At 41.4% G+C, this 46,102-nt stretch carries 36 protein-coding genes and 3 pseudogenes (1 of these 39 running past the window's edge); 26 read left to right on the top strand and 13 right to left on the bottom strand.

Annotation, left to right across the window (positions count from 1 at the left end; all coding sequences use genetic code 11):
- Positions 1–272: 272 nt before the first annotated feature.
- Entirely contained in the window at positions 273–572 is a 300-nt protein-coding gene (locus V7L29_RS09365) for a hypothetical protein (protein WP_334735266.1), read from the bottom strand.
- Positions 573–1,234: 662 nt separating this feature from the next.
- On the opposite strand from V7L29_RS09365, the gene V7L29_RS09360 reads away from it, so the two are divergent.
- From V7L29_RS09360 to V7L29_RS09310, 11 genes and pseudogenes are all read left to right on the top strand, one after another.
- Positions 1,235–1,489 (top strand): hypothetical protein, encoded by a 255-nt coding sequence (locus V7L29_RS09360; RefSeq protein ID WP_334735265.1) that lies wholly within the window; start codon positions 1,235–1,237, stop codon positions 1,487–1,489.
- A 29-nt stretch (positions 1,490–1,518) separates the two neighbouring features.
- Complete coding sequence (locus V7L29_RS09355) at positions 1,519–1,767, top strand: hypothetical protein (RefSeq protein ID WP_334735264.1); 249 nt, start codon at positions 1,519–1,521, stop codon at positions 1,765–1,767.
- A 185-nt stretch (positions 1,768–1,952) separates the two neighbouring features.
- On the top strand, positions 1,953–2,396 hold the full coding sequence (locus V7L29_RS09350) for an aspartyl protease (RefSeq protein ID WP_334735263.1): 444 nt from the start codon (positions 1,953–1,955) through the stop codon (positions 2,394–2,396).
- A gap of 346 nt (positions 2,397–2,742) precedes the next feature.
- Positions 2,743–5,151, top strand: coding sequence for a tetratricopeptide repeat protein (locus tag V7L29_RS09345; protein WP_334735262.1), 2,409 nt, complete (start codon positions 2,743–2,745; stop codon positions 5,149–5,151).
- Positions 5,152–5,180: 29 nt separating this feature from the next.
- Positions 5,181–5,753, top strand: a pseudogene (locus tag V7L29_RS09340) (CHAT domain-containing protein); the annotation flags it as partial.
- A gap of 131 nt (positions 5,754–5,884) precedes the next feature.
- Positions 5,885–6,271, top strand: coding sequence for a hypothetical protein (locus V7L29_RS09335; RefSeq protein ID WP_334735261.1), 387 nt, complete (start codon positions 5,885–5,887; stop codon positions 6,269–6,271).
- A complete protein-coding gene (locus V7L29_RS09330; RefSeq protein ID WP_334735260.1) occupies positions 6,271–7,554 on the top strand; it encodes a hypothetical protein in 1,284 nt (427 codons plus the stop codon). The genes V7L29_RS09335 and V7L29_RS09330 overlap by 1 nt, the downstream gene beginning before the upstream one ends.
- A gap of 125 nt (positions 7,555–7,679) precedes the next feature.
- The gene (gene pip, locus V7L29_RS09325) at positions 7,680–8,618 is read left to right on the top strand and encodes a prolyl aminopeptidase (protein WP_334735259.1); all 939 of its coding nucleotides are present in this window, start codon (positions 7,680–7,682) and stop codon (positions 8,616–8,618) included.
- A 492-nt stretch (positions 8,619–9,110) separates the two neighbouring features.
- Positions 9,111–9,926 carry a class I SAM-dependent methyltransferase gene (locus tag V7L29_RS09320; protein WP_334735258.1) on the top strand — a complete coding sequence of 272 codons (816 nt, stop codon included), beginning with the start codon at positions 9,111–9,113 and terminating at the stop codon, positions 9,924–9,926.
- 131 nt (positions 9,927–10,057) lie between these two features.
- Positions 10,058–10,699 (top strand): DUF4232 domain-containing protein, encoded by a 642-nt coding sequence (locus V7L29_RS09315; protein ID WP_334735257.1) that lies wholly within the window; start codon positions 10,058–10,060, stop codon positions 10,697–10,699.
- Between the two features lie 101 nt (positions 10,700–10,800).
- A complete protein-coding gene (locus V7L29_RS09310) occupies positions 10,801–11,592 on the top strand; it encodes a GH25 family lysozyme (RefSeq protein ID WP_334693124.1) in 792 nt (263 codons plus the stop codon).
- A 335-nt stretch (positions 11,593–11,927) separates the two neighbouring features.
- Here V7L29_RS09310 and V7L29_RS09305 read toward each other — a convergent pair whose 3' ends face one another.
- The 3 genes from V7L29_RS09305 to V7L29_RS09295 all read right to left on the bottom strand — a co-directional run bounded on the left by V7L29_RS09305 (position 11,928) and on the right by V7L29_RS09295 (position 14,159).
- Complete coding sequence (locus tag V7L29_RS09305) at positions 11,928–12,365, bottom strand: NUDIX hydrolase (protein ID WP_334735256.1); 438 nt, start codon at positions 12,363–12,365, stop codon at positions 11,928–11,930.
- 361 nt (positions 12,366–12,726) lie between these two features.
- Positions 12,727–12,876 (bottom strand): hypothetical protein, encoded by a 150-nt coding sequence (locus V7L29_RS09300; RefSeq protein WP_334735255.1) that lies wholly within the window; start codon positions 12,874–12,876, stop codon positions 12,727–12,729.
- A gap of 311 nt (positions 12,877–13,187) precedes the next feature.
- Positions 13,188–14,159: an RsmB/NOP family class I SAM-dependent RNA methyltransferase gene (locus V7L29_RS09295; RefSeq protein ID WP_334735254.1), complete on the bottom strand. Its 972-nt coding sequence runs from the start codon at positions 14,157–14,159 to the stop codon at positions 13,188–13,190.
- Positions 14,160–14,394: 235 nt separating this feature from the next.
- Here V7L29_RS09295 and V7L29_RS09290 point away from each other — a divergent pair, with 235 nt between their 5' ends.
- From V7L29_RS09290 to V7L29_RS09280, 3 genes are all read left to right on the top strand, one after another.
- Positions 14,395–15,813 carry a DUF2157 domain-containing protein gene (locus V7L29_RS09290; protein WP_334735253.1) on the top strand — a complete coding sequence of 473 codons (1,419 nt, stop codon included), beginning with the start codon at positions 14,395–14,397 and terminating at the stop codon, positions 15,811–15,813.
- Positions 15,814–16,027: 214 nt separating this feature from the next.
- Positions 16,028–16,738: a GDYXXLXY domain-containing protein gene (locus tag V7L29_RS09285; RefSeq protein ID WP_334693129.1), complete on the top strand. Its 711-nt coding sequence runs from the start codon at positions 16,028–16,030 to the stop codon at positions 16,736–16,738.
- A 344-nt stretch (positions 16,739–17,082) separates the two neighbouring features.
- On the top strand, positions 17,083–19,329 hold the full coding sequence (locus V7L29_RS09280; protein WP_334735252.1) for a CPBP family glutamic-type intramembrane protease: 2,247 nt from the start codon (positions 17,083–17,085) through the stop codon (positions 19,327–19,329).
- A 192-nt stretch (positions 19,330–19,521) separates the two neighbouring features.
- Here V7L29_RS09280 and V7L29_RS09275 read toward each other — a convergent pair whose 3' ends face one another.
- Positions 19,522–19,929: a universal stress protein gene (locus tag V7L29_RS09275; RefSeq protein WP_334693132.1), complete on the bottom strand. Its 408-nt coding sequence runs from the start codon at positions 19,927–19,929 to the stop codon at positions 19,522–19,524.
- Between the two features lie 89 nt (positions 19,930–20,018).
- On the opposite strand from V7L29_RS09275, the gene V7L29_RS09270 reads away from it, so the two are divergent.
- The 3 genes from V7L29_RS09270 to V7L29_RS09260 all read left to right on the top strand — a co-directional run bounded on the left by V7L29_RS09270 (position 20,019) and on the right by V7L29_RS09260 (position 22,234).
- Entirely contained in the window at positions 20,019–21,221 is a 1,203-nt protein-coding gene (locus V7L29_RS09270; protein ID WP_334735251.1) for a phosphoglycerate kinase, read from the top strand.
- A gap of 137 nt (positions 21,222–21,358) precedes the next feature.
- A complete protein-coding gene (locus tag V7L29_RS09265; RefSeq protein WP_334735250.1) occupies positions 21,359–21,562 on the top strand; it encodes a hypothetical protein in 204 nt (67 codons plus the stop codon).
- 54 nt (positions 21,563–21,616) lie between these two features.
- The gene (locus V7L29_RS09260; protein ID WP_334735249.1) at positions 21,617–22,234 is read left to right on the top strand and encodes an NUDIX hydrolase; all 618 of its coding nucleotides are present in this window, start codon (positions 21,617–21,619) and stop codon (positions 22,232–22,234) included.
- A gap of 209 nt (positions 22,235–22,443) precedes the next feature.
- Here V7L29_RS09260 and V7L29_RS09255 read toward each other — a convergent pair whose 3' ends face one another.
- The 3 genes and pseudogenes from V7L29_RS09255 to V7L29_RS09245 form a co-directional block, all read right to left on the bottom strand.
- Positions 22,444–23,379 carry a DVUA0089 family protein gene (locus V7L29_RS09255; protein ID WP_334735248.1) on the bottom strand — a complete coding sequence of 312 codons (936 nt, stop codon included), beginning with the start codon at positions 23,377–23,379 and terminating at the stop codon, positions 22,444–22,446.
- A 1,074-nt stretch (positions 23,380–24,453) separates the two neighbouring features.
- Positions 24,454–24,726, bottom strand: a pseudogene (locus V7L29_RS09250) (DVUA0089 family protein); the annotation flags it as partial.
- Between the two features lie 144 nt (positions 24,727–24,870).
- Positions 24,871–26,247, bottom strand: coding sequence for a calcium-binding protein (locus tag V7L29_RS09245; protein ID WP_334735247.1), 1,377 nt, complete (start codon positions 26,245–26,247; stop codon positions 24,871–24,873).
- Positions 26,248–28,196: 1,949 nt separating this feature from the next.
- On the opposite strand from V7L29_RS09245, the gene V7L29_RS09240 reads away from it, so the two are divergent.
- Positions 28,197–29,066 carry a TauD/TfdA dioxygenase family protein gene (locus V7L29_RS09240; protein WP_334735246.1) on the top strand — a complete coding sequence of 290 codons (870 nt, stop codon included), beginning with the start codon at positions 28,197–28,199 and terminating at the stop codon, positions 29,064–29,066.
- 44 nt (positions 29,067–29,110) lie between these two features.
- Here the strand turns inward: V7L29_RS09240 and V7L29_RS09235 are convergent, their stop codons facing one another.
- Complete coding sequence (locus V7L29_RS09235) at positions 29,111–31,267, bottom strand: protein kinase domain-containing protein (protein WP_334735245.1); 2,157 nt, start codon at positions 31,265–31,267, stop codon at positions 29,111–29,113.
- 57 nt (positions 31,268–31,324) lie between these two features.
- Positions 31,325–33,010, bottom strand: a complete 1,686-nt coding sequence (locus V7L29_RS09230; protein WP_334735244.1) for a serine/threonine-protein kinase — start codon at positions 33,008–33,010, stop codon at positions 31,325–31,327.
- 429 nt (positions 33,011–33,439) lie between these two features.
- Between V7L29_RS09230 and V7L29_RS09225 the strand changes: the two genes are divergently transcribed.
- Together V7L29_RS09225 and V7L29_RS09220 are read left to right on the top strand one after the other, a co-directional pair.
- On the top strand, positions 33,440–34,954 hold the full coding sequence (locus V7L29_RS09225; protein ID WP_334735243.1) for a phenylacetate--CoA ligase family protein: 1,515 nt from the start codon (positions 33,440–33,442) through the stop codon (positions 34,952–34,954).
- Positions 34,955–35,110: 156 nt separating this feature from the next.
- A pseudogene (locus V7L29_RS09220) lies at positions 35,111–35,785 on the top strand (DnaJ C-terminal domain-containing protein); the annotation flags it as partial.
- A gap of 99 nt (positions 35,786–35,884) precedes the next feature.
- Here V7L29_RS09220 and V7L29_RS09215 read toward each other — a convergent pair.
- The gene (locus tag V7L29_RS09215) at positions 35,885–36,472 is read right to left on the bottom strand and encodes a Uma2 family endonuclease (protein ID WP_334735242.1); all 588 of its coding nucleotides are present in this window, start codon (positions 36,470–36,472) and stop codon (positions 35,885–35,887) included.
- 153 nt (positions 36,473–36,625) lie between these two features.
- Between V7L29_RS09215 and fni the strand changes: the two genes are divergently transcribed.
- The 3 genes from fni to sppA all read left to right on the top strand — a co-directional run bounded on the left by fni (position 36,626) and on the right by sppA (position 39,911).
- Positions 36,626–37,675, top strand: coding sequence for a type 2 isopentenyl-diphosphate Delta-isomerase (gene fni, locus V7L29_RS09210; RefSeq protein ID WP_334735241.1), 1,050 nt, complete (start codon positions 36,626–36,628; stop codon positions 37,673–37,675).
- Positions 37,676–37,803: 128 nt separating this feature from the next.
- A complete protein-coding gene (locus V7L29_RS09205) occupies positions 37,804–38,001 on the top strand; it encodes a hypothetical protein (RefSeq protein ID WP_334735240.1) in 198 nt (65 codons plus the stop codon).
- Between the two features lie 74 nt (positions 38,002–38,075).
- Positions 38,076–39,911, top strand: coding sequence for a signal peptide peptidase SppA (sppA, locus tag V7L29_RS09200; protein ID WP_334735239.1), 1,836 nt, complete (start codon positions 38,076–38,078; stop codon positions 39,909–39,911).
- A 166-nt stretch (positions 39,912–40,077) separates the two neighbouring features.
- Here sppA and V7L29_RS09195 read toward each other — a convergent pair whose 3' ends face one another.
- Positions 40,078–40,221, bottom strand: coding sequence for a hypothetical protein (locus tag V7L29_RS09195; protein ID WP_334692682.1), 144 nt, complete (start codon positions 40,219–40,221; stop codon positions 40,078–40,080).
- A gap of 105 nt (positions 40,222–40,326) precedes the next feature.
- Here V7L29_RS09195 and V7L29_RS09190 point away from each other — a divergent pair, with 105 nt between their 5' ends.
- The 3 genes from V7L29_RS09190 to V7L29_RS09180 all read left to right on the top strand — a co-directional run bounded on the left by V7L29_RS09190 (position 40,327) and on the right by V7L29_RS09180 (position 45,825).
- On the top strand, positions 40,327–41,451 hold the full coding sequence (locus tag V7L29_RS09190; RefSeq protein WP_334735238.1) for a site-2 protease family protein: 1,125 nt from the start codon (positions 40,327–40,329) through the stop codon (positions 41,449–41,451).
- A 317-nt stretch (positions 41,452–41,768) separates the two neighbouring features.
- The gene (locus V7L29_RS09185; RefSeq protein ID WP_334735237.1) at positions 41,769–44,249 is read left to right on the top strand and encodes a dynamin-like GTPase family protein; all 2,481 of its coding nucleotides are present in this window, start codon (positions 41,769–41,771) and stop codon (positions 44,247–44,249) included.
- A gap of 550 nt (positions 44,250–44,799) precedes the next feature.
- Positions 44,800–45,825 carry a S66 peptidase family protein gene (locus V7L29_RS09180; RefSeq protein WP_334735236.1) on the top strand — a complete coding sequence of 342 codons (1,026 nt, stop codon included), beginning with the start codon at positions 44,800–44,802 and terminating at the stop codon, positions 45,823–45,825.
- 233 nt (positions 45,826–46,058) lie between these two features.
- On the opposite strand, the gene V7L29_RS09175 is transcribed toward V7L29_RS09180, so the two are convergent.
- Positions 46,059–46,102, bottom strand: the end of a protein-coding gene (locus V7L29_RS09175; protein ID WP_334735235.1) for a hypothetical protein. It continues 103 nt past the right edge of the window; the window shows 44 of its 147 coding nt (coding positions 104–147); its start codon lies off the right edge, out of view — the gene reads right to left on this strand; it ends in the stop codon at positions 46,059–46,061.

The following is a 46,102-nucleotide window of genomic DNA, read 5'->3' as shown; positions in this document are numbered from 1 at the left end:
TTGCCGCATTTCTCTTACATATTTTTGCGGTTTGACTTCAGTTCTGTATTTTACCGATTAAACTGCCCCTTTCTTAAATCCCTACCCTTGAAAGACCCTAACCCTCCCCTTAAAAAAGGGAGGGTACTAGATAGTAGACCTCTTGCAAAAGTACCTTTTGCACTCTTGTAGGGAAAGGGGGAAAGGTTAAGGGGAAAGAAAAATCTATCCCTTTCCCCTTTACCCCCTTACCCTTTACCCGACTTCTGCAAGAAGTTTAGTGTTTGACTGAGTTATTGCATCAAAATCTGACGGCTTAAAATACTCATAACTTCATCTGGATTACCTGTTGGTAGTAGCGCACTCCAGTCACCAACGCTGGCATAGCCGAGAACTTGCAACAAGTGAATTGTGCTGGTAACGGCTTTTGGTGAACCAATCAATAAATGTTTAATCGGTTCTCTTTTTGGCGTAGGCGTAGCCCGCCGCAGGCATCGCTTTTGGTCAGATTGATTCAAAAGGGGTGCGTTGTTGCCTTGGGTAGGTAAATACTGCTCTGGTTGTGATTTGGCAAACTTTTTTGATTGTGCCATGATCATGCTTGACTCCAATTGTAGGGGTTAAATGAAAGGCGATCACAGACTCTTGGGCGAGGGCGATCGCCTTTCTTATTTCAAGATATAGTATATTTTTATACTTTCAATATGTTTTTAAGTATTTTTACATAGATTTTCCTGAGGAATTGGTGTAAATTTGTGTGCGATGTCTCTTGACTCGCCGATGCAGCGTCTACGCTTTGTATCAGTTCAATTCTTGCGTTCTGCTTTTGTGTTTAATAAAAGCAAGTTTGCTAAGTTCTTAATATTAGACTTCTTGCATGAATCAAAAGCCCTCACCCTAAATCCCTCTCTCAAGTTTGGGAGAGGGACTTTGAATTTGGCTTCCCTTCTTCCAATTTTGGAGAAGAGGTTGGGGGATGTAGCTCGCTTCCCGCAGGGCAGTCGTTTATTGAATTCGGGCAGTCGTTTATTGAATTCGGGCAGTCGTTTATTGAATTCGGGCAGTCGTTTATTGAATTCGGGCAACCACCAAGAATTTACATAAAGCTACTCGATAAGTTTGTAATAAATAAATCATTTTATACTGAATTATGCGGGTGTCAAGTAACCCAAATTTTGTCTATCCTAGTCCTGTACAGTTCAGGATAGAACTCAGTTTTTCTCCTGGCGCATCATTAATAACAGGAAAGTGATTTATGTCACGTCCCAAACGCGGGTCGAAAGTACTTGATAGAGCACAGCGTCGGATTGCAGCTTTGAAATCGATTAGTCCCAGCTTAGACTTAGGCAATGGGATAACAATTGACTCCTTTGCAGCCGCCATTAAAACAACGCAAGACAAGTTAGAAGCATATAACTCAAGCCTCTCCACCGTGGATCTGACTCAGGGAACCTTAGAACTTGCCGAAAAGTCGCTGATGGAATTAACAGAACATATGTTAGTTAGTTAGTGTAGCTGCAAAGTATGGCAAGAATAGCGATGAGTACAAAATGGCAGGAGGCGTTCGTCGAAGCGATCGCAAGCGTCCGGTGCGTCAGCCTAAACAAGGGGCTGTTGCTTGATAAATCTGGGTTTTACCCCACCCTAACCCTCCCCGTATCTATTGGGGAGGGAACTGGATTTTTCTTGTTTCCCCCCAATACATCGGGGAGCCACTGCGTTGGGGAGGCAGGTGCTAACAGCGGGTTTCCCGACTTGAAGCAACTGCCGTCGGCTCTGCCGACTTAAAGCAAGTGGCGTGGGATTAAGGGGGGTAATAATTCGATTAAAATCACAACATACCACTTTTTAAACATCCTCTTATAGGAATAGGACTTACGCAATGACTTTCTAAAACTCTTATTCCTTTGTGTTCTTTGCGTCCTTTGCGGTTCGTTTTTTCATTATTTTGCGTAAGTCCTGAGGAAAATGATATGACAAATAGCAAAAGTGAAAAAATCGGCAAAGTAACTACCACAATCACTATTACTAACCAAATTGACCAAACTCTCGCAGAAAGAGGATTTATTCCCACAGAACAGATACGCTCAATTACTTTACATGATGTTTTAGTTGACACAGGTGCAACAAGGCTGTGCTTGCCTAAAAATATTATTATTGATTTGGGATTGCCTCTGCAAGGAGAAATAGATGTAAAAATAGCTATAGGAATACAAAAAGCTCGGATTTTTAAAATGTTGAATCTTTCAGTTGAGGGAAGAGAAGGGACATTCAATTGTATTGAATTACCAGAAGATTCAGATCCGTTATTGGGATTAATACCTTTAGAAGATTTAGGATTAGAACCCGATTTACAAAATCAGAAATTGCAAGTTTTGCCAGTGGAAGGAAAAGATACTTATTTAATGGTTTTGTAATGGAAATCGTACAGAGTGCCAGTAACGTTTTCTAGTTGCTTTGTTTGGTGATTTTAGCAATAGACATTATCATTCTTGTAATAGTTATCCCAAATGGATTCTATAACCCGGATTTCTCACCACATCTCTCAAAGCCTTATAAAACCTAGATTTATGCGTTTCGCACTGTGCTAAAATTATTAGCCGCGAAAAAGGCTTGAAATCGGTTCTGAGTAAAGATTACGAGATAGGCGATGCCTGCGGCGGGCTACGCCTACGCAAAGCTTGTGAGAAATGCGGGTATAAACAGCCTCTTACTCAGCCAAGAAGTTATAATATTAATCAAAATATTGGACTTTAGGCAATAATGCCAAATCCTAGCGTGGCAAGTTTACTGGAGCAAGGACACAACCAACTTGATCAAGGAGACTACCAAGCAGCTTTACAGATTTTTCAGCAAGCTGCTGTACTGGAACCAGAAAACCCCCAAGTAAGTTATGGGTTGGGTCTGACTTGTTATCGTCTAGAACAATACCACGAGTCCATTGAATACCTGAACCAAGCTTTGGGAATTAAGCCAAACTACATTTTGGTGCTAGTATGGCGAGGATTGGCTTACCAACAAATTGACCAAGCGCAGCAAGCACAAGCAGATTTGGATCGAGCGATCGCACTTACCCCCCAAGATTCAGAAGACTGGCGAGGTAGAGCAATTGCATTAGATGAATTACAACGCTATGAGCAAGCTGTTGCATCTTACGATCAGGTACTGAAAATTAAACCAGATGACGATTGGGCTTGGAACAGCCGGGGCATTGCACTGAGGAATTTGGGACGCTACGAAGAAGCTGTTGCATCTTACGATCAAGCACTACAATTTAAACCAGACAAGGATTGGGCTTGGGGCAACCGGGGGATTGCGCTGGGGAATTTGGAACGCTACGAAGAAGCTGTTGCATCTTTCGACCAAGCACTGGAAATTAAACCTGACAACCATTCGGCTTGGCACAACCGGGGCATTGCGTTGAGGAATTTAAAACGCTACGAAGAAGCTGTTGCATCTTACGATCAGGTACTGAAAATTAAACCAGACGACGATTGGGCTTGGAACAGCCGGGGCATTTTGCTATGTGATTACTTGCAACGGTATGAAGAGGCACTGACCAGTTTTGAAAAAGCCATAGAATTTAGCTCCGACAATCATTCGGCTTGGCACAACCGGGGCGTTGCGTTGAGGAATTTAAAACGCTACGAAGAAGCTGTTGCATCTTTTGACCAAGCACTGAAAATTAAACCAAACAACAATTCAACTTGGAACAGCCGGGGGAATGCGCTAGAGAATTTAGAACGCCACGAAGAAGCGCTCGCGTCTTTCGACCAAGCACTGAAAATTAAACCAGACGACGATTGGGCTTGGAACAGCCGGGGCATTGTGCTATGCGATTACTTGCAACGGTATGAAGAGGCACTGACCAGTTTTGACAAAGCCATAGAATTTAGCTCCGACAACCATTCGGCTTGGCACAACCGGGGCATTGCACTGAGGAATTTGGGACGCTACGAAGAAGCTGTTGTATGTTTCGATCAAGCACTGAAAATTAAACCTGACAACGATAGGGTTTGGTACATGCGGGGCAATGTACTGGGGAATTTGGGACGCTACGAAGAAGTTGTTGCATCTTTCGACCAGGTACTAATATTTAAACCAGATGATGATTGGGCTTGGAACAACCGGGGCATTGTGCTATGCGATAACTTGCAACGGTATGAAGAGGCACTGACTAGTTTTGAAAAAGCCATAGAATTTAGATCCGACAACCATTCGGCTTGGCACAACCGGGGGATTGCGCTGAGCCATTTGAGACGCTACGAAGAGGCAGTTGCCAGCTACAAGAAAGCTCAAGATATTGCTCCCACTTGTGTTCAAGGATGGATTGATTGGGGGACTGCACTGAAGAATTTAGAACGCTACGAAGAAGCTGTTGCATCTTTCGACCAAGCACTGAAAATTAAACCAGACGACGATTGGGCTTGGAACAGCCAGGGCATTGTGCTATGCGATTACTTGCAACGGTATGAAGAGGCACTGACCAGTTTTGACAAAGCCATAGAATTTAGCTCCGACGACGATTGGGCTTGGAATAACCGGGGCATTGCACTGAGGAATTTAAAACGCTACGAAGAAGCTGTTGTATGTTTCGATCAAGCACTGAAAATTAAACCAGACAAAGATTGGGCTTGGTACATGCGGGGGATTGTGCTGGGGTCTTTGACACGCCACGAAGAAGCGATCTCATCATACGACAAAGCTATCGAATTCAAACCAGATTTCCATTCGGCTTGGTACAATCGAGGGATTGCACTTAGAAATTTAAAACGCTACGAAGAAGCGAACTCATCCTACGACAAAGCCATTGAATTCAAACCAGATAAGCATGAAGCTTTGGTTAACAAAGGAAATGTACTCGTTAAGTTAAAGCGGGATACAGAAGCCATTGAATTTTATGATCGCGCTCTTAACTGTATAGATCCTCAGTGGTGGGAAACTTGGAATAAGAATCAGGATTTAAAAAACATATCTGCTCTAAATAAGGAAGCTGCTATAAAAACTTCGGAACATATACGAACATCTGATGATGAAGAAACTATCAGCACACATCTTGCAAAATCGAAAAAGTTGCAAGATTGCATGATGCAACTACCAAGTCTTTTCTCAGATTTATCTGAAGCAAAAAAAAGCTATGAAGAAGCCCTTGAGTTCCTGACGTTACTTTAGGAGAGTATGAAGGTTACTTTCACTTTACAGGACATGGGTATCACATTTTAAATAAGCCGAGAGAATCAGCTTTGGAGTTAGGATATACAGAAAAATTGACTTTGGGTGACATTTTTGATTGTCAGGAATTAGACTTACGAAAGTATCAACTCATTTGTCTTTCTGCTTGCGAAACTGGGATCACTAGCCAGGAATTCAGCAAAGAGAGGATAATCGATGAATATGTTGGTTTAGTAAGTGGCTTTCTTGCTAAAGGAGCAAACTACATTGTTAGTACTCTGTGGAGAGTCGATGAATGTTCCACTGCTTTACTCATAATTAAATTTTACCAATTACTTAAGCAAAGACAAACCCCTACCATAGCACTGAGAAAAGCAAAAGATTGGCTACGTCAGTTAACCTATAAAAAATTAGTCCAGTGGTATAGAGACTTAGCCATAGAATTGAATAAAAATGAACCCCAATCGAGAGAGTATCTGAACACGGAAGCGGAAATTATTGAAAATGACACAAATAAGAAGGAATCTACCGAACCTCCCTATGCTCATCCTTATTATTGGGCTGGCTTTATTTTAACTGGTAAACCCAGTACAACAGGGTAAAAGCACACCCAACTGTGGGGCAAACACCGTTTGTGCCTACAACATTTTGTTTTTCCCAAGATATAAGCAGCTATAATTACTCAGACAAAATCGGTTAAACCTTATTCCCATTGTCTTCCCACTCCCTTTCTATGCTTAACCTACTACAAACAGTCACCCTCCACGCCTTTTTAAGAGCTTTGGTAAAATTAGATTCTCCTTTACCAATAGCTTTACAGCAGGAAATCAATAAAGTTGGTGAAATGCTTGTAAATACACAAAAGGATGATGCTCTTAACCGCTTGTTAGAATTGGCAGAAAACGAATGTCTTAAGAAGTCTTACCGTAATGCGCGAATGAATATTCAGAGGCAATATACAACTCAAGAACTTAACAGATACGATCAACCTAGTCAGCAGAATCAACCTACAATGCCCCCAGAACATCTTACCAATATTGCGATCGCAATTTTTAAAGCTCCTGATTCCAGTGCTGAAGCTAAGAAGCACAAGTCAGAAATTATCCCAAAAAATTCTTAATGTCTAAAATAGAGTATCCCACCCTAGATTTATTCATTTATAATCTTGCAGATGGTTCGAGCAAGGAGCAAGATTATTGGTCAAAGCTTGCAGAAAAACTTAAAGAACAACTTAAACAAAAGAGATTCTTAGCTAAACCCAACGACGAAGATCAACAACGCCTTGATTTCGAGGACACAATTTCAAGTGCTATTGATGGTTCTTACAGTCTAGCGAATTTTGACGATACTAACTGCCTACGCTATAGCTGTTCTGTTGATCAGCAAGTTGAATTATCTGATATTGAGCATACCTTAACTCAAATCAAAGATTTAGCCCTTCTCCCAAAAACTGGTAATTTAGCACCTGGAAGACTTTCAGAAAATGGCTACTTAGGGCAAACTTGGATGATATCAGGCTGGATAGTTTCAGCTAATAACCCAAATCTTGAAGCAAACGCTCATCAAGCTTACAAAGCCTTAATTCCACAAGGACATCAATATCAAAATTTAGGAGAATTTTTAGGCGCTACAGTCTATGAAATGTGGCGTGGTGAAGGGCGTTGGGACAAAATTGAAAAAGACAGTCATGTGATAGTTGTTTTCTATCCTGATAAAAAGCTATTTAAAAAAGCTGGTGCTTATTATAACACATGGAGATACTTATTTTACTGTAGACATAAAATCCTTTGGGCTTATGAACAAGGACGGGAACTAAAATTAAGGCTGTTGGAGAAATATAAGCATAGTTTAATAGACCAGAAGAGTTTAGAAAGTTTATCAACCAAAGGATTGCAAGAGCTAAAAAGCGAATTGCAAAAAAACATTAATACTGTATTTAATTACGTCCAAGATATAAACCTCCTGCAAACTCAACAGCACACAGTTGAAGTTAATGAGCGTAACTACGAAAAACAGCGTGAAAAAATTTTTCCAAACGATAAATTTTTAGAAGAATTCAGCAAGATAGTCAAAGACAAATATCAGGTACAATTAGAAAAAGACTATCTCAGTCTAAATCCAGGATTACCAATATTAGAAAACTTGACCGCTACAATTCGCGGAATGGTAGAGATAGAGCAAGCACAGCGCGATCGCAACCTCAACACGACTATTGCAATTGTAGGTGTTGGACTAGCAACAAGCCAGATTGCATCCTCTGTCATTCTCGCTCAACAAACTCCACCCAAAGACATCCCCTTCTACCAAACACAAGCTTTTTGGTACAGTATTGGCACAGGTGCGATCGCCAGCTTTGTTTTCTGGATTATTCTAACCAAAATCCTACCCCGGCTTCGTCGTTAAATTCAGCCGTGTAAAACTAGGAATTTTTAGAAGATAATCTTCCTTGTGTAACACGATCGCGCCAACGATCTGACAACTCAGGGTTTAGCGATCGCAATCACAAGATTACTGATAAAATATCGAAAATGCGAGAACTTTACCCAGCGATCGAGCCTTACTTAGAAGGTAGTTTACAGGTTTCTGACCTTCATACCATTCATTTTGAAGAGTCAGGGAACCCGCAAGGTCAACCCATCGTTTTGCTGCATGGGGGCCCTGGTGGTGGATGTCCAGCTTTCTATCGGCAATATTTCCACCCAGAAAAATGGCGATTAGTGATGTTTGACCAACGCGGTTGTGGTCAAAGTACGCCCCATGCTGAATTACGGGAAAACACTACTTGGGATTTAGTCAGTGATATCGAAAAACTGCGCCAACATTTAGGTATAGAAAAATGGGCGGTCTTTGGTGGTAGTTGGGGTAGCACTTTATCATTAGCCTACAGTCAAACCCATCCCTCTCGATGCACGGCATTAATCCTACGTGGTATCTTTATGCTGAGGCAAAAAGAGTTGCAATGGTTCTACCAAGAGGGTACTAGCTATATTTTTCCTGATGCTTGGGAAGAATATGTCAAACCGATTCCCGTAGATGAACGTGATGATCTGATCGCAGCATATTACAAACGTTTGACCAATCCAGATTTAGAAATTCAATTAACAGCAGCGCGTGCTTGGTCAATTTGGGAAGCTAGTACCAGTAGACTTTTCTTAGACCCAGAACTCATGCAAAAGTTTGGCGAGAGTGAATTTGCTTCCGCCTTTGCTCGAATTGAATGCCATTACTTTATGAATAAGGGATTTTTGGAAACAGAAGATCAATTACTCTTAAATGTAGACCGTATCCGCCATATTCCGGCTGTAATTGTTCAGGGACGCTATGATGTAATCTGCCCGATGATCTCAGCTTGGGAATTATATCGCGCTTGGCCGGAAGCCGAATTTATAGTGGTTCCTGATGCCGGGCATTCAATGAGTGAGCCAGGAATTTGCAGCGCTTTGATTGAGGCAACAGATAATATTTAATTCGGTTGAATACTTAGCTTGGGGGATGGGGAGTTTGCCAAAGGAGCGAATGTAAAACTAAACCGACGACAAGACAATCCCAATCTTTTGAGGGTCTTGCAAACATTATCGCGACAATCGATATTAAATTGGTCTTTGATCCACGAAACTAAATAAAATGAAGTTGGACTTACAGCTATTCTCAGGTAAATAGACCACGCTTTACGGGCACAGCATTGCTGTGCCCCTACGACAGATGTGGTTCAAATACATGAAAACTGCTGTAAAAGCTGATAAAACTAGTACAACACGGCGTAAATAAATATACCCTTCGGGTTCACCAGTCGCCTGACGCCACATGCTCTACTTGGGGAGACCCCAAGACCGCAGTGGCTCCGGAGGGAAACCCTCCCACAGCGCTGGTTCACCATTTAAAATAACGTGAAAGCCCGAAATACGATACTTTTGACTTTTGACTTTTAACTTTTAACTTCCGCGCAGCGGTACTAGCTTATGCAAGACTCTAAACAAGAAATAAATGCCAGAGCTTCTATAGATTTAGAACAGCGAAGGAATTGGTATTCTCCCGTTGCTGATATTTATTACAACGCCAGACCACAATATCCAAAGCAACAGATTGAGCGGTCTGTGGTTTTAGCTCAACTTGACTCAGATGCATCGATTCTTGAGGTCGGTTGTGGCCCAGGAAATGCGACGGTAGCTTTTGCTCAATTTGGTTTTTCAATGACGTGTATTGAGCCAAACCAGGATTTTTGTCGTTTGGCACAACGCAACTGTGCAACCTATCCAAACGTTGCAATCCACAACACCTCATTTGAGGAGTGGAAACTGGAAGCAAAACAGTTCAATGCCGTTCTATCTGCTAATGCCTTTCACTGGATACCGTCAGAAATTCGGTATGCCAAGGCAGCGACAGCATTACGCGACAACGGGTTTCTCATCCTGCTATGGAATCTGAGACCTGAACTGAAATACGAAGTTTACCAAGCGATCGAGCAAATATATCAAGTTTATGCTCCCTCACTTGTCCGGTATGAAGGTGCGGAAACTCAAGCGGAAATTTTGAGAGGGTTTGAACAAGACATTCTAGACTCTGGTTATTTTAAGGAGTTGGTGACTGAGCAAATCGCGTGTGAGGTTACGTACAGCATCGATGACTTCTTTAAGCTATTAAGTACCATGAGTAGACTGGAGCCAGAAGCGAAGGAGTTGCTATTTGCAAAATTGCGGGAAAAGCTGAGAAACTTTGGAGACAGTGTAAACCTCTCGTTTCTTTCTGCTGTTCACGTTGCCCGAAAAGATGGATAAGTTGTTGAATTCGTTATGTAATGACGCAGCAGAACAAGTCATTGGAGCAGACGTGCATAACTCTTGTGAAATTGGAAACTTATACTGTATATGAAGCATCAGTATAAGTAGTTCACTATAAAAAAAGAGATATGCGAATTCTAATTAGGGAAAGCAGTCTGTTATTGCTCCTGACTGCGGTGACAACTGGCTGTGTCGGTTCTCCTTCTGTTACCAAACAGACACAAGCCTTACCAACAATCACTGAACAACCAACGAAAGAAGCTGTGTTGGCCTCAACACCTACACCGACTGAAAAAACTACAGAGAATTCTACCCCTGAAGCCACTACTACTACAAATCCGACGCGCTGTGAAACTAGTCAATTATCAGTGCGCCGAGTTTCCAACGATGCTGGGGTTGGAAATGTTGCAATTACCTACGCCTTCACTAATAACGGTTCATCCCCTTGTACCCTCTATGGTTATCCGGGATTGGGACTACTGGATGCAAAAGATCAACCTTTGCAGGGGATTAAAGTTATTCGCTCCCAGGACACTTACTTTTCAAGTAAGCAACCTCGACAACAAGTAACTCTAGCTCCTGGAAAACAAGCTTCATTTCAGATAGCATATAACCACATTAGTTCCCCAGAGAAAAACTGCCCAATGTCTAGTAAAATTCAAATCACACCTCCTAATGCTTACGAGCACTTTACCCTCACAGAACAAATCAAGCCTTGTACAGGTAAAGTTAGAGTGACTCCAGTACGAGCCGCTAACACTCAACCCTAGTAAATTTCTGTAATTTACTCAAAGACCCAAAAAAAGCATAAATTTAATCAAAGCCTCTGATAAGTTCAGTATTGTACTAATCAAAAAGGTTAAAAAATTCTATGGAAGGAATTGATGTTGCCGATCAAGACGGCAGAGTAGATTGGACAGCAGTAAAAAACTCTGGTAAAACTTTTGCGTTTGTCAAAGCCACAGAAGGAGTTAGCATCAAAGATTCTGCTTTTGCTCATCACTGGCAGACCATGAAAACTGTTGGTATTATTCGAGGTGCTTATCATTTCTTTCACCCCCATACATCTGACCCGGTTCAGCAAGCGAAGGAATTCTTAAAAACGTTGGGGAAATTAGAACCTGGAGACTTACCACCAGTTCTGGATGTAGAGGTAACTGACAAAGGAAGTAACCAAGCTGTAATCAATGGAGCGAAGCAGTGGTTAGCAGAGGTGGAAAAGGCCCTTCTACAACAAACAAATAAACCAATCAAACCAATCATTTATACCTTCCCCAGTTTCTGGACAGAACTTGGCAATCCATCTGATTTTGCTAATTATCCGTTATGGATTGCCCACTACGGAACTAAGAACCCAACTGTTCCTAGCGCTTGGCAGGGGCAATACCTAATCCATCAATATGAAGGTGATATATCTGGTGTACCAGGTGTTAGTGGTAGAGCCGATTTGAATAGATTTAATGGATTGCAGCTAGGAGATTCTGGGCTAATAGTCAAACAATTACAACAGCAATTAAAAAATATTGGATTATATACTGATGCCATTGATGGGCAATTTGGTGAGTCAGTTAAGGATGCAATTGTTAGTTTCCAAACATCTAAGAAATTGCAAGCTGATGGAATTGTCGGTATAAAAACTTGGGTAGCTTTACTGTGGATTTAGAACGGATTGTACACTGAATAAATAGACCAATAGTTACCATCAAATGAATGTAAACATGGATGATGTTTTACGTCTAATGTTTACTTATTTTAATTAGCGATCGCACTTGTTTGAAGTCGAGTACAGCGGGTGTGTAAATAAACATACCCTTTGGGTTCACCAGTCGTCTGCGGAGGGAAACCCTCCCGCAGCGCTGGTTCACCATTTTAAATGGCGTAAAAGCCCGGAATACAATTCTTTTGACTTTTGACTTCTGCCTTGCGGTACTAGCCACTTCTAAAAAAGCCCTGACTTTGCTGCCAAGGCTTTGGAATAGTATGTATTTCTATATCTGACTAACATCGAAATGCACAAAACTGAGATTTGACCTGGAAAAAACCTTTAAGGATTCGTTTGAGTGAATTAAACTTAACCCGCCTGATAGCTTTATTCACTTCTACCCACTGCCGTTTTCTTTGACTTGCTTCTGGATAATTTTCACTCAGCATCTCTACTGGTAACAAATACATCTTGACCAGGTAAATTTTGCCTCGTTTGCGGTACTTATAAGTGCCCAGTTCATTAGCGTCTACCTGCCCAATCACCCCTGCTTCTTCCCACGCCTCTTTGGCTGCTGAATCAGGCGGACTCATGCCATTAGGAATATCTCCTTTCGGAATCACCCAGTGTTGAAAATTACGGGTTGTGATTAGCAAGATTTCGACTTTACCGTTGTTCACTCTATAGGGAATCACCCCAGACTGTTTTAATACTTTGCTGACTTTTCGACTCATATAATTTGCATCCTGTACAGCCTAGCTTTTTTGTACAATGTTTATTTCAAAAAGTCGAGAGCTGATATTGGATAAATTTTAGTTAATCAAAGGTTATGAAAAGATTAAAGTTTTTTGTATCTATAAAAGTTAATTATTAAAAGTTTTTTATTAATCTCGTAATATCGTTTCTAGGTAAAACTTAGAAATGCCAAAAAAGTAAGTGGGCAAGAATAAATCAAACTATGTTACGCAATATAAAATTGATTAAATTTGCTCTTAGTAAGCGGCTCTAGTACAGGCGTTGCATATTTGCGGGATGTTTTTTAATTTTTGTGAATTCATAAACCTAATTCCTTCGCGCACTTTGCGTCTTCGCGGTTCAATAATTCATCCCTGTTTCATGCAACGCCCTAGTACAGTTCGGCGGAAATAGCGCAAAGTCGAGCCAGTCCGTTGGTGGGGTTCCCCCACTTAAAGGAACTGGCGTTGAGCGGCGGTTCCCGCCGTTGGCGTAGCCCGCCGTAGGCATCAGTTAGCGCAGCGTAAAGCCTACGGCATAGCTTCGCTTAAAGCGACGCAGGAGCGTCACTTTGCAAGACAAGCAGACCATTGAAAAGCCCTAAAGAGCTTATTCTATAATACTTTTGACTTTTACTTCTCTACCTTGGGCTGCGCCCTAAGCGTAGCTATGCCGCAGGCTTTACGGCTACGCTCAGTACAAGTGACTTTTGACTTCCGCCTTGCGGCTCTGTGTATTCCTGATGGCTGATTGACAAATGCAGCATTATTCAAAACATCACATGTTCTGGCTTAATGTCAGAATATATGCCACCAATGTATTTAACTTGATTTTTTCATATTTTGGTAGATATACAGTGAAGATATTGTATTTAAATCTACTTTTTTATGGTCATCTTCATATTCACTAGTATTTTTAAATAGTACTGTAAACGCACCAGCCCCTAACCTATCTTGAGGAAACATCCGATAACAAGGTATTGTAGTTAAATGCGACTGATATTTAGCTAAATTACTAATTTCCATAGCCTGAAACTGAGGAAAGCGTTCCAAAAACCATTCACAAACTTGCTCATTTTCTTCGGGTGAATATGTGCAAGTCATATAAGCAAGATAGCCTTGTGATGAAGCAATTTTAGCAGAGTTAGCTAGAATGCGTTTTTGCCGATTTGCACTCTTATTAATAGCGGTTGGGTGAAAACATCCGGGTGCTTTTTCACCTTTAGCGAGTAAAGATTGTCCAGTACAAGGAGCATCTACTATTACTAGATTGCTAGAGCAGGGAAACATTTGAGCAAATATACTTGAATCTCTATTAACCACTGCACTAGGGCTGATCTGGCAACGCTTTAAATTAGAAATTAGCATTCCCAGACGTTTGCCAATTACTTCATTGCTGATGAGTAAGTCAGGTTGTAAAGCTTTCCAAGCAAAGATACTTTTACCTCCTGGTGCGGCACACATATCAAAAACTAAACGCACTGACTGAGGAATAGACAACAAAGTAGTAGCTGCAAACACCGAAGAAAAATCTAAACAATAGAAATATCCTTTTTCATGCAAGGGATGCTGACCGGGTTTTTCTCCAAAATATAAGCGGTCTATAAATTGTGGTTGCCAAGAGGTTGGTGTTTCCACTGCCAAAAGCGAAATTTCTGGCTTTTCTTGACACCAAAGAATACTGGGTGAAAAAGGCTGAGGATTCATTAAAGCCTCGATAAATTTTTCTTGCTCATCTAAATTAGTGAACAAACGCCGCGAGACTTTAAGTAATAAATTAGAAGGTTTTTCCATCTGAGTAAACAGAATAGTAATTTTCAATTATCTGTAACCTGACTTTATTAATTACGAATTACATAGCTTGCTTCTCGCCATTAGCGAGTATTACGAATTCATAGGTTGTATCAGAATCGAAATAAAACTGTTACACAAGAACAATGTAATTAAGGCTTTTGGCTTCATACTCAAAATATAATGACCGCCATTGGGATCGCAATGGCCAAGCTACCCCACTGCACCGGAGAAGGTCATGATATTAGATAATTTTCCTCAAAAATTACGCAAAGAAGCACAACTATGGAGGGATGAAGGATTAATTAGTTCTTCGCAGTATGAACAAATAGCAGAACGTTATCAATTTAAAAACCTGGAAGCTGCCGCACGTGATCGCAATAAAGCGATCGCGATCGCAGTGGGCGGCATACTTTTATGCTTAGGCATAATTACCTTTGTAGCAGGAAACTGGCAGGCAGGATCACGAGAAGTCAAATTTATTCTAATGATGAGTTTGTTTTTTGCGATCGCTATCACTGGTTTTTACACCTGGAGACAGCCTGAAGGAAAGAAGCCACAACGAAGCAAACGCTTACTGGGAGAGGGGTTGCTAATTTTAAGTGCCTTCATTTTCGGTGCAAATTTACTGCTAATGGCCCAGATGTTCAATATTGCCGGTTCAACTTCCCAACTGTTTCTCGCTTGGGGATTGGGTGTTGTTGTCATGGCCTTCAGTTTGTGCTTAAATTCTTTAGGAATTCTGTCAATTGTTCTCGTGGAAATCGGGTATTGGACGGGATTAGAAGACTTGTGGTACTCTTCAGGTGAGTTAACTTGGTCGCGACTAGTGGTGCAGCATATGCCTTTGTTGGCATGGCTGGTGTTTGTACCCTTAGCCTACTTCTGTCGATCGCGTTGGATTTTTGGTCTAGCAGCCTTTGTCTTTGCTAGTTCCTTACAAGACAACCTTAATCCGCTGCCACTCCTGAATTATGTTGATATAGCCCCTTGGGTGGCATCTTTTGCTTTTGCACTCCCACCTGCATTATTCTGGAGTTATGATGATTTGCTGTTCCCAACCATAAATTACAGGTTGTTTCAATCCCTGGCCCGTAATTTAGCGTTGGTGAGCTTTGGCGTTGTCTTTTATGTTCTGTCTTTTCGTTGGGTCTGGGAATCTCCAAATTATGGTTATAATCAGCCAACGAATGTGACAAACTTGTTCGAGTCTCTGCCGATTATCGATTTAGGGATTCTCAGCGGCTTGGCGGTATTGCAATGGTTGTTTCTACTGCGTCAAAGAAATAACCCTCCGCGTCGCGAAGTGATTTTCACGACTGCCGTCATTAGTACCTTTCTTGTCTTTATTGCCCTAGTACCTTTTTGGCATCAAACTATCAGCCGGGTTGATGAACTTGGTGTTTTTATTTTCAATGTACTTCTAGCAACATTAGCCTGGGGACTAATTCAAGAAGGATTGAAATTAAGCAACAGAAGTTCCTTTTGGGGCGGTATGCTCTTATTAACACTGCAAATTATCAGTCGCGTGCAAGAGTACAATACCGACTTACTTTTCAAGTCCCTAGTATTTGTCTTGTGCGGTTCCGCTTTAATTAGCGCTGGACTTTGGTTTGAACGCCGCCTACCTGGTGGTAGCTCTACAAGTAAGAAGTAGTGCAAAAGATGAAACAAGTCATGCCAATTTTAGATTTTGCGGACGAATTTTAGATTTTGGGTTGAATAAAAAATCTAAAATCTCAAATCCCAAATTCTGAAATCTGGCGATCATCAAAATCTCTGTGCATCAAAATTTTTAAAGTTTCTCTGCGTCAGTCCTAATCTCGTTACTCTTGACCTCCTCATGACCTCTGCTTTTTAGGACTACGCTCATGACTAATAGTTCTCCTGAATCTAAAAATAAACCCTTGTCTCCCGAAGCCGAATTCTCCAATAAAGTGACTTTTCGGGATTACTTGATTGCTACTGAACAAAAATCGAATAAGCCCTTACCTTTTTGGCGGTTACTAGCTCCCTTGGCGCTGCAAACAGGGCTAATTATGGCAGTACCAGCCCAAGCAGTTTATACAGACGTGACAGGTAAGACGGTGATTTTGCAAACCGTACCTGTAGATCCTAACAATGTGCTGGATGGTAACACCTTAGCGTTAGATTACAACATATCCCGTACCGCAAATTTGAGCAGACTGCCTGGTTGGCAAACATTAGTCAGCAAAGGTCGTGGAAGTGGCCGAAGATTGCCCGAAGGAACCAACATCTACGTGATTTTGCAAGAGCAACTATCCTCTGGTAGCGGTGTTCCTAGAGCTTGGAGACCGATACGAGTGACTAGCGATCGCCCCACAACTCTTAGAGCCAATCAGGCAGCTTTAAAAGGTGTTTATCAAGATGGCTCTGTTAACTACGGCTTGGAAACATATTACATAAAAGAAAACCAACGGCGGCAGATTACCAACGACTTGCAAGCCCAACGCGCCCGCAGAGGACAGCTACCACCCATTGTGGTGAAAGCGAAAGTAGATCCACAGGGTAATGCAGTGCCAGTTAGTATGTGGGTGCGCGATCGCAACTATCGCTTTTAAACTGTTAGGCTAATAAACATTGCATGTTACACGCAAGGTTTGTCTTTGAAGTTCTGAGCGTCGGAAGCCGCGCTCAGAACTTTCTGTTTGTCATTAGACATAGGAGTGAGATAAAAATGTAGAGACGTAGCATTACTAAGTTTCTACAAGGGTTCTAGGTAAAGCATATTTAAGAAAGCAATTACACGCTCCATATTCGCAAAAATTTTAATCAATCTGGCTTTTATCCCGTTGCCCAAATTCCATCTGCAAATCTCTATAAACCTATTGGTGACTGGGTAGGAAGATTAATTTTACCAACAAAACAGCAATTACAAGATAGTTTAGATTGGGTATGGATAGAAGTGCAATATGCACCACCTACAGCACAAAAATTGGTAGGGAGTATTGTACGTTTGGAATGGAAAAAGAATAAAAATTTGCTTGCTTTGCGTCAAGTGGTAACGCGAGATATAAATTTCACTTCCGAAGTGATTAAAAGTCAAAAACAAGGGAACATTCATCCTTTTCGACTAAATGGAGTTCGTCAGGTAGGACTTTTACGCTCTTTGGCTGGTGCAAATCCAGATGATAATGCAATTGTTGCTTTAGATTCAAGTACAATCATTGATGCAAGTAAAGAAAAATATATTTTGCAAATTGAACGCCAACCTGTTTTGGCAACTGGTAGGTTTTATGGTTTTGTAAAAATAGTTAAACCAATTAAATTTAGCTCCAAAACTATTTTATTTCCCCAAGTAAAGCAGTATAACGATTATTTTTTGATCCAGCATTATAATCATAATTCAAATAAGTTTGATGGTCTTAAAGAAATTATTCGTATTCCCCAACAAGTAATAGATCAGCGAAATTTTGCTCCTTCAAGTTTGCAGCAAATCGAACAATCACCTGCGGGTGAGGATGGGTGGTATATTTATGGCGCTGCCGATGCAAAGGGCGTATTTACTGTAGGCGCACTTGCACCTCGTTCTCTGTTGCAAATTCAACCCCGTCAAATCATTACTGGTGAGGAATTAGGGCTAAATTACATCCAAGATGTAAATTGGCGAAATACCGAGAAAAACAAAGGTAAATTCAATACTGTATTGATAAAACCTATAGAAACACAAAATTCACCTAATCAATCTATATCAAAATGGCAAGAAGGCAATAAAGCTATTGTATTACACCTATTTGGTGGAATTGGCGGACGTAAAGCTGAACCAGTCGGAATACCTTATACTATTACTGGACATTTTGCTTTTGGAATTGCAGAAGTTGTCCGCGATGAGTTTACTAACGAATTACGCTTTGAGACTAAATACCACCAAATTTATGCCCATAACCCCGATGGAATTATTGCCGGAACGCATACATGGGCTGATTATATGGGTAATTTACAACGTGGTTGGCTGGCAACACGTCCAGTATCAGATATTCTGATCAAATTCGACCCTGTAACGCAGGATTATGATTTTGATGGTGTTAAACTTTCGCCTTTAGAACAATTCCAGCAACAATTACAGATAACAATGGCACGTTATCGGATTGGTGATGGAACTGGTGGCGCAATGGTATCACCTGCTACTTCATGTGTCCAAGACTCAAGCCAAGCACTTTATGCTGCGATACTGGCAATTAAAAACCAAGTTGCTACAACTCCTCAAATTCAAACTTGGGTACGCGCAAATCCTAATCACCCGCAAGCGTTACGCTTTCAGCAGTTAATTGAATTAGGTCAATCTTTGGAACAACAATTAGCACCCTTGGGTATAGTTCGCACTGATTGGCACAGTCAAGCAGGTATACTCGCAGGTACGGGAATAGGAAAAACGACAGAACCATTTCAAGATGGTAGTATTTGGGCTGGTTTGACAACATGGCGAACAATAATGCCAAGACTTGCACACGACGACCTCGCCGCAATATTTTTAAAACATGGTGCAATGATGCAGGTATTGCGAACCAATCAAGTAGGTGGTTGGCAACCTAATATTACACCCATTGCACCAACAGTATTTTTAGGACAAATTGAGATTCCCTTTACCAATATTTCACCACTTTCAATTCTTTTAAATCGCACTTTAGCATCCTTAGCAGTTCCGACATTAAAAGATTGGATAATTATTGTCTTACTGCTGACAATTTATAGTATTATTGCTCTACCTTATGGTTGGAAATTTGAATTTTTACGAATCCAAATTTGGTCGGCAAATTGGATTGATAAATGCTTGTTAATATTACGTTGTTTGTTTTTACCTGCAATTGTTGAAGAACTCTTTTTTCGCGTTTTTTTGCTTCCTCATCCTAGCGAAAGCACCAATTGGTTCCGCTGGACTGTGTGGGCAATAGTGAGTTTATTATTATTTATTTTGTATCATCCATTAAATGCTAAAACATTTTTTAAAGCTGGAATTCCCACATTTTATAATCATGTTTTTCTTGTTTTAGCTGCAATTTTGGGAATTATATGTACTGTTGCATATACCCTAACAGGCTCTTTGTTTGTGATAGTTTTAATTCACTGGGTTGTAGTAGTAGTTTGGTTAATTGTTTTTGGAGGAATCACAAAATTAGATAATAATCAAAAAATTCAGAGCAATAAAATGTAATAATTGTAGGTCTTGAAAGTGCCAGGTGCGGGCTGGCGACTTTCTCGACTGCCAATCGTAAACTTTGATGCCCGTATTTAGACAACCTTCCCCAGCCGCGTTGTTGTCACAATCGCAGAACTTTTTATTAGCGATCGCGCTAAAAATTTACCAGTATTCAGCAACACACTGGCTCCTTAGCGCTGACCACTACTAAGGTACAATCAGCACTGGGCAAGGGGAAAGATTAATCACGCGAGTGGTGACACTATCATCCGCTCCCTCTTCAGTCAAGCCTAGCCCCCGACAGCCCATAATAATTAAATCTGCACCGATTTCATCAGCGACATCGCAGATAGTAAAAGCTGGTTTGCCTTGCCTTTCTAGAATTTCGGATTGAATTCCTTGCCCAGAAAATAAAGATTGGGCATTTTCTAGCAGTTTGGCAACTACCTCTGGTGACACCATCGGATCTGGACTAGGCGCATCTGGAGGTGGTTCTTCTACCACAGACAGCAGCACCAAGCGACTGCTGTATTTTTTGACTACGTTGGTCACCACATCAGCAGCTTCCCGCGTTTCCCGGCTTTGATCAATAGGAAATAGTACTGTCTTAAACATCTCTCTCACCTGGACACCCCTGACTCCGGTAAAATCTGGATGGTTCTACTTTCAAAACAATAACAAAAAGGCAATCAGGAGAGTTTGGTGTGTCCAAAAAAAGTTTAGCAAGTTTATCTTCGGCTGATATATCTGGAAAACGTGCCTTAGTGCGGGTTGACTTTAATGTGCCTGTCGATGATCAAGGCAACATTACCGACGATACTCGCATTCGCGCAGCTTTGCCAACCATCAGAGATTTGACGCAGAAGGGTGCTAAGGTGATTCTCGTAAGCCATTTTGGTCGTCCCAAGGGTGTGGATGATAAATTACGCCTAACTCCCGTTGCCAAGCGTCTCTCGGAGTTGCTGGGGCAAGAAGTCGTTAAAACTGATGACTCCATTGGGGATGAAGTTGCAGCTAAAGTTGGCGCGTTGCAAAATGGTCAAGTGCTGTTACTGGAAAATGTCCGCTTTTACCCAGAAGAGGAGAAAAACGACCCAGAATTTGCGAAAAAATTGGCAGCTAATGCTGATTTTTATGTAAATGATGCTTTTGGTACCGCACACCGCGCCCATGCTTCTACTGAAGGTGTAACTAAATTCCTGAGTCCTTCTGTGGCTGGATACTTAGTTGAGAAGGAATTGGAATATCTGCAAAACGCGATTGAAAATCCCCAACGTCCTTTGGCGGCAATTATTGGCGGTTCCAAAGTTTCCAGTAAAATTGGCGTGATTGAAACGTTGCTGGAAAAGTGCGACAAGCTGATCATCGGCGGTGGGATGATTTTTACATTCTACAAAGCCCGTGGTTTGAATGTCGGTAAGTCGTTGGTAGAAGAAGACAAACTAGAACTAGCGAAGTCTTTGGAAGCTAAGGCTAAAGAACGGGGCGTTACCTTCTTGTTACCCACGGATATCGTATCAGCAGATAAGTTTGCTCCCGAAGCAAATGCGACAACCGTCAGCATTGACAATATCCCCGATGATGGTATGGGTTTGGATATTGGCCCAGACTCGGTAAAAGTTTTCCAAGAAGCCCTTGCAGATACCAAAACGGTAATTTGGAATGGGCCGATGGGTGTGTTTGAGTTCGATAAGTTTGCGGTAGGTACAGAAGCGATCGCTCATACCCTCGCCAAAATCAGCAAAACTGGCACAACCACCATCATTGGCGGTGGTGACTCAGTGGCGGCTGTGGAAAAGGTTGGTTTAGCCGATCAAATGAGCCACATCTCCACCGGCGGCGGCGCTAGCTTGGAGTTACTTGAAGGCAAGGTATTGCCTGGAATTGCAGCTTTAGATGATGCTTAAGAAAATTAGCTCTTAAGCTACTGAAAAAATCTGGTAGTTTTTGACAATTGTAGTAAGGGTGCGGTATACCGTACCCTTACTATATTTATTAGCATTTTTGGCAACCATACTACCAAAATTGGAGAGGTGAAAGTGTAATGGCAAGAATTGAAGAAATTTCAGTCAAAAACTATAGGGTTTTGCAAAATATTACTCTAAAATATATCAAAAAATATGGCGATGAGACATGTTTACAAAAAATCAACTTTGCTGAGAAAATTTATTTGCATATGGATGTAGAAAACAACCTCTCTAGAAGTTTTCAGATTTTTCGAGATGGACTAAGAAGCATCGTCAAATAAAATTTATTAATCAGATACTTGCTGGCACTAACTTATACAAAATCGGAAAAAATTGTGGAAACAAAATGGCTAGAATGGGCACAAAAGTTACAAGCGATCGCCCAAAATGGTCTAACCTATTCTGAAAACCCTTTTGATATCGAACGCTATAAACAATTGCGGGCGATCGCTACAGAAATGATGGCGACTTACTCAAATGTAGAACACAGCTATATCCTCGATTTGTTTAGCCGTGAAGTAGGATATGCAACTCCCAAAGTTGATGTGCGAGGAGCAATTTTTCGGGATGATACTATATTGTTAGTCAAGGAAAGAGCAGACGGCTGTTGGACTTTACCTGGTGGATGGGCTGATGTCGGCGAGTCGCCCAGTCAGGTAGTTGTGAAAGAAGTATATGAAGAATCTGGATATCAAGCCCGCGCTATCAAACTACTAGCAGTCTATGACAGAGATAAACAGGGACATCCACCGTTTCCGTTTTATGTCTACAAGCTGTTTTTTAAGTGTGAACTTATTGGTGGTTCTCCATCATCAAGTATTGAAACTGAAGAAGTAGGTTTTTTCCCTGAAGATGCGTTACCAGAACTTTCTATCGGACGTGTGACACCAGCGCAAATCACGCGACTTTTCCAGCATTATCGCCAACCAGATTTACCGACAGACTTTGATTAAATGCCTCTACATTCCGAAAATTGGCATACAGAATTCATGGTTTCATTCTGACTCCTGAGTTCTGAATTCTGACTCATAAAATAGCCCGGACTTGTAAATAGTCTCTTGTCGGGTAAAGGGAACACGTTGCCGTGTTCCCCTAGCCAACAGGAAAAGTATCTTTGAATCTGCCCTTTTTATGTCAGTACTTTTTTAAGTTGAGAATGTTTTTATGCCACACTAACTCCAAGCGTATAAGGAAAATTAGCATTAGAGGTGCTACCAGACAAAGTTCCACCATCTTGAACCAAGGAAGCATAGTCACTCACTAAAATGGAGTACTTACCTGCACCCAGGGAACTAGTGATTAATGACGATTTGCCACCGCCACCATCGTCGTTACTAGTTACAAAATTCCCAGCACCGTTAAACAGTGCGAGAACTGTATCTCCCGATGTGACTGTCCTGATAGTGACAGTTCCTGGCTTTGCTAAAGAAAATGTAAAAAAGTCGAAATCGGGATTGCCCCCCGGTTGACTTGTTGCGATTTGGGCTGAAAGATTAACGTTTGAGCCTGATGATAAGGAACCTAACCCTTCAGCGCTGTCTTGTGTGTTATTTGTAGCTTCTCCAGCATTTTCCCGCTCATAGAAAAGGAAGTCATCACTATCAAGTCTGAGATTGTTTCTCCCCTGCACAGCACCTATGATCTCATCTAGCTCTGTAGGTTGGTTTAACAATATTTGTGTGCTGCCTCCAAAAGGTTTCAGGATGTAGTCTTGTGGAGGTCCTTTAAGTTCAATTCGATCTTGGCTAGAGTCGAAGTCATTAATAATAGCCAAGTCCCCAAAACCAGGACTTATAATGTTGTTATCGTTGTAGAAAACATTTACAGCGTCTCCCAGGACAAATGTATCTGCCCCAGCCCCGCCAATCAAGTTATCAGTTTCCCCTACTCCAGGTGGAAGCGGACTACCAGGCCAAACACCGATGAGAGTATCGTTTCCAGATCCGCCATTGAGTACGTCATTGCCAGGCCCGCCCTGTAGACTATCATTGCCGTTCAGACCATTGAGGATATCATTGCCGAAATTACCGTCTAGCGTGTCATTTCTTGAAGTTCCATTTATCGTTTCGGAACCTGTAGTGCCGAATTTAAATGCCATATTATCTCTCCTGAGTTTCTCACTAATACGTAAGTTCAGCCTCAGTCAAAGAACTATTCATCAGTTCAATCTAGATTACTTGCCATTTGCGTAATCAAAGGGAAGACAACATTAATTATTTGGTTAGGAACTTCTAAAGAAAAAATATCTAATTACTGATTGTGGGCTGACCTGAAAAGCCTGACTTTGTTTATGGGTAATCGAGACGCCTACTCTATAAAATTAGATAATCTATATTCCTGAAAATTCCTTAATTGATTACCCAAATGGCAAGTAACGCAGTGTGCGACTTGCTCTCAAACCCAACCCCAAACCCATTCTCTACGTTCGCGCAGCGTGCTGTTCGCGTTGGCGTAGCCCAAGGTAGAGAAGAGAAGACAGGGAAGGGGAGTAAGACTTAAAGCCTCTCTTTGCTTGCCTAACGGCAGGCTGACGCCAACAGGGAAAGTAATGGAAGCGGGGTTTGAAGAATAAGTTGCACATCGCGTTAAGTAATTAGATCAAATATTTTGGTTCTTTTTCCAAATTTTTTTGAACCCACGTTGTAATTATTTAACTATCATGTATCATGAAATACAAGGTTACGTCAACTTTTTTACCAAATTTTCAAAATATTAATGTATTGTAAAATACATTGAACGCGCATATAAATTTTAATTAAAAATGATTTCAAACTAATGATTTTTTTAGTGAACGTTACAAGATTTTTCAGATGAACGCGATATCGTCGTGAAGTTAAGTTTCAATCTCAATTTTTTTACCAAGAGATAATTTTCTATTAACGTTTGAGATTTTGCTCTGACCAGAGTAATAGAGAAGCGCTAATTGACGAGGGTCTTCCAGTCCAGCAAAGGCTTCTATAATTGCGATTTGACACACGGGAGTTAATACGTTAAGTAAAAGAGAGCGCTGCACCTTACCATATCCTGTCTACATTTAGAATCAAATAGCCCACACTTGTAAATAGTCTCTCGTCGAGTAAGGGGAACACATTGCCGTGTTCCCCTAGCCAGGAGGAAAAGTATCCTTGAATCTGCCCTCTGATGTCAGTACTTTCTGAAGTTGAGAACGTTCTTATGCAAAACTGATTTCTAACGTATAAGAAGCAGGGTCAAAGGTGCTATTAGAGCAACTTCCACCATTTTCAGGGAAGAAAGCAAAGTCACTCACTGAAATGGAGTACGTACCTGCACCCAGGAAACTGGTGATTAATGACGAATCACCACTGCCACCATTGTTATTAGATACCAGTAAATTCTCAGCATTGTCAAACAGTCTGAGAATTGTATCTCCCGATGTCACTGTCCTGGTAGTAACAGTTCCCGGATTTGCTAAAGAAAATGTAAAAAAGTCAAAATCAAGATTGCTCTCCGGTTGAACTGTTGCTAATTGGGCTAAAAGATTAACGTTTGAGCCTGATAATAAGGAACCTAACTAATCCTTCAGCCCTGTCCAGTGTGTTGTTTCGTACCCTCTCCAGTATTTTCCCGCTCATAGAAAAGTAAAGTTGTCACTATTAAGTGTGAGACCCACTACCCCCTGGACAATACCTATAAGCTCATCTTGCTCTCCTGTCGGTTTGTCTAAAAATATTCGTGTGTTGCTTCCAACAACTTGCAGAAGGTAGTCCTGTGGAAGTCCATTGAGTTCAATTCGATCTTGGCTAGAGTCGAAGTCATTAATAGTAGCCAAGTCCCCAAAACCAGGACTCGTAGTGTTGTTATCGTCGTAGAAAACATTTTTAGCGTCCCCCAGGACAAATGTATCTGCCCCAGCCCCGCCAATCAAGTTATCAGTTTCCCCTAATCCAGGTGGAAGCAGACTACCAGGGAAAACACCGATGAGGGTGTCGTTTCCAGACCCGCCATTGAGTACGTCATTGCCGGGTCCGCCCTGTAGACTATCATTGCCGTCGCCACCATTGAGGATATCATCGCCTAAATTACCATCTAGGGTGTCGTTGCCTGCTCCGTCATTCAGAGTGTTGTTAGCAGTATTACCAAAGAGGAAGTTGTTAAGACTATTACCTGTCCCGTTGATGGCGCTAGTTCCTGTCAGCCTCAGGTTCTCTAGATTGGCGCCTAGTGTGTAGGTGACAGAAGACCGAACGGTATCTGTGCCTGAATTGGCAGTTTCCGTAATGGTATCAACAGTAGTGTCAACAATGTAAGTGTCATTGCCTGCTCCCCCATTTAAGGTGTCAATACCTGTGCCGCCATCAAGTGTATCATCGCCATTATTACCGAATAATTGGTTATTTTGATTGTCGCCAACAATGAGGTCATTTGCATTTGTGCCGATGACATTATCAAAGTTAACTGCAATAAATGACAATGTTCCCAAACCAGGAACGTTATTGGCAGCCAAATTTTGAGTTTGCAGGTTAACGGTGATAAATACCCCAGGCAAAGATTGGGATGTATCTATGGTGTTGTTGGCAACATTAGCATTAGCAATAACCTTTTCTACTTTAAAGAGTTGGTCTTGCCCCAATCCCCCAGCTTTTTTAATGGTTCCGACACCTGACAAAGTAATGCTTTGACCTAGTTGACTGTAGTCTGCCGTATCAATGCCATCTCCGCCATTAATGCTGTCGTTACCCTGACTGCCTTTGAAGGTGTCACTGCCTGCACCACCTATTAGAGTGTCGTTTCCTGTGCCGCCATCAAGTGTGTCATTGCCATCTCCACCGATTAGACTGTCGTTCGCCGTCCCACCGGCGAGGGAATCGTTACCAGCCAAACCATTCAAGGTATCGTTACCAGAGGTACTATTTGCATTACCACCACTAGCCCAACCAACTATCGTGTCATTTCCCGAAGTTCCATTTCTCGTGTCAGAACCTGTAGTGCCGAAAATAAATGCCATATTATTTCTCCTGAATTTATCACTAATACGTAAGTTCAGCCTTAGTCAAAGAACTATTCATCAGTTCAATGTAAATTACTTGCCCTTTGCGTAATTAAAGGGAAGAAAACATTAATTATTTGGTTAGGAACTTATAAAGAAAAAATATCCAACTACCGATTGTAGGCTGTCCCGAAAAGCCCACCTTTAGTTAGGGACGAGCGAGACACCTATCTGACAAAATTAGATAATTTATTTCCTGAAAATCCCTTAATTAATTACCAAAATGTTCATAAGGCAGCTATGTTCCCACGTTTAAAAGCTTGGGATTGAAGCAAGGACGACGCCAGATGCTCCACTTGGGCAAAGCCCAAGACCGCACTGGCTCCCTTGTGTCTCATGGCACTCTCCGCGACGCTCGTTCGCCCTTGGCGCCTCCCTTTGGGAGAAGACTCGCTAACGCTGCGCTATCGACACAAATATTTTTATAGTAATGGGCAATGACCCACTACTAAAGTTTTCATTAATACTTGTTTCCTTCTGCCTTCTGTCCTCTGTCTTTCTTTGTAAGTAATTAGATTAAATATTTTGGTTATTTTTCCAAATTTTTTGAACCGACGTTGTAATTATTTAATTAACATGAAGTACAAGGTTACATCAACTTATTTACCAAATCTTCAAAATCTCAATAAATGCAATTAATAATACATTGATATATACATGTGACAAAACATATAAGACTTCATGAAATCTTGTTTAAAACTATTGATTCTTTTGGTAAGCATTGTGAGATTTTTAGATAAACGCGGTATCATTGTTTAGTTAAGTTTCTACATCAGATTTTTTGGTAGAATATATATTTTTTTCTTAAAGAAAATACTTTTTCTTAAAGAAATGCATTGTTTAATAGATAAGTTTAACTTATAGATTTATCTATAAAGTTTTGCACTTAATAACACTTAAACTTTATATAAATTTTATATATAGGGCTCCTGTCTGATTTCTAAACAAGATTTCAAATGAAACCTTGATAAAACAGGCTTTTCAGTCTCAGTATGTTTTCAAAAATCAAATCGGAGTCCTATAGTTATTTGGGTTCAGAAAATTAGTGATGCTTGTCTTGAAAAGTGACGCTACGCACAGTCGCTAACAGATGCCTGCGGCGAGCTGCGCCAACGGCGGGAAACGACGCGATACACTTTTCGCTGCGGCGGGCTACGCTTACGTATACCCACAGAAACCGTTGAAACAAATCTCAATCAGCAAAAGTCTATGTAGACAAACGTTTGAGATTTTGCTTTGACGATAATAGAAGGGCGCTAATTTCAGACTTATAGATTGAATTTTTTTGTTTAAACTTGTAAATTTTAATTTTGAAACCACCGATATTGACACGCTTTCATCAAAGTAGGTTAATTCCCAATTCCGAGATTAATAACAATAATTGCAAAACCTAACTAATATAATCGCTCTCATCGAATCAGAGTTAGGGTTATCATCTTCAATCTGATATAAACCTTTGATAACTTTGCTTTTCTTACCAACAGTTTCTCCACAAGTTGGTTGTATATTAAAGAATTTGCCCAGACAGATAGAATAATCTTTATAATCAACACCCAATCACGCACGAGGCACAGTGCTAAGTCGGCTGGCTCAAATAAACCTAACTATGTAACGAAATGTAAAATACTCTAAATCCTTGTGATTGCTTCACTTCGCTTTGCTCCGTACCCTACGGGAAGGCTTACGCCAACGCAATGATATAGTTATAAATTTTCACACACACCTACTTATAAGAAAGTAGTCTATTTTTGTCGGGTTTTAGCTGTTGTACTCAGGTTAAACTTATGGAATAAACTCTAGTACAATATTTTTTTACTTGCAAACTTTCTTAGGTAAGATACTACTAGACAAATTTCCTATCTAGACTAATTGACTATATAGTTTGCTCCAAAAATAGTTGCATAGTAATGACTCCAATAACTAAACACCAACCAAGACTCGGAGTTGAAGTCCTGCGGGGTTGCAATCTTAGCTACCTCACAAATCTAGAGTCGCATGAATTAAAAGAATCACTTTGGAAACATGGCCTTGTGGTAGTTAGACAGCAAGACCTCACCGCAAAGCAGTTAGAAGAATTTGCCAGGAAGACCTTTGGTGACTTAATGTTTGGCTATTCCAAAACCAAAACATTAGATCCCGATATCAGTCCAGACCTCCAAAGCCAATGTGTGAATATCTTAGGTAATCCCAAGGGACTTGCTCAAACAGCAGTAGGGAAGTTTGCTTGGGAATGGCATCATGATAAAGATGGGGTTCCTTGCACAGAGGGACTAGATATGAATGCGCTATATGTTGTCATGCTTTATGGTGTGGAAGTGCCTGCAGAAGGTGTAAATGGGCAGCCCCATACCACAGAGTTCCTCGACATGATAGAGGCTTATAATAACCTAGATCGTCAACATCAGCAGCAGTTAGAGCAGATGTCGATGTATCACTCACCACCAATGTTTTCTAAGAGTACCAATGTAGAGACTGATGTACCGAGGAAAGTGCATCCCATTGTGTCTACTCACAAAGTCACTGGTAAAAAAGGATTATATCTAGGTTCGGACACTGCGATCGCAGTTGGGATGGAAGATAGACCAGAGCAAGCAAAACGTTTCTGGCAGGATTTGTTTGGGACTGTTCTAGACTGCACACCAGTCTACTCCCATGTTTGGCAGCCAGGAGATATTATTTTTTGGGACAACTCACAGGTGATGCACAGAGGTACACCCTATGATCCAACGAAATACAAGCGGATTGCGTTGCGTTTAGGGGTTGTGGACAAGACATAATTTTTATCTCACGTAGAGACGCTCCAGATATAGAGGATAGCTCTCTACTGAGGTGTTATCTTCTGCGTCGGTGTCTGTGTCGGAGTGGCGGTTTCTGTGGGAGTTGGTGTAGGTGTAGGAATTGGCGTGGGCGTGGGCGTGGGCGTGGGCGTAGGTGTTTGCGTGGGCGATGGAGGAGGAGTGGGATTTTCCGCTATAATGTTGAGTTGATAATCTACTGGTTTCGATGCTGTGGAAACCACGACAAACTCGTAAAATCCCTTTTCTGGTAATTTAGTTGACAAACTACGCTCTTTAGAATCTTCTAAAAATTGGATTTTGCCAGAGGGTGAATAGACTGATAACAAAACTTGGGAATTTGCTTGTAGCTTCAAGTCCAAAGATTGCTCTTTGGCAAGTCCAGCAATGAATACTTTACCACCACCAGGTTGGAGACTACCGCTGACTGTTTTGCCGATAGCGCCCGGATCAAATACAAGTTTCTGGAAAGCGCTACCGGCGAGGATAGCACTGAGTTGATCGTTAACAAAACCGTACCAAACTTGTCCAATGGGCTGAGAGCGGAAATCTTTACCACGCTGTTCAGGGAATGCACTTAAGAAAGCAGCATCTCCCAAATCATACAAGGAACGACTACCAACGTTGATTTTGTTGACTTCCACTTTCCAGCGATCGCGTTCAGCAGTTGTATAAGTTCCCAGTTGTCGGCGTGTAGTTGAACTCAGTAGCGCTAGCTTTTCCAGTAATTCTGAGGCTGTTTTATCCCATTCTGCCCGCAAACTTTCATCTTTAGGGCCATCGCTGAGAGTGCGTCCCCGTAAATTGGGATTTCTGTCCCAAAAAACTTGATTCACCAAGTTCACGTAGAAATTTTCATTAATATCCAACTGTTGACGGCGATCGCTTAATCTTTCTTTGCGCTGCCGTTCTGCTGGTGAATATTGCGCTGAAGGATCGGTCGGTTGGTCACTGGTTGGAATTGGGCTGGCTGTGGGAGTAGGTTTGACTTCCCCGACATCGCGCCTGCTATTTATTCCCCACCAAACTAATCCAGCAGTCCCAGCTACTACCGCCGCCACAAGGAAAGTTTTTGTTGGTGTCCACCAAGTTGTGGGCTGAGAGTATGGTGGAGATGTAGCTTTAGCTTCCCGCAGGGTGGGGGATGGGGAAGGTGGAGAGATGGCGACGGTGGCAGATGTGGGTTCTGGTGCAGTGGGATACTGAGTTGGGGGAAAGTTAGCTGGGGGCGGGTTGAGGGCTTGGAGTACTTGACGGGTTGATTGATACCTATCGCTTGGTCTGGCAGATAGCATTTTATCTAATACCTGGGCCAAAATTGGACTCAGGCTAACTTCGCGTCGCCACTGCCAGGTAAGAGTGTAGGTATCAATTAATTCTTGAGGTTGTTTTCCTGTCAGTAAAACCAGCATTGTTGCTGCCAAAGCATACAAGTCGCTGTGGGGAGATACTAACCCAGTTTGCATCTGTTCTGGGGGCGCAAATCCTACTTTACCCAATAGGGTTGGTGATGGGGAAGATGCAACTACGCCGGGTTGGTAATATTGGGAAGCAACGGTTGCTACTACTTGTTTGACACCGCCAAAATCAATTAACATTGGCAGTTGGTCAACAGTCCGAAGCATTAAGTTATCTGGAGAAATATCTCGATGAATTACTCCTAGTGAGTGGATGTATTCCAACACTGACAAAATTGAAAGCAACAATTGGCGCACTTCCGTCTCTGTAAAGCTCAAACCCTGCTGTATCCGGGCATTTAACAACGAGTTGTAAGTTTCCCCTTCTACATAATCTTGCACCAAAAACAGATATTCTTTGCCCCCTAAGTTCATGCGAAGCAGTTCCCGGAAGCGGGGAATTTGGGGATGTTGCAGTTTATAGAGAACACTTGCTTCTCTCTCAAACAGTTCTTCTGCTTTTTGGACAACGTAAGCGGTTTGAACTTGAGGAGAAAATTCTTTTAAAACACAAAGTTCGCGGAAACGATTGACATCTTCAGCTAAATAAGTGCGTCCAAAGCCACCTTGACCAATTTGACGCACAATCACATAGCGATCGCCTAAAGTTAGTCCTGGTTGGATACTATAACTCATGGGCGTACCCAACAACTTTTCACCACACTGGAGACAAAAGCGACTACTTGGGGAATTTTCATGTCCTTTAGAACAATATATTTTAGTCATTAGTCATTAGTCATTAGTTATTAGTCATTAGTTATTAGTGACTCTTCCCTAATCCCCTTACTTGCCAGATTGTACTTTACTGATTTGATCAGCTGCGATCGCATACCAAATTTGACCAAAAGTCTGTTGATTCAGTTTCCCACGCTGCTGACCAGGAAACAACCGATCAAATTTTTCATTTGTGTCTTTGTTCAGTTGATCAATTGTATACTTCCCAAACTGCCCCGACCGCGCTTGCCGTCTCCATATTTCGTAACCTTGTTCAGTATATTTACCCAATTTCCGACGAGCTGCTGTACTGAGGTTAGCCTGTTCTAGTTTATCCAATAAATCGTCAGCGATACCTGACCATTCATCTCGTAAACCAGCGTCTTCAGGTTTAGATGTCAGGCTACGTCCCTTTAATTCCGGTTTTTTTGTATAAAATAAATTATCTACGAAGGGAATAAAAAATCTTTCAGTAATTTCTAGCTGTTGACGACGACTGGTAATTTCCTGGAGGTCGCCATTTTTTCCTTTGTCGCTGACTGGTTTACCGCTGGGTGGAAACTGGGGAATTTGCGGTAAGGAAATTGATGGGATAGTGATTGAAGTTACACTCCGAATGATTGCATTTCCCACCGCCAAAGTTAATCCAATTAAAGCTGTTCCCCCTAGACTGATCACAAAAGGTCGAATCCAAACAGGCCAAGATATCGGTTTAGCGATTGCTTGCGTTTTATTCTGAAATCTACTCAAAACAGCACTGGCACCTTGTCTTCCAGGAGCAACTACCATTGTTTTAATCTTGGTGGTAATATAATTACCTGGGGATTTAGTCACAGTTAGCGATGGTAAATCTTTGAGGATTTGCTCGGCTCGTTGGTAGCGATCGCTCGGTTTATAAGCCACCATCTTTTTTAACACCGCTTCCAGTTGGGGACTAACTCGGATTTCCTTTCCCCATCCCCAAATTCCCTGATAGCTGTCGTATAATTTTTGCGGTTCTTTTCCTGTAAGCAACACCAATGTCGTCACCGCTAAAGAGTATAAATCACTACTAAAAAATACTTTTCCCTGCCTAAGCTGTTCTTCTGGGGCGTAGCCTTTTTTACCCAACAAAGTGTTATTTCCAACTAGCTTAGTACGCCAAAAACCTTGTGAAGCTGGCAATTGCTTGACACCACCAAAATCAATCAGCACTGGCAGATTATCATAATGCCGCCAAATCAAATTATCAGGAGAGATATCACGGTGAACCACATCTCGTGAGTGGATGTAGGATAACACGGGTAAAACCTGTTGCAGTAGGGTAATTACTTCCTCTTCACTGAAGGCTTTTCCTTGACTCTGACGCTGTTCTAATAATTGGTAGTAATTGTCACCATCCACATAATCTTGCACTAGAAAGAAAAAATCTTTAGTGCCTATCTTCACTTGTAGCGAGGCGTGAAAATGCGGAATTTGTGGATGCTGGAGTTTTTTCAGAACATTTGCTTCTCGCTCAAATAACTCTTTAGCTTTTTGTAAATCTTGCTGTTCTTGGACTTGGGGTGCAAATTCCTTCAGCACACATGTTTGATGAGATTTATCTCTATCCTCCGCTAAATAGGTGCGTCCAAAGCCACCCTGCCCTAGATGACGGATAATTTGATAGCGATTATCCACAACCTGTCCCACAGCAAGAGGTAATGGCTCACCACAATGGGTACAAAAGCGGTTACTACCATTATTTGTGTGTTGTTTACTGCAATAGAGCTGCATGGTGCTGAAGGATAAATTAAGGTTTTATTGAGTGACTACAACGCGCCTACCCTCATTTTCGGATATCCTACCAAACGTTAGGAGCAGGATGTTCCGATATTAAATCCGTGTTGCTAAGAATCACTGGAGTTTTGAAGGTATCAGATAACAGCTAAAATACTAGCAGCAAGTAACAAATTATCGGGCTTTAAGTCAAGAGCAACTAACAAGTGGCAAGTTTTGTGGCTCTTCTCTTTATCCCCGTTGCAAAACTTAATTACGTAGCTTGCTTCTCGCGCCTTGGCAAGTATTACGAATTACATAGCTTGCTTCTCGCGCCTTGGCAAGTATTACGAATTACATAGCTTGCTTCTCGCGCCTTGGCGAGTATTCCGAATTACGAATTATTTTAACGGTGTTGGTTCTACTTCAGGATAAACAACAAGCGTCATGAACTGCAAATCACAACAGCAGCGAGCAATTAAAGCATTTGAAGATTTTTTGTCTACTCCCCTAGAAACGCTATTAAAACGGCATCTCAACACTCAAACTTCGATAGCTTTGAGTTTATTTCACGATGTGGCGGCTAATGTACCAGCCTACAAGGCTTTTTTAGCAGAAAGGGAAATTAATCCCGCGACTATTCAAACCTTAGAGGAGTTTCAAAAACTCCCAGCGATCGCTAAACAAAATTATATACTGCGTTATCCTTTAGCTGACTTGTGCCGCAACGGGCAACTCCAAGGGTGCGACATGATAGCTGCTTCATCAGGTTCTAGTGGAAAACCGACATTTTGGCCGCGTTTTTTCACAGATGAACTCCAAATAGCCACACGCTTTGAACAGATTTTTCACGATAGTTTTCATGCAGATACTCGACGTACCCTAGCAGTGATTTGTTTCACTTTGGGCACTTGGGTAGGTGGAATATTCACCACCAATTGCTGTCGTTATCTTGCTAGCAAAGGTTATCTCATCACTGTAATTACTCCTGGTAACAACAAAGAAGAAATCTTGCGAGTTGTCGAGGAACTAGGTTCAGCTTTTGAACAAGTGGTGTTATTGGGATACCCACCATTTTTAAAAGATGTGATTGATACTGGTATCGCTCGTGGTGTGGAGTGGCAGCAATATCAGATTAAATTAGTGATGGCCGGAGAAGTATTTAGTGAAGAATGGCGGAGTTTGGTTGCTGAAAGAATTGGTTCACAAAATCCTTACTCTGATTTTGCATCACTCTACGGCACTGCGGATGCGGGAGTTTTAGGGAATGAAACACCGTTAAGTATTTGCATTCGCCGTTTTTTGGCAGAAAATCCCAATGCAGCTAGAGCTTTATTTGGGGAATCACGTTTACCTACACTAGTACAGTATGATCCTTGCAGTCGCTTTTTTGAAGTTGAAAATGGCGGATTGCTGTTTTCGGGAGACAACGGTATTCCTTTAGCGCGTTATGACATCTTGGATACTGGCGGGATAATTAGTTATGATGCCATGCTGCAATTTTTAGCTGAATGGGGATTTAACCCGCTTGAAAATCTCCGTTCTGACACTCAACAATCACCTAGAGGTATTCATCAGCTACCTTTCGTTTATGTCTTCGGTCGTTCCAACTTTACAGTTTCCTACTTTGGCGCAAATATCTATCCAGAAAATGTGACGGTGGGATTAGAGCAACCAGTAATTCAAGATTGGGTGACAGGTAAATTTGTGTTGCAGGTGAAGGAAGATGCAGATAAGAATCGATTTTTATCTGTAGTTGTGGAGTTAGCACCAGGGGTAGAGGGTAGTGAAGCTCTAAGGGAAGCGATCGCATCTTCCATTCTTTCACAACTACTACGTCTAAATAGCGAGTTTGCTAATTATGTTCCCCCAGAATATCAAACACCACAGGTTACATTAGCACCAATGGGTGATTCCGAATATTTCCCCATTGGGGTGAAACATCGTTATACCCGTCAATAGGGGAATAGGAAATAGTTTTCGGTTAGATTAATATTGGAGTTAGTTTCTCAGGGAAATAAGGCAAAAATACTATAATTTGTGAAAAGCGATACTATAATTTGTGAAAAGCGTAATTAATTCTACTTCTAAAGACGCAAAATGGCAGAAGATAAAGTTCGGGGAGACGATTTAAGGTTAGATGTAAAACTGGAATTTCGGGAAGCGGTATTTGGGTGTGAAAAAGAAATTCGCATTTCGCATCTAGAAAAGTGTGAAGTGTGTAATGGTTCAGGTATTAAAGCAAGAACGCGCCCTCAGACTTGTTCTACTTGTACTGGTTCCGGTCAAGTAAGCAAGATCATCAGAACACCCTCTGGTAGTTTCAGACAAGTCGAGAATTGTCCCACTTGCAATGGGACAGGGATGTTTCTTGAAGACAAAGTAATTGAAGACAAATGTGATGCTTGTGATGGCAAAGGCACAAATCAAGTCATCAAGAAACTTTTAATTACTATTCCTGCTGGGGTGGACAACGGTACGCGCTTGCGGATCTCACAAAAAGGGGATGCAGGTTTACGTGGTGGTTCTCCTGGGGATTTATACGTCTACTTTTTTGTGAATGAGGATGAGGAATTCGAGCGTGATGGCATTAACATCCTCTCAAAAATCAGAATTGGCCACCAACAAGCACTCTCAGGCTGCCGTTTAGAAGTATATACGATAGATGGACTAGTGGAACTTATCATTCCACCAAAAACCCAGCCGAATACGATAATGAAGCTAGAAAATCGCGGTGTACCTCGCTTGGGAAATTTTTTTAGTCGAGGCGACCATTTGATCACCGTTATTGTTTAAATTTGATAAATAATATTTTATACAAAGAGAATATTGCACCTTTTATTAACTTACAGATAGTAATAATTATCACGTCTTCATTATTTCTACGCTGTTTTATTCCTCAATCAACTCAAAATTCACCCGTTCATAAATATCACGCAAGGCAATTTGAAAATCGATAGAATCTAAAACTAAAACTGCATCTTCACTTTCATATTCCTTAAAAATCCATTGTCCTTCTGCTTGCTTGGCAAATTGTTCCACAGTAAAACTATACTGGTCAATCATAATATATTCCTGAAAACCAGGAATTGAACGATAATATTTAAACTTATCTGTTTTGTCATAGTTTTTAGTTGAATTTGATAAAACTTCAACAATTAACAAGGGATTAGTAATAGTTGTTGTACCTGTTCCCTCATAAATAGGCTTACCTTTGATGACTATAATATCAGGATAAGTATAAAGATGATAACGAGGTATTGATAATTTTACATCGCCTATGTAAATCTCATATTCTTGTCCTTGCACTGTCAGGGGAAATTTTTTATAAAAATTACCTGCAATTTTGTTGTGGTTGGTTGTTCCCCCTGTCATTGGTATAATTTCTCCATCTTTGTATTCATTTTTATATTCAGCTTTCTCTTCTAATTCCAAATATTCTTCTGGGGTGTAGTAGCGCTTTTCTATTTGTAAAACCATATTAATTAACTCACAAAATAGGGGAATGGCTATGTTATCAATAGCGTAACGTACCCGAAAGATAGCGAAAATAAATATTTTTGTTATACAAATACGATTGCAGACAATGTAACAATAGCGATCGCAAGCCAATACTTTTAACCATACCCACCAGTGAACGCCCCTACCAATATCTCTGCACAAACTCAGAGTCGCAAAGCAGATCACATTCGCATCTGCTTAGAGGAAGATGTTCAGTGTGATCAAATCACCAATGGACTGCAACGTTATCGTTTCACCCATTCTTGCTTACCCGAACTAAACCACAACGATATTGATATCAGTACAACTTTCCTGGGGAAACACCTTGGCGCACCCTTGTTAATTTCTTCCATGACTGGCGGAACAGAACAAGCCGGAATGATTAACCAACGTTTGGCCCAAGTCGCGCAACATTACAAAATTGCAATGGGTGTCGGTTCCCAACGGGTAGCGGTAGAAAAACCCCAGGTGGCTGATAGTTTTGCTGTCCGCAAGTATGCTCCCGATGTTCTGCTATTTGCGAATCTGGGCGCTGTGCAACTTAATTATAAGTACGGCTTAGATGAATGTTTGCGGGTAGTTGATATCCTAGAGGCTGATGCTCTGATTTTACATATTAACCCTCTACAAGAGTGCATTCAATCCAAAGGAGATACTAATTTTCGAGGTTTACTTGACAAAATATCAAAATTATGTTTTGCCCTACCAGTACCAGTGATTGCGAAGGAAGTTGGTAACGGCATTTCAGCAGCGATCGCCGAGAAACTGATCGCCGCTGGGGTAGCAGCAATTGATGTAGCTGGTGCGGGGGGTACTTCTTGGGCAAAAGTAGAAAGTGAACGAGCAGAAAATCCCTTGCAACGTCGCTTAGGGAGGACTTTTGCCGATTGGGGTTTACCGACAGCAGAGTGCATTACAACTATTAGAGCGATCGCTCCAGATGTACCTTTAATTGCTTCGGGAGGTTTGCGTCATGGACTGGATGTTGCAACAGCGATCGCCTTGGGAGCAGATATAGCTGGTTTAGCAATGCCTTTCTTGCAAGCAGCAGCAATATCACAGACAGCAGTTGCCGAACTGGCTGAAGTATTAATCGCCGAAATCACCACAGTTTTATTTTGCACTGGCAACGCCACCTTGTATCAGTTAAAGCACTCTGGCAGTTTACAGCGCATAGAATAGGAAATAGGGCATGGGGCATGGGGGAGCCAGCGCGGTCTTGGGGGTTTCCCCCATGAGCGACTGGCGTCATGGAGCATTAGTCTTTTGTTATTTGTCATTAGTCCTTTATCCTGTATTGGTTATAACCAGTGACCAATGACCAATCCCCAATGACGCCAGTCGCCTCAAATTGGGAAACCCCCTACAGCCCTTCTCTACGAGACGCTCCGCGAACCGGCATCCTACGGCAGGCGCTAGCCTCTCCCTTTGGGAGAAGACTAGACTGCCGACGTTCCTACGTCACTACCGCTGATGTTCGTTCGCCTTTGACATCGATGACTAGCTAACGCTAACACCAATGCCCCATGCCCAATGCCCCATGCCCCATGCCCCATGCCCAATGCCCAATAACTAATAACTAATGCGTAATTTTATCAAACAAACTTTTGCTAGTTTAGTTGGCACCTTACTAGGACTAATTATTTTTGCTGGTCTGGGAACCACTGGACTGTTCTTGCTGATAATGGCTGCTACCTCCTCTAAAGATAGTGGGCCATATGTAAAAGATAAGTCAGTGCTGGTTTTTGACTTGTCGATGAAAATTACTGATAGCGAACCTAGTTCCGGCGAACTGTTTCAAAACACAATATCAGGTGTGGATGAAGATACAATGGCACTCCGCAAAGTTGTGGAAACTTTGGAAAAGGCGCGGCGCGATCCGCGAATTGTTGGGATCTATCTAGATGCAACGACCACAAGCCAAGCTACTAAAGTCGGCTATGCCTCCCTTAAAGAAATCCGGAAAGCCCTAGAGGAGTTTCGCGCTGCTGGGAAAAAGATTGTCGCCTATGGCAGTGATTGGAGTAAAAAAGAATATTATCTTAGTTCAGTAGCAGATTCCATTGTACTTAATCCTCTGGGAATGATGGAAGTCAACGGTTTGAGTTCACAATCGATGTTCTTAGCAGGGGCATTGCAGAAATATGGCATTGGTGTGCAAGTTGTGCGGGTGGGGAAATTCAAAGGAGCTGTTGAACCGTTTATCCTCACAAAATTGAGTCCAGAAAACCGCCAACAAACTCAGAAATTGTTGGATGATGTTTGGGGAGAGTGGCGCACTGCTGTGGGCGCAAGTCGGAAAATTGAACCGGAACAGTTGCAGGCGATCGCAGATAATCAGGCGCTACTGGAAGCCACACAAGCTAAAACTAGTGGTTTAGTTGATCGAGTAGCATACGCCGATGAAGTGGTGTCTGACCTCAAAAAGTTCACAGATAGCGATAAAGACGACAAAACATTCCGACAAATTAACCTGAATAGCTACGCAGAAGTTTCCGGCAAATCTTTGGGTGTAGAACGTAACTCAAAAAATCAAATTGCCGTTGTTTATGCTGAGGGCGAGATTGTCGATGGTAAAGGAGAAGATGGGCAAGTAGGAGGCGATCGCTTTGCGAAAATCTTCAACAAACTACGACAAGATAAAGATGTGAAGGCTGTTGTATTACGGATTAATAGTCCTGGTGGTAGCGCTACCGCAGCCGAAGTCATGCAGCGAGAAGTGAAATTAACTCGTGAGGCCAAACCAGTTGTGGTGTCAATGGGTGATGTCGCCGCCTCTGGTGGTTATTGGATTGCTAGCGACTCTAACCGCATTTTTGCCGAACCAAATACCATTACAGGTTCAATAGGTGTGTTTGGGTTGCTATTCAATGGTGAAAAGCTGGCTAATGATAACGGCATCACCTGGGATTCGGTGAAAACTGGAACCTATGCTGATAGTCAAACAGTTTCGCGTCCGAAATCGCCTCAAGAGTTGGCACTTTATCAACGCAATGTTAACCGAATTTATAATATGTTTCTGAATAAAGTTTCTCAAGGTCGCAAACTCCCAGAACAAAAAGTAGCAGAAATTGCCCAAGGACGGGTTTGGTCTGGTGTGGCGGCCAAAGAAATTGGTTTGGTGGATGAAATTGGTGGTTTGAATACTGCGATCGCATATGCTGCCAAGCAGGCGAAACTAGGAGAAGACTGGGAAGTCCAAGAATATCCTCGTACTAGCAGCTTCCGAGAACGCTTTTTTAGGCATGCAACTCAAGAGGTGCAGACTGCTTTAGGAATTGAGGCGGCGCAACTGAAATCAGCCAATCCCCTCACTGCTGAATTCCAGAAATTGCAACAGGAAGTAAAGATTCTGCAAAAGATGAACGATCCACAGGGGATTTACGCCCGCTTGCCTTTCAACTTGAAGATTGAGTAGATACTTTTTCTAAGTATTAGTGGGCAGTAACTCACCGACTACGGCGAGGCGCATGGGTTGCCCTCACCGTAGTCTTAATCAGACGTGAGTTCGTCGATGGGCTGGTTAACATTACACGACAAGAGTCAGGGTTGGCAGGGATTTTGAGAGATTTAACAAGATAAAGTCAGCTATGATCATTTGTTCTATTGGGATTATCTAAACTAACCACTCTGAGTTCTATATTCTCAGATTCGGTAAAGCATTTTTGCCCAAGCAAGGCGATCGCTAAACTAAAATTACCACTAACCGCACCTTTAAGGACGGACACCACTACAGTTACAAATATTAAAAGCTACTTAACATTTAGTTACACTAACAGATATCAAGAGGAGCGAAAGTTAACTTTTCGTTTCGCAAATCAAAGGTGAACGACATGAATGGCACAATTGGCGTTGGTAATCTCTTCGGAATTCCCTTCTATATCCATCCATCGTGGTTTTTAGTTCTAGGTTTAGTAACTTGGAGCTATAGCAGTGGACTGGCGGCGCAATTTCCCTTATTATCCGGGGGATTAGCTGTATTACTAGGATTGATGACAGCGCTGTTGTTATTTGCCTCTGTCGTCGCCCACGAATTAGGACACAGTTTCGTCGCCATTCGCCAGGGAATTGATGTCAAATCAATTACACTCTTCATATTTGGCGGTTTGGCTAGCTTAGAAAAAGAGTCGAAAACTCCAAGTGAAGCTTTTTGGGTTGCGATCGCCGGGCCTTTAGTCAGTCTACTATTATTTGGTAGCGTTACAGCTATTGGTTTTGCTACCGCTGCATCTGGGCCATTAGCAGCAATTCTGGGTGTTTTGGCTTCTGTTAACTTGGCATTAGCACTATTTAATCTGATTCCTGGCTTGCCTTTGGATGGCGGTAATATCCTCAAAGCTGCTGTTTGGAAAATTACAGGTAATCCTTATAAAGGTGTAGTTTTTGCCAGTCGAGTTGGACAAATCTTTGGTTGGGTAGCGGTTCTTTCTGGTATAGTTCCACTATTATTATTTGGCAGCTTGGGTAACTTCTGGAACTTATTAATTGGTTTCTTCTTGTTACAGAATGCTGGCAATGCGGCGCAATTTGCCAGAGTGCAGGAAAAACTTACAGGTTTAACAGCTGAGGATGCTGTAACGGTTGATAGCCCAGTGGTCTGTGCTAATCTTACCCTGAGAGAGTTTGCCGATCAGCGGGTCATGAGTGGAGAAAACTGGCGTCGGTTTTTAGTGACTGATAATGGGGGACAATTAATAGGTGCAATCACTGTTGATAACCTGCGTTCCATCCCGACAGCTATGTGGTCAGAAACTCAAGTTAGGGAAGTAGTGCAACCAATTTCACAATCTACCACAGTCCAATCGGATCAACCACTATTAGAAGTAGTGCAGCTACTCGAACAACAAAAGCTATCTGCGCTTCCCGTAGTTCGTAAAAACGGCGTGCTAGTGGGAATTTTAGAAAAAGCAGCGGTTATTCAGCTACTACAGAGCAGAACTCAACCTAACCCTGCATAATTGTTTGATGAAAAAACACTCTTCTTAACCCTCCTCAGAAATCCTGAGGGGGTTTTTTCATAATATGAGGCGTTAAAGCTGATTCGTAAACAAAAGCTTAAAATACCATTCGCTTTAGCATCAGACGAATCAATGAACCTTAAATCATACCATGTCCGTTGGAGTAACCATAATATCCGCACTACCCCACCTCGCCAGAGCATGGTATTAGGTAAGAGCTAACAAATAAACCGCAAAGATTTTCTCAGAAATTTTACTGAACCCTCAAGACAATAAATATTACTAATATATACATAAATATTGTCAGGATGCTGAATATGTCAGATTTACCGCTTCAGTGCCAAAATTTGAAAGAGCAGGTTGAGTCTATATTACAACTTTTACAGCAAGAACCAACGGTACGTTATCAAGATATTACACCTGTACAAACTTCTTTAAGTAAAGTGATTTCTCCAAAGTTTGAGATTGTGTTTGCGGGTGCGTTTAGTGCCGGTAAATCAATGCTAATCAATGCACTGTTGGAAAGGGAATTACTGTATAGTGCAGAGGGACACGCGACAGGTACAGAATGCAAAATTGAGTATGCAGAAGTAGATAAAGAACGTGTTGTTTTGACGTTTTTAAGTGAAGCAGAGATTCGGGAACAAGCAGTTTATTTGTGTCAGCAGCTAGGATTTAAGACAGTACCTAATATTAACCAAGCTGATGTAATTAACTTGCTACGTCAAGGTTCTCAAGCTATTATTCAGCAAGAGGGTGGTGAGAGTAAATCAGAACGTGCAAAACAGGCGAAGGCGTTAATCTTATTACTAGAGGGATATATAGCAAACCGCGATCGCATCAACACGGTTAATAATGCTACATATTCAATGGAGCAATTTTACTTTTCCAATCTCAAGCAAGCTGCTGGATATGCGCGTCGTGGTAGTAATAGTGCAGTATTGAAGCGGATAGAATATTACTGTAATCATCCTCTGCTACAAGATGGTAATGTAATTATTGACACGCCGGGTATAGATGCGCCAGTAGAGAAAGATGCACAACTAACTTATGCCAAAATTCAACATCCTGATACTTCGGCGGTGGTGTGTGTACTAAAACCTGCTTCGGCGGGTGACATGACAAAAGAAGAAACAGAACTTTTGGAATTAATGCGGGAGAATGGGGGAGTACGCGATCGCGTTTTCTATATCTTCAACCGGATCGATGAGGCTTGGTACAATACCCAACTACGGCAACGATTAGATGATTTAATTAGTGGGCAGTTTCGCAATTCAAGCAAAGTTTATAAAACGAGTGGATTATTAGGATTTTACGGCAGTCAGATTAAACAGACAAGCCAACGAGATAGATTTGGTTTAGATTCTGTTTTTGCAGAAAGTATTAAAGGTTTAGATGGTAAGGAAGAAACACCACAATTTGTTTATGCGTTTAACAACTACTGTGTAAATTCTGGAAAACTGTCTTCCACTAAATTCCGTGTCTCAGTTAACGGTTTTGAAACCCCAAATCAAAATTATCTGCGGATTTTGGGAGATTGGGGAAATGAACTTATAGAACAGTTAATACAAGATAGTGGTACTGAGGAATTTCGCACAGCTATTACTCGCTATCTTATGGAGGAAAAGCGTCCACAATTATTTAAAAATCTTGCTAATGATTTGGAAGATGTTTGTATTAAACTAAAAAAACATTATCAGAGTGTACAACGTAATTTAGATAGTCAGCCCCAAGAAATTGAGGCTATGAAGGCGCAAGAGTTGCAACGCTTAAATCAGCAACTTCAGCAAATTGGGAGAGAATTTAATGAGCATATCACACAAGAAGTTAACCAAATAATTAATAATTCTTGTGATGATTTTGAAGCAGATTTTAAGCAATTGCAATCACGAATGATTCGCCGTTTAGATGAATTGCTAGATACTTTTTCTGTAGCTTCTGCTTATCGACGTGCAACTATCAGTCATCCTCGCAATGCTACCGCACCTTTAATTGCTATTTTAGTAGAGGCATTTTATTACTTAGCAAATCAATTAGAAGATATTTTGGTTGAATCTTCTCAGCAATTAGCCGCCAATTTTTTCCAGAGGTTGATTGAAAAGATTCGCAATTCAGAATATTATCGCCACTTGTATAGTTTATTAGATCATGATGGCGGAATTGAACAAGAAATCAGAATTTTAGAAAAACTAATTACTCAAACACTGATGAGTGCAGCTAGTGTAGAGTGCGATCGCTTTGTGCGAGAAAGTCCGAGATTTTATGATGAAGGCACTTTTTCTATATATCAATTTCGTCAGACTTTATTACAAACTTCTCAAGGTTACGACGCTGAAAGTATTGTGGAAGCAGAACCAGCAATTAGGCAATTATTGAAGTTAGATTTTGAACCTAAAGTTTCTCAAACTATTCGTAAATCTTTCCGTCAAACCATTAATCAAACTCTCAAAACTCAGTTGTTACCAATGGCAGATCAGCAAGCAGATGTAATTTTGCAGCAATACCCACAGGCGCGTGCTTATTTAGAGAAAACGCTTCAACAAGAAGCTGAAGAAAAAATTGCGAATAATCGGCGATTATTAAGTGTTCTGGAAGAAAATATTCAAGCATATAATTCAGCAGCTTTTAGTATCAATAGTTGTTTACAGACGATGCAATTATCTGACCATCTTTTGCCTATAATTGGTATTGCAGATTTTATATATGCTACTCCTAGTTCATTAGACACTAATGGCAAGTTTGCTAGTAATGGATTTGTGAACTCAGATGGGTTAGTTGATGAAATAGCAGAGGTTTAGTATTAATATCAGGAAAACACAGATAATTTGGGATTTTTGTAGCTTATAGTTAGTGAGTTTAGCGCTCATATCAATTCTGGATGAAAATGCGCCATGAGGAACGAACCACAAAGGGCGCAAAGGACACAAAGAAAGAAACAAATAAGAAGTCAACAAAATTTAGCGCCGCCTCACAAATAAATGGTATCACTAACTACTAATTACAGCTTTGCGTAAAGTATAAAAATTTAAAAAAGGGAAGAAAGAAGAAAAAGATATACAGCGTTTTTCAGGTAAATGAGGTACACAGGTAGGGGCACAACATTGTTGTGCCCTTACAATAATCTGTACCTCACTAAGTTACAATCTGTTGTATAATTTTCACAAATGATTTAGGACTGCTATAGCAATCCTATTTAATGTTTGAAAATCTAAAGGCTTAGATTCCTGACTTCTTTAATAAGTCAGAAATCTTGTTGTTAATGAATGATTTACGCTTGCTATAACTACTCTGTACAAAACTGGGTATTAGCTATTAGAAAAACAGTCCCCAGTCCCCAACTTAATGGTTATGACTATCAAGCGTCGGCAATTTCTCGCAACCTCTGGGTTGGCTACCTTAGCCACCCAAATACCATCACTTACTGCCCAAGGTAAGCTATCTCCAAACACCATCCGCAAGCCGCCCCGCTTGCAAGTGGGCGATACCATAGGATTAATCGCCCCTGCGGGTATTGTTGACGCCAAGGACATCGAAGCAGCGCAGCAATCGATTTCACAGTTAGGGTTAAAAGTCAAGCTGGGGAAGCATATTTTAGACCGTTATGGCTATTTAGCGGGGAAAGATGCCGATCGCGCCCAGGATGTAAACTTGATGTTTAGCGATCGCTCCATAAAAGCAATTATTGCCATGCGTGGTGGCTGGGGCTGTAATCGCATTTTACCCCTACTAAATTACTCGCTAATCCGCTCCCATGCGAAAATTCTCATAGGGTACAGCGATATTACGACGCTGTTATTGGCAATTAATGCCCGTAGTAAAATGATTACTTTTCATGGGCCAGTTGCCACATCTACTTGGAATCAATTTACAGTCGATTACTTCAAGCGCATCCTATTTAATGGTGAAGCTGTAACTATGCAAAATCTCAACCCTAGCGAAGTGCCGGTGGAGATAATCGCACCAGGAAAGGCGAAGGGGAAACTTGTGGGTGGAAACTTATCAGTGCTGTCAGCGATGGTAGGTTCACCTTACCTACCTTCCTGGAACAAAAGCATCCTGTTTGTGGAAGAAATTGGCGAGGATATTTACCGTGTAGATAGGATGCTGACGCAGTTAAAAACTGCTGGAATACTTAATCAAATTGCTGGTTTTATCTTTGGGCAATGTACTAATTGTAGTCTTGGGGATGAACCATCATTTACCTTAATGCAAGTATTGCAAGACCACATACTTCCTTTAGGTATTCCTGCTTGGTACGGTTCAATGATTGGTCATATTAAAGATAAATTTACCTTGCCAATCGGTGTAGAAGTGGAAATAGATGCTGATGCTGCGATAATACAAATGTTAGAGGCGGCTGTCAGTCTTGTTTAACGTGAGTTCGACGGGTTATATCTTATCTGTCTAATTAGCCATCATAAAAAGACCTCTTAGAAATTTTACTACGCAAAACCGTCCCTCTCTGAATCAATACGTTTGGGTTAAGGCTAAAACTCTTTCTTCAAGTCAATTTTTCTAACGAACCGCCTTCTCTACGAGAGGCTTCCGCCAACGCGCAGCGTCTCGTAGAGAAGGACGCAAAGGACGCAAACAGAAGCAAGAAATTCTTAACCCAAGCGTATTGCTCTCTGAATCGGAATTAGAGTGTACA

Source organism: Nostoc sp., from assembly GCF_036916575.1.
Lineage (GTDB): Bacteria > Cyanobacteriota > Cyanobacteriia > Cyanobacteriales > Nostocaceae > Nostoc.
This window is presented reverse-complemented; position numbering and strand designations above follow the sequence as displayed.

Bases quoted from the DNA above. Each gene is read 5' to 3' on its own strand.
- V7L29_RS09365 (WP_334735266.1), bottom strand. From the start codon at position 572: ATGGCACAATCAAAAAAGTTTGCCAAATCACAACCAGAGCAGTATTTA.
- V7L29_RS09360 (WP_334735265.1), top strand. From the start codon at position 1,235: ATGTCACGTCCCAAACGCGGGTCGAAAGTACTTGATAGAGCACAGCGT.
- V7L29_RS09355 (WP_334735264.1), top strand. From the start codon at position 1,519: ATGAGTACAAAATGGCAGGAGGCGTTCGTCGAAGCGATCGCAAGCGTC.
- V7L29_RS09350 (WP_334735263.1), top strand. From the start codon at position 1,953: ATGACAAATAGCAAAAGTGAAAAAATCGGCAAAGTAACTACCACAATC.
- V7L29_RS09345 (WP_334735262.1), top strand. From the start codon at position 2,743: ATGCCAAATCCTAGCGTGGCAAGTTTACTGGAGCAAGGACACAACCAA.
- V7L29_RS09335 (WP_334735261.1), top strand. From the start codon at position 5,885: ATGCTTAACCTACTACAAACAGTCACCCTCCACGCCTTTTTAAGAGCT.
- V7L29_RS09330 (WP_334735260.1), top strand. From the start codon at position 6,271: ATGTCTAAAATAGAGTATCCCACCCTAGATTTATTCATTTATAATCTT.
- pip (WP_334735259.1), top strand. From the start codon at position 7,680: ATGCGAGAACTTTACCCAGCGATCGAGCCTTACTTAGAAGGTAGTTTA.
- V7L29_RS09320 (WP_334735258.1), top strand. From the start codon at position 9,111: ATGCAAGACTCTAAACAAGAAATAAATGCCAGAGCTTCTATAGATTTA.
- V7L29_RS09315 (WP_334735257.1), top strand. From the start codon at position 10,058: ATGCGAATTCTAATTAGGGAAAGCAGTCTGTTATTGCTCCTGACTGCG.
- V7L29_RS09310 (WP_334693124.1), top strand. From the start codon at position 10,801: ATGGAAGGAATTGATGTTGCCGATCAAGACGGCAGAGTAGATTGGACA.
- V7L29_RS09305 (WP_334735256.1), bottom strand. From the start codon at position 12,365: ATGAGTCGAAAAGTCAGCAAAGTATTAAAACAGTCTGGGGTGATTCCC.
- V7L29_RS09300 (WP_334735255.1), bottom strand. From the start codon at position 12,876: ATGCCTACGGCGGGCTACGCCAACGGCGGGAACCGCCGCTCAACGCCA.
- V7L29_RS09295 (WP_334735254.1), bottom strand. From the start codon at position 14,159: ATGGAAAAACCTTCTAATTTATTACTTAAAGTCTCGCGGCGTTTGTTC.
- V7L29_RS09290 (WP_334735253.1), top strand. From the start codon at position 14,395: ATGATATTAGATAATTTTCCTCAAAAATTACGCAAAGAAGCACAACTA.
- V7L29_RS09285 (WP_334693129.1), top strand. From the start codon at position 16,028: ATGACTAATAGTTCTCCTGAATCTAAAAATAAACCCTTGTCTCCCGAA.
- V7L29_RS09275 (WP_334693132.1), bottom strand. From the start codon at position 19,929: ATGTTTAAGACAGTACTATTTCCTATTGATCAAAGCCGGGAAACGCGG.
- V7L29_RS09265 (WP_334735250.1), top strand. From the start codon at position 21,359: ATGGCAAGAATTGAAGAAATTTCAGTCAAAAACTATAGGGTTTTGCAA.
- V7L29_RS09255 (WP_334735248.1), bottom strand. From the start codon at position 23,379: ATGGCATTTAAATTCGGCACTACAGGTTCCGAAACGATAAATGGAACT.
- V7L29_RS09245 (WP_334735247.1), bottom strand. From the start codon at position 26,247: ATGGCATTTATTTTCGGCACTACAGGTTCTGACACGAGAAATGGAACT.
- V7L29_RS09240 (WP_334735246.1), top strand. From the start codon at position 28,197: ATGACTCCAATAACTAAACACCAACCAAGACTCGGAGTTGAAGTCCTG.
- V7L29_RS09235 (WP_334735245.1), bottom strand. From the start codon at position 31,267: ATGACTAAAATATATTGTTCTAAAGGACATGAAAATTCCCCAAGTAGT.
- V7L29_RS09230 (WP_334735244.1), bottom strand. From the start codon at position 33,010: ATGCAGCTCTATTGCAGTAAACAACACACAAATAATGGTAGTAACCGC.
- V7L29_RS09225 (WP_334735243.1), top strand. From the start codon at position 33,440: ATGAACTGCAAATCACAACAGCAGCGAGCAATTAAAGCATTTGAAGAT.
- V7L29_RS09215 (WP_334735242.1), bottom strand. From the start codon at position 36,472: ATGGTTTTACAAATAGAAAAGCGCTACTACACCCCAGAAGAATATTTG.
- sppA (WP_334735239.1), top strand. From the start codon at position 38,076: ATGCGTAATTTTATCAAACAAACTTTTGCTAGTTTAGTTGGCACCTTA.
- V7L29_RS09190 (WP_334735238.1), top strand. From the start codon at position 40,327: ATGAATGGCACAATTGGCGTTGGTAATCTCTTCGGAATTCCCTTCTAT.
- V7L29_RS09185 (WP_334735237.1), top strand. From the start codon at position 41,769: ATGTCAGATTTACCGCTTCAGTGCCAAAATTTGAAAGAGCAGGTTGAG.
- V7L29_RS09180 (WP_334735236.1), top strand. From the start codon at position 44,800: ATGACTATCAAGCGTCGGCAATTTCTCGCAACCTCTGGGTTGGCTACC.